52 protein-coding genes and 1 tRNA gene (1 of these 53 only partly in view) are annotated in these 56,210 nt (G+C 68.5%); 16 read left to right on the top strand and 37 right to left on the bottom strand.

What is annotated here, in order from left to right; translation table 11 throughout:
• Positions 1–272: 272 nt before the first annotated feature.
• The 5 genes from AC1DBE_RS06940 to AC1DBE_RS06920 form a co-directional block, all read right to left on the bottom strand.
• Complete coding sequence (locus AC1DBE_RS06940) at positions 273–2,330, bottom strand: MFS transporter (protein WP_476970103.1); 2,058 nt, start codon at positions 2,328–2,330, stop codon at positions 273–275.
• A gap of 79 nt (positions 2,331–2,409) precedes the next feature.
• Positions 2,410–2,895, bottom strand: a complete 486-nt coding sequence (locus tag AC1DBE_RS06935) for a MarR family winged helix-turn-helix transcriptional regulator (RefSeq protein WP_476878130.1) — start codon at positions 2,893–2,895, stop codon at positions 2,410–2,412.
• A gap of 154 nt (positions 2,896–3,049) precedes the next feature.
• A complete protein-coding gene (locus tag AC1DBE_RS06930; RefSeq protein ID WP_476970035.1) occupies positions 3,050–4,714 on the bottom strand; it encodes a thiamine pyrophosphate-binding protein in 1,665 nt (554 codons plus the stop codon).
• A complete protein-coding gene (gene speB / locus AC1DBE_RS06925; protein ID WP_476970034.1) occupies positions 4,711–5,799 on the bottom strand; it encodes an agmatinase in 1,089 nt (362 codons plus the stop codon). The genes AC1DBE_RS06930 and speB overlap by 4 nt, the downstream gene beginning before the upstream one ends.
• A 100-nt stretch (positions 5,800–5,899) precedes the next feature.
• The gene (locus tag AC1DBE_RS06920) at positions 5,900–6,475 is read right to left on the bottom strand and encodes a helix-turn-helix domain-containing protein (RefSeq protein ID WP_476903594.1); all 576 of its coding nucleotides are present in this window, start codon (positions 6,473–6,475) and stop codon (positions 5,900–5,902) included.
• A gap of 278 nt (positions 6,476–6,753) precedes the next feature.
• Here AC1DBE_RS06920 and AC1DBE_RS06915 point away from each other — a divergent pair, with 278 nt between their 5' ends.
• Positions 6,754–8,280, top strand: coding sequence for a sodium:solute symporter family protein (locus tag AC1DBE_RS06915; RefSeq protein ID WP_476903595.1), 1,527 nt, complete (start codon positions 6,754–6,756; stop codon positions 8,278–8,280).
• Positions 8,281–8,404: 124 nt separating this feature from the next.
• Here AC1DBE_RS06915 and AC1DBE_RS06910 read toward each other — a convergent pair whose 3' ends face one another.
• A complete protein-coding gene (locus AC1DBE_RS06910; protein WP_476878815.1) occupies positions 8,405–8,635 on the bottom strand; it encodes a hypothetical protein in 231 nt (76 codons plus the stop codon).
• A gap of 301 nt (positions 8,636–8,936) precedes the next feature.
• On the opposite strand from AC1DBE_RS06910, the gene AC1DBE_RS06905 reads away from it, so the two are divergent.
• Entirely contained in the window at positions 8,937–10,055 is a 1,119-nt protein-coding gene (locus tag AC1DBE_RS06905; RefSeq protein WP_476878816.1) for a VIT1/CCC1 transporter family protein, read from the top strand.
• On the top strand, positions 10,055–11,005 hold the full coding sequence (locus tag AC1DBE_RS06900; RefSeq protein ID WP_476878817.1) for a matrixin family metalloprotease: 951 nt from the start codon (positions 10,055–10,057) through the stop codon (positions 11,003–11,005). The genes AC1DBE_RS06905 and AC1DBE_RS06900 overlap by 1 nt, the downstream gene beginning before the upstream one ends.
• Here AC1DBE_RS06900 and AC1DBE_RS06895 read toward each other — a convergent pair.
• A complete protein-coding gene (locus AC1DBE_RS06895) occupies positions 11,002–12,135 on the bottom strand; it encodes an LOG family protein (protein ID WP_476878818.1) in 1,134 nt (377 codons plus the stop codon). The two genes, AC1DBE_RS06900 and AC1DBE_RS06895, sit on opposite strands and share 4 nt — an antisense overlap.
• Before the next feature lie 9 nt (positions 12,136–12,144).
• Positions 12,145–12,630 (bottom strand): SRPBCC family protein, encoded by a 486-nt coding sequence (locus AC1DBE_RS06890; protein WP_476970033.1) that lies wholly within the window; start codon positions 12,628–12,630, stop codon positions 12,145–12,147.
• Between the two features lie 51 nt (positions 12,631–12,681).
• Between AC1DBE_RS06890 and AC1DBE_RS06885 the strand changes: the two genes are divergently transcribed.
• On the top strand, positions 12,682–13,506 hold the full coding sequence (locus AC1DBE_RS06885) for a gamma-glutamyl-gamma-aminobutyrate hydrolase family protein (protein WP_476878820.1): 825 nt from the start codon (positions 12,682–12,684) through the stop codon (positions 13,504–13,506).
• On the opposite strand, the gene AC1DBE_RS06880 is transcribed toward AC1DBE_RS06885, so the two are convergent.
• Positions 13,503–14,735 carry an MFS transporter gene (locus tag AC1DBE_RS06880; protein ID WP_476970032.1) on the bottom strand — a complete coding sequence of 411 codons (1,233 nt, stop codon included), beginning with the start codon at positions 14,733–14,735 and terminating at the stop codon, positions 13,503–13,505. The two genes, AC1DBE_RS06885 and AC1DBE_RS06880, sit on opposite strands and share 4 nt — an antisense overlap.
• Positions 14,736–14,902: 167 nt before the next feature.
• Here AC1DBE_RS06880 and AC1DBE_RS06875 point away from each other — a divergent pair, with 167 nt between their 5' ends.
• The 3 genes from AC1DBE_RS06875 (at position 14,903) to AC1DBE_RS06865 (ending at position 16,330) form a co-directional block, all read left to right on the top strand.
• Positions 14,903–15,352, top strand: coding sequence for a MarR family winged helix-turn-helix transcriptional regulator (locus AC1DBE_RS06875; RefSeq protein ID WP_476903596.1), 450 nt, complete (start codon positions 14,903–14,905; stop codon positions 15,350–15,352).
• A gap of 139 nt (positions 15,353–15,491) precedes the next feature.
• A complete protein-coding gene (locus tag AC1DBE_RS06870; protein WP_476878823.1) occupies positions 15,492–15,851 on the top strand; it encodes an ArsR/SmtB family transcription factor in 360 nt (119 codons plus the stop codon).
• The gene (locus tag AC1DBE_RS06865; RefSeq protein WP_476878824.1) at positions 15,848–16,330 is read left to right on the top strand and encodes an SRPBCC family protein; all 483 of its coding nucleotides are present in this window, start codon (positions 15,848–15,850) and stop codon (positions 16,328–16,330) included. The genes AC1DBE_RS06870 and AC1DBE_RS06865 overlap by 4 nt, the downstream gene beginning before the upstream one ends.
• Here AC1DBE_RS06865 and AC1DBE_RS06860 read toward each other — a convergent pair.
• The 18 genes from AC1DBE_RS06860 to AC1DBE_RS06775 form a co-directional block, all read right to left on the bottom strand.
• Positions 16,288–17,091: a triose-phosphate isomerase family protein gene (locus tag AC1DBE_RS06860; RefSeq protein WP_476878825.1), complete on the bottom strand. Its 804-nt coding sequence runs from the start codon at positions 17,089–17,091 to the stop codon at positions 16,288–16,290. The genes AC1DBE_RS06865 and AC1DBE_RS06860 overlap by 43 nt on opposite strands.
• A gap of 32 nt (positions 17,092–17,123) precedes the next feature.
• Positions 17,124–18,470 (bottom strand): MFS transporter, encoded by a 1,347-nt coding sequence (locus AC1DBE_RS06855; protein WP_476878826.1) that lies wholly within the window; start codon positions 18,468–18,470, stop codon positions 17,124–17,126.
• A gap of 89 nt (positions 18,471–18,559) precedes the next feature.
• Positions 18,560–19,327 (bottom strand): SDR family NAD(P)-dependent oxidoreductase, encoded by a 768-nt coding sequence (locus AC1DBE_RS06850; protein WP_476903597.1) that lies wholly within the window; start codon positions 19,325–19,327, stop codon positions 18,560–18,562.
• 29 nt (positions 19,328–19,356) lie between these two features.
• Positions 19,357–20,310: a 3-hydroxyacyl-CoA dehydrogenase family protein gene (locus AC1DBE_RS06845; protein WP_476970031.1), complete on the bottom strand. Its 954-nt coding sequence runs from the start codon at positions 20,308–20,310 to the stop codon at positions 19,357–19,359.
• Positions 20,307–20,825 carry a ribose-5-phosphate isomerase gene (locus tag AC1DBE_RS06840; RefSeq protein ID WP_476970030.1) on the bottom strand — a complete coding sequence of 173 codons (519 nt, stop codon included), beginning with the start codon at positions 20,823–20,825 and terminating at the stop codon, positions 20,307–20,309. The genes AC1DBE_RS06845 and AC1DBE_RS06840 overlap by 4 nt, the downstream gene beginning before the upstream one ends.
• A gap of 12 nt (positions 20,826–20,837) precedes the next feature.
• On the bottom strand, positions 20,838–22,559 hold the full coding sequence (gene dhaL / locus AC1DBE_RS06835; protein WP_476970029.1) for a dihydroxyacetone kinase subunit DhaL: 1,722 nt from the start codon (positions 22,557–22,559) through the stop codon (positions 20,838–20,840).
• Between the two features lie 60 nt (positions 22,560–22,619).
• Positions 22,620–23,618 (bottom strand): sugar phosphate isomerase/epimerase family protein, encoded by a 999-nt coding sequence (locus tag AC1DBE_RS06830; protein WP_476970028.1) that lies wholly within the window; start codon positions 23,616–23,618, stop codon positions 22,620–22,622.
• 92 nt (positions 23,619–23,710) lie between these two features.
• The gene (locus tag AC1DBE_RS06825; protein WP_476970027.1) at positions 23,711–24,400 is read right to left on the bottom strand and encodes a GntR family transcriptional regulator; all 690 of its coding nucleotides are present in this window, start codon (positions 24,398–24,400) and stop codon (positions 23,711–23,713) included.
• A gap of 82 nt (positions 24,401–24,482) precedes the next feature.
• Positions 24,483–25,355, bottom strand: coding sequence for an NAD(P)-dependent oxidoreductase (locus AC1DBE_RS06820; protein ID WP_476970026.1), 873 nt, complete (start codon positions 25,353–25,355; stop codon positions 24,483–24,485).
• Entirely contained in the window at positions 25,352–26,827 is a 1,476-nt protein-coding gene (locus AC1DBE_RS06815; protein ID WP_476970025.1) for a four-carbon acid sugar kinase family protein, read from the bottom strand. The genes AC1DBE_RS06820 and AC1DBE_RS06815 overlap by 4 nt, the downstream gene beginning before the upstream one ends.
• Positions 26,828–26,889: 62 nt before the next feature.
• Complete coding sequence (locus AC1DBE_RS06810) at positions 26,890–27,666, bottom strand: SDR family NAD(P)-dependent oxidoreductase (RefSeq protein WP_476970024.1); 777 nt, start codon at positions 27,664–27,666, stop codon at positions 26,890–26,892.
• 9 nt (positions 27,667–27,675) lie between these two features.
• A complete protein-coding gene (locus AC1DBE_RS06805) occupies positions 27,676–29,025 on the bottom strand; it encodes an MFS transporter (RefSeq protein ID WP_476903603.1) in 1,350 nt (449 codons plus the stop codon).
• A 299-nt stretch (positions 29,026–29,324) separates the two neighbouring features.
• A complete protein-coding gene (locus AC1DBE_RS06800) occupies positions 29,325–30,053 on the bottom strand; it encodes a FadR/GntR family transcriptional regulator (RefSeq protein ID WP_476970023.1) in 729 nt (242 codons plus the stop codon).
• A gap of 197 nt (positions 30,054–30,250) precedes the next feature.
• Complete coding sequence (gene sucD, locus AC1DBE_RS06795; RefSeq protein ID WP_146335623.1) at positions 30,251–31,153, bottom strand: succinate--CoA ligase subunit alpha; 903 nt, start codon at positions 31,151–31,153, stop codon at positions 30,251–30,253.
• Positions 31,154–31,165: 12 nt separating this feature from the next.
• Complete coding sequence (sucC, locus tag AC1DBE_RS06790) at positions 31,166–32,335, bottom strand: ADP-forming succinate--CoA ligase subunit beta (protein WP_476879593.1); 1,170 nt, start codon at positions 32,333–32,335, stop codon at positions 31,166–31,168.
• 225 nt (positions 32,336–32,560) lie between these two features.
• Positions 32,561–33,268 (bottom strand): hypothetical protein, encoded by a 708-nt coding sequence (locus AC1DBE_RS06785; protein ID WP_476970022.1) that lies wholly within the window; start codon positions 33,266–33,268, stop codon positions 32,561–32,563.
• A gap of 77 nt (positions 33,269–33,345) precedes the next feature.
• Positions 33,346–35,880, bottom strand: coding sequence for a DNA helicase PcrA (gene pcrA / locus AC1DBE_RS06780; RefSeq protein WP_476970021.1), 2,535 nt, complete (start codon positions 35,878–35,880; stop codon positions 33,346–33,348).
• Positions 35,881–36,195: 315 nt separating this feature from the next.
• On the bottom strand, positions 36,196–37,068 hold the full coding sequence (locus tag AC1DBE_RS06775) for an inositol monophosphatase family protein (RefSeq protein ID WP_476970020.1): 873 nt from the start codon (positions 37,066–37,068) through the stop codon (positions 36,196–36,198).
• 108 nt (positions 37,069–37,176) lie between these two features.
• Between AC1DBE_RS06775 and AC1DBE_RS06770 the strand changes: the two genes are divergently transcribed.
• A complete protein-coding gene (locus AC1DBE_RS06770; protein WP_476970019.1) occupies positions 37,177–37,830 on the top strand; it encodes a hypothetical protein in 654 nt (217 codons plus the stop codon).
• A 422-nt stretch (positions 37,831–38,252) separates the two neighbouring features.
• On the opposite strand, the gene AC1DBE_RS06765 is transcribed toward AC1DBE_RS06770, so the two are convergent.
• The gene (locus AC1DBE_RS06765; protein ID WP_476970018.1) at positions 38,253–39,326 is read right to left on the bottom strand and encodes a hypothetical protein; all 1,074 of its coding nucleotides are present in this window, start codon (positions 39,324–39,326) and stop codon (positions 38,253–38,255) included.
• Positions 39,327–39,525: 199 nt separating this feature from the next.
• On the opposite strand from AC1DBE_RS06765, the gene AC1DBE_RS06760 reads away from it, so the two are divergent.
• Positions 39,526–39,675 (top strand): hypothetical protein, encoded by a 150-nt coding sequence (locus AC1DBE_RS06760; protein WP_476879587.1) that lies wholly within the window; start codon positions 39,526–39,528, stop codon positions 39,673–39,675.
• Between the two features lie 127 nt (positions 39,676–39,802).
• Here AC1DBE_RS06760 and AC1DBE_RS06755 read toward each other — a convergent pair whose 3' ends face one another.
• The 6 genes from AC1DBE_RS06755 to AC1DBE_RS06730 form a co-directional block, all read right to left on the bottom strand.
• On the bottom strand, positions 39,803–41,338 hold the full coding sequence (locus AC1DBE_RS06755) for a putative bifunctional diguanylate cyclase/phosphodiesterase (protein WP_476970017.1): 1,536 nt from the start codon (positions 41,336–41,338) through the stop codon (positions 39,803–39,805).
• Positions 41,328–41,771: a DUF7793 family protein gene (locus AC1DBE_RS06750; protein WP_476970016.1), complete on the bottom strand. Its 444-nt coding sequence runs from the start codon at positions 41,769–41,771 to the stop codon at positions 41,328–41,330. Before AC1DBE_RS06750 ends, AC1DBE_RS06755 begins: the two co-directional genes overlap by 11 nt.
• 252 nt (positions 41,772–42,023) lie before the next feature.
• Positions 42,024–42,437 (bottom strand): hypothetical protein, encoded by a 414-nt coding sequence (locus AC1DBE_RS06745; RefSeq protein ID WP_476970015.1) that lies wholly within the window; start codon positions 42,435–42,437, stop codon positions 42,024–42,026.
• A gap of 39 nt (positions 42,438–42,476) precedes the next feature.
• Positions 42,477–43,979: a PGAP1-like alpha/beta domain-containing protein gene (locus AC1DBE_RS06740; protein ID WP_476970014.1), complete on the bottom strand. Its 1,503-nt coding sequence runs from the start codon at positions 43,977–43,979 to the stop codon at positions 42,477–42,479.
• 2 nt (positions 43,980–43,981) lie between these two features.
• Positions 43,982–44,848: a hypothetical protein gene (locus tag AC1DBE_RS06735; protein ID WP_476970013.1), complete on the bottom strand. Its 867-nt coding sequence runs from the start codon at positions 44,846–44,848 to the stop codon at positions 43,982–43,984.
• Between the two features lie 30 nt (positions 44,849–44,878).
• Positions 44,879–45,700, bottom strand: coding sequence for a DUF998 domain-containing protein (locus AC1DBE_RS06730; RefSeq protein ID WP_476970012.1), 822 nt, complete (start codon positions 45,698–45,700; stop codon positions 44,879–44,881).
• An 86-nt stretch (positions 45,701–45,786) separates the two neighbouring features.
• On the opposite strand from AC1DBE_RS06730, the gene AC1DBE_RS06725 reads away from it, so the two are divergent.
• From AC1DBE_RS06725 to AC1DBE_RS06715, 3 genes are all read left to right on the top strand, one after another.
• Positions 45,787–45,859, top strand: a tRNA-Arg gene (locus AC1DBE_RS06725).
• Position 45,860: 1 nt separating this feature from the next.
• Positions 45,861–46,376, top strand: a complete 516-nt coding sequence (locus AC1DBE_RS06720) for a DUF6314 family protein (protein WP_476880192.1) — start codon at positions 45,861–45,863, stop codon at positions 46,374–46,376.
• Entirely contained in the window at positions 46,373–46,819 is a 447-nt protein-coding gene (locus AC1DBE_RS06715) for an NUDIX hydrolase (RefSeq protein WP_476970011.1), read from the top strand. The genes AC1DBE_RS06720 and AC1DBE_RS06715 overlap by 4 nt, the downstream gene beginning before the upstream one ends.
• On the opposite strand, the gene AC1DBE_RS06710 is transcribed toward AC1DBE_RS06715, so the two are convergent.
• Positions 46,816–48,729: an ABC transporter ATP-binding protein gene (locus tag AC1DBE_RS06710; protein ID WP_476970010.1), complete on the bottom strand. Its 1,914-nt coding sequence runs from the start codon at positions 48,727–48,729 to the stop codon at positions 46,816–46,818. The two genes, AC1DBE_RS06715 and AC1DBE_RS06710, sit on opposite strands and share 4 nt — an antisense overlap.
• Entirely contained in the window at positions 48,726–50,396 is a 1,671-nt protein-coding gene (locus AC1DBE_RS06705) for an ABC-F family ATP-binding cassette domain-containing protein (protein ID WP_476970009.1), read from the bottom strand. Before AC1DBE_RS06705 ends, AC1DBE_RS06710 begins: the two co-directional genes overlap by 4 nt.
• 261 nt (positions 50,397–50,657) lie before the next feature.
• On the opposite strand from AC1DBE_RS06705, the gene AC1DBE_RS06700 reads away from it, so the two are divergent.
• The 4 genes from AC1DBE_RS06700 to AC1DBE_RS06685 all read left to right on the top strand — a co-directional run bounded on the left by AC1DBE_RS06700 (position 50,658) and on the right by AC1DBE_RS06685 (position 53,821).
• Positions 50,658–51,428, top strand: coding sequence for a hypothetical protein (locus tag AC1DBE_RS06700; RefSeq protein WP_476970008.1), 771 nt, complete (start codon positions 50,658–50,660; stop codon positions 51,426–51,428).
• Positions 51,429–51,526: 98 nt separating this feature from the next.
• Positions 51,527–52,261, top strand: coding sequence for a hypothetical protein (locus AC1DBE_RS06695; RefSeq protein ID WP_476970007.1), 735 nt, complete (start codon positions 51,527–51,529; stop codon positions 52,259–52,261).
• Positions 52,258–53,028, top strand: coding sequence for a hypothetical protein (locus AC1DBE_RS06690; RefSeq protein WP_476970006.1), 771 nt, complete (start codon positions 52,258–52,260; stop codon positions 53,026–53,028). Before AC1DBE_RS06695 ends, AC1DBE_RS06690 begins: the two co-directional genes overlap by 4 nt.
• 67 nt (positions 53,029–53,095) lie before the next feature.
• Complete coding sequence (locus tag AC1DBE_RS06685; RefSeq protein WP_476970005.1) at positions 53,096–53,821, top strand: hypothetical protein; 726 nt, start codon at positions 53,096–53,098, stop codon at positions 53,819–53,821.
• Positions 53,822–54,046: 225 nt separating this feature from the next.
• Here the strand turns inward: AC1DBE_RS06685 and AC1DBE_RS06680 are convergent, their stop codons facing one another.
• Positions 54,047–56,210, bottom strand: the 3' portion of a protein-coding gene (locus AC1DBE_RS06680; RefSeq protein ID WP_476970004.1) for an alpha-mannosidase. The gene runs 863 nt beyond the window's last position; 2,164 of the gene's 3,027 nt are visible here — the last part of the coding sequence; its start codon lies beyond the right edge, outside the window — the gene reads right to left on this strand; it ends in the stop codon at positions 54,047–54,049.

Raw genomic sequence — 56,210 nt, 5'->3', positions numbered from 1 at the left:
TCCTTCGGAAGGGTTTGTGTAGCGCAGAAGAGAAAAATGGCAGGAGAGGAACAAGGAAAGTATTAGCAGGAGGGGCCGACAGCGTCGGCTGTCCTACTCTACGAAATCCGCCGCCGGGGCGGAACCTCCGGGAACGAATGTCATCCAATCGTTTTAGGAGGTGGCCGCTGCGGCTCTGGAAAGAGTGCCCGAAGCGGGCCCTGGCGGCAGACAGCGGCCCCGCGGCCCCCTTGGATCGGGAGCTGCGGGGCCGCTGGTGGTGGTGTGCCTGCCTACTCGCCGCGGTGGCGGGCGTGGGTGGCGATGTAGTCGGCCGCGGCACGCTGCAGTTTGCGCTCCTTGGCGAGCTGGCGGCGCAGCCTGGTGAGTTCATCGCTGACCCGGGCCTGCTCGGCGGCGATGGCCCGCTGCTCGGCAGCCTGCTCGTGGACGGCGCGGAGCGCCTCGGCGAGCTGGAGCTGCTGCTCGGCGAGCAGCCGCTGGGTCTGGACCAGCAGGGGCACGATGTCAGCGTCGTCGGCGCGGGCCTCGGCCACCAGGGTCCGGGCCCGGAGCCGGGCACCTTCGCGCTCGTTCCTGGCCTCCCCTTCAGCGGACGGACGGTGGTCCTGGCCGAGTCGGGCGGCGTCCGGGAAGCGTGATTCGGCGGTCCGCTGCCGGCTGAGGACCTCGATGAACTCACGGTCCAGGTCGACGATGCCGGTGGCCGGCTCGTCCGTGGCGGAGCCCGCGTCCCGGCCGGCGACGACGGCGTGGGCTGCTGCCCCGGCGTCGACGTCGGCGCCCGAACCGGTGACGGACGCGGAGGCCGCGGCGGCCGCCGACGACTCCGGCTGGAGATCCACCGTGCGGCGCAGCGGCTTCTCTTTGATGAACAGCACGGCGATCAGGGCGACCACACCGATGATGGCCGAGATCAGGAAGATCTCCGCGGTGGCGTCACCGTAGGCGGCGCGCATGATGTCGCGGATCCGCGGCGGCAGGTCCTTGAGGTCCATGCTGGCCCCGGCCGAGCCGCCCTTGACCGGAATCCCGGCGGCGGCCAGGCCCTCGGTGGCGAGGGTTTTGACGCGGTTGCCCAGGACGGCGCCGAGCACCGAGACACCCGCGGCGCCGCCGACCGAGCGGAAGAACGCAACCGAGGCGCTGGCGGTACCGATGTCGGTGGCCCGGACGGTGTTCTGCACGGCCAGCACGAGGTTCTGCATCAGCAGGCCCAGGCCAAGGCCCAGCACGGCGGTGTAGATGCCGGTCAGCCAGAGCTCGGTGGTGTGGTCGATGGTGCCGGCGAGGCCGAGGCCGCCGATCAGCAGGATGGAGCCGGCGATCAGGTAGCGCTTCCACTTGCCGGTGCGGCTGATCAGCTGGCCGGAGAGCACTGAGCCGATGAGGTTGCCGGCGATCATGGGAAGGGTCAGCAGGCCGGCCTCGGTGGGGCTGGCGCCGCGGGCCACCTGGAAGTACTGGCCGAGGAATGCGGAGGAGCCGAACATGGCGACGCCCACGGCCACGGAGGCCAGGATGGAGAGCGCGGTGGTGCGCTCGGAGATGATCTTGAGCGGGATGATGGGCTGCGCCACACGGGACTCGACCAGGACCAGCAGGCCAAGGAGGACGATGCCGCCGCCCACCATCGCGGCGGTCTGCCAGGACCACCAGTCGTAGTAGTCCGGGTTGCCGGCGAAGGATACCCAGATCAGCAGGAGGCTGACGCCGGAGGTCAGCAGGATGGAGCCGAGCCAGTCGATCTTGGCCGGGCGCTTGACGTGCGGCAGCTTCAGGGTGATCTGGAGCAGGATCAGGGCGATGACGGCCAGGGGCACGCAGACGAAGAACGTCCAGCGCCAGCCGAGCGGGCTGTCCACGATGAACCCGCCAAGGAGCGGGCCGCCGGCGGTGCCGACCGCCATGACGGCGCCCATGTAGCCGGAGTACTTGCCGCGGTCGCGGGGCGGAATCATCGATCCCATGATCGCCTGGGCCAGAGCCGTGAGGCCGCCCATCGCGACGCCCTGGATGACGCGGGCCGTCAGCAGCAGCGGAATGGTCTCCGAAAGACCGGCCATGACCGAGCCGGCCACGAAAATCACGATGCTCAGCTGGACCAGGAACTTCTTGTCGAAGAGGTCCGCCAGCTTGCCCCAGATGGGGGTGGTGGCGGCGTTGGCCAGGAGCGCGGCGGTGATGACCCAGGCGAAGTCGGTCTGGGTGCCCTTGAGCTCGGACATGATGGTGGGCAGCGCGTTGGCGACGATGGTGCTGCTGATGATGGCGGTGAAGAACGCCGCGAGCAGGCCGGTCAGGGCTTCCATGATCTGCCGGTGGCTCATGGCCACCTGGGGTGCCGGGTGCGGGTTCGGGGTGGGTGCCGGGGGAATTCCGGCGGCGGCAGCGTGGCTGGCCATTGATTTACTCCTCAACAAAGGTGGTCGTGTCGGTGGATCCGGCCGTCTTTGCCCGGGCTGAACTCCGTAGGGATTCAGCTAGTTTTTTCAGGGTGCGTGCGGTCTCTTCGACGTCGTCCTCGCTCCAGTCCTGCAGGAAGACCTGCAGGGCGGCTGCACGCTGCGCCTCGATGGAACGGAGTTTCTCGATCCCGGACGGCGAGAGCGCGATCAGCTGCGCCCGGCCGTCCTCGGGGTCGGGCCGTCGGACCACGTAGCCGTGGTCGACCAGTTCGGCGAGGTGCCGGCTGAGCACGGGAGCGCTGACGCCGAGCCGCTCCGCAAGCTGCGTGGCCCGGGTTTCGCCCTCCCCCACAAAGCGCAGGACGCCTTGGAGCGCGACGCCGGTTTCGTCGCCGCGGAGGTTCGCCGCAGCAACGCACCGGACGGCGCGTTGGAGGTCAAAGATGTGGTGGACCAGATTGGCCGCAGTAGTCGACGCGACTGACATATGTGGGTACGCCCCCTTATTTGCTTGCCCGAAGCAACAATACCTTAAATTGATTGCTTTGGGAAACTAAGAAGCGGGCAGGAGAGGGTCCGGAAACGCCTCAGGCCCCGAATCCGGGCGGATTCGGGGCCTGAGGCGGACGGGGTGCTGGTGCCTACACGTCCAGGTGGGTGGGCGCGAACATCTTCAGGAGGGTTTCGACGACGACGACGTTGGGGCCGTCAGCAGCGAACCCGGCCGCCAAGGCACCCCCGACATCCTCCGGGGCCACCCGCACGGCCGGGACCCCGAAGGCCTCGGCCAGTTTCACGAAGTCCGGGCGGGCGAGTTCGGTGGCGGTGGCCTTGCCGAAGGCGCCCACCATGTATTCGCGCAGGATGCCATACCCGCCGTCGTCGACGATCAGCCAGGTGACCGGGACGTTGTGCTGCTTGGCGGTGGCCAGCTCGGAGATGGAGTACATGGCCGAGCCGTCGCCGGAGACGGCGAGGACCCGGGCGGACCCGCCGGAGGTGGCCGTGGTCTCCAGGCCTACGGCCCCGCCGATGGCGGCCGGGAAGCCGAAGCCCAGGCCGCCGGCGCCCTGGGCGGAGTGGAACTGGCCCTCGCGGGCGTCCCAGCAGGACCAGCCCCAGTAGGCGGAAATGGTCATGTCCCAGAAGGTCTGCATGTGGGCAGGGACGGCCTCGCGGATGTCGGCCATGAACTTCAGCTCTTTGCCGAGGTCCTGGGATTCCAGGCGTGCCGTGACCTTGCCCAGGGTGTCCTTGACCAGGTCCTCGGGGGTGCTGCCGTGCCAGTCCGCGCGCTCGCCGTGCGGTTCCGTCAGGGCCGCGTCGAGGGCTGCCAGCGCCTGGCCCGCGTCGGCGCGGATACCCAGGCCCGGCCGGTTGGATTCGAGCACCCGGGGTTCGGCGTCGATCTGGATGATCCGGCCGCGCGGTTCGAAGGTGAAGTAGTTGGAGGTGACTTCGCCCAGCGAGGATCCGATGACGATCAGCACGTCCGCGTCCTCGAGCAGCTCGGTCATGTACTGGTCCTCGATCCAGGACTGGAGCGAGAGGTCATGGTTCCAGGGGAAGGCGCCGTTGCCGCCGGGCGTGCAGATCACCGGGGCGCGGAGCTTTTCGGCGATGGACAGCAGGGACTTCTCGGCCCGGCCGCGGCGGGTGCCGCCGCCGGCGATGATGGCCGGGCGCTTGGCCTCCGAGAGCCAGGTGACGGCTTCGCGGACGAGCTCCACGCGGGGCGGGTTGTCTGCGGCTTCGGCGAGCGCGTCCTCCACCGGCGGGACCATGATCGGATCCAGCAGGACGTTCTGCGGGATCTCGAGCCAGACGGGGCCCTGCGGCGAGGAGATGGCCTCGGTCCAGGCGTCCTGGATGGCCGAGGGGATCCCGGAGGCGTGCTGGATCAGCCGCTGGCTCTTGGTGACGTTGGCGGCCGAGGCCTTCTGGTCATCGAGCTGGTGCAGCATGCCCTTGCGCCGCGCGCCCAGGCCTTCGAGCGGAATCTGGCTGGCCACCACCACCATGGGCACCCCGGTGGCGTAGGCCTCCTGCAGTCCGGCCAGGGAGGTCAGGGCGCCGGGGCCGGTGGAGAGGAAGAGGACCCCCACCTCGCCTGTGGCGCGGGAGTAGCCGTCTGCTGCGAAAGCTGAGTTGTTTTCCACCCGCGAGGAGACGAAGTGCAGGTTCCCGCGGCCCATCGCATCGAACAGGCCCAGCGCGTGCTGGCCCGGGATGCCGAAGACGGTTTTGGCGCCGAGCGCCTCGAGGGTCTCGACGACGAGGTCGCCGCCGTTGCGCACGCCGCTCACTGGGCGACTCCGGCTTCGACGGGACGGGCAGCGGGCGCGCTGAAACCTGCCGGACGGCGGGTCTCGCGGCCGAGGGCCTGGGCGGCATAGCCGTTCGGCGCACCGGTCCGGTCGCCGTCGACGGCGTTGTCAGCCATCAGGGTGACCAGTTCGTAGGCGACATGGCTGGCGGCCACCCCAGTGATTTCCGCGTGGTCGTACGCCGGAGCGACCTCGACGACGTCGGCCCCCACCAGGTTCATCCCGCGGAAGCCGCGGATGATCTCCAGCAGCTCGCGGCTGGTGAGGCCGCCGGCTTCCGGGGTTCCGGTGCCCGGGGCGTGGGCGGGGTCGAGGACGTCGATGTCCACGGAGATGTACAGCGGGCGGTTGCCGATCCGGTCGCGGACCTTGGCCACGGTTTCCAGGACGCCCTGGTAGTAGACGTCGGCGGAGGTGACGATCCCGAAGCCGAAACGGTGGTCGTCGTCGAGGTCCTTCTTGCCGTACAGCGGGCCGCGGGTGCCGATGTGGCTGATCGCCTCGGTGTCCAGGATGCCTTCCTCGACGGCACGCCGGAACGGGGTGCCGTGGGTGTATTCGGCGCCGAAGTACGTGTCCCAGGTGTCCAGGTGGGCGTCGAAGTGGAGCATGGCCACGGGGGCGCCGGCACGTTCGGCGGCGGCGCGCAGCAGCGGCAGGGCGATGGTGTGGTCCCCGCCCAGGGTCAGCAGCTTGCTGCCGGCGGCGGTGAGGTCCAGGGCGTTCTGCTGGATGGTCTCGATGGCCTCGTTGATGTTGAACGGGTTGACGGCCATGTCCCCGGCGTCGGCAACCTGGATGTTCTCGAACGGGCTGACGTCCCAGGCCGGGTTGTAGGGCCGGAGCAGACGGCTGGCCTCACGGACGTGGTTGGCGCCGAAACGCGCGCCGGGACGGTAGGAGACCCCCGAGTCGAACGGGACGCCGACCACCGTGACGTCGGCCTTTGCCACCTGGTCCAGGCGCGGCAGGCGGGCGTAGGTGGCGGCGCCGGCGTAGCGCGGGATGCGGGAGGAATCGATGGGGCCAAGGTTGCCGTTGGCTTCGATGCGCAGCTCTTCCAAGAGGGCGTCTCCTTCGAGGGTTGTCCGACTGGTGTGACTGTCATCATACACTCGAAGTTGCCCGTCGCGCATCAAATGTTTACCTTCTGGCGGCCGGCCCCTACTGGCTGGCGGCGGGGACCAGCACCCAAAGCACCTCGACCGGCTCGTTAGTGGGATTGATCCACGTGTGCGGCTCCCGGCCCGGGAAAGTGACCGTATCGCCGGTTTCCAGCTCGAACTCCTCATTGGTCAGGATCAGCCGGATACTGCCCTTGACCACATGAAGGACGTCGACATCGCAGTCGACGGCGTAGAGCTCGGACTCGCCGCGGCCCTGCGGCTCGATGACGGCCTGGATAATCTGGACCCGGCGCTCGGAGCGCGCAGTGAGGAGCCGTTCGACGATCCCCTCGCCGCCAAGCGAGATCCGGGGACCGTCGCCCTTTTTGGTCAGGTGGGTTTCCGGGGCGGCAAAGAGGTCCCCGATCGAGATGGAGAGCACCTGGCAGAGGGTGACCAGCGAACTCACCGACGGGGAGGTGAGGTCCCGTTCGACCCTGCTGAGGAATCCCTTGGTCAGCCCGGTGGCGTCCGCGACCTGTTCGATGGTGAGCCGCTGCGACTGCCGGGCGGCGCGGATCCTGGAACCGATGGCAACGGGCGCATTGCTCGGTTCTACGGGTAGAGCCTTCATGAGGGAAACCTTTCACGGCCGGCCGCGCGGCCCCAGCGTTGGAGCCAATCCTAACTGGAGACACGCGCTGGAGCGGCAGGCCGGACACGCCGTCGTAACACCTTGACTGTTACCGACGTCACACCCTACTGTTTGGCAACAAGTGTTGCCTATTAGGCAATGAACCGGGTGTTCCCCTCCGGAGCCCTCCGGCACTCTACCGTCAAGCAGCCACGGCGGCCCGCAACGTTGCGGCCCGGCCGGCAGCGCTGCTTCCGAACCGCTCCAAGGAGCCCTCAATGGACGCAAGTTTCGTCAACATCGCCATCGTGGTGGTGTATCTCGTTGCCATGCTGGCCTTCGGCTGGTGGGGCAAGTCCCGCACCAAGAACAACAGCGACTTCCTGGTGGCCGGCCGCCGGCTCGGCCCCTTCCTCTACACGGGCACCATGGCCGCCGTGGTCCTCGGCGGCGCGTCCACGGTTGGCGGTGTGGGGCTGGGCTACAAGTTCGGCATCTCCGGGATGTGGCTGGTGGTCGCGATCGGCGCCGGCGTGCTGCTGCTGAGCCTGCTCTTCGCGGGCACCATCCAGAAGCTGAAGATCTACACCGTGTCCCAGATGCTGAGCCTGCGCTACGGCAGCCGGGCCACACAGACCTCGGGCATCGTGATGCTCGCCTACACGCTGATGCTCTGCGCCACCTCCACCGGCGCCTACGCCACGATCTTCGTGGTCCTCTTCGGCTGGGACCGTTCCCTCGCCATCGCCATCGGCGGCGCGATCGTCCTTGTGTACTCCACCATCGGCGGCATGTGGTCCATCACCCTGGCCGACCAGGTCCAGTTCGTGATCAAGACCGTCGGCATCTTCCTGCTGATGCTCCCCTTCACACTCAACGCCGCCGGCGGCCTCGACGGCATCCGCAGCCGCGTTGACGCCAGCTTCTTCCAGATGGACGGCATCGGCGTCCAGACGATCATCACCTACTTCGTTGTGTACACGCTGGGCCTGCTGATCGGCCAGGACATCTGGCAGCGCGTGTTCACCGCCAAGACGCCGTCGGTCGCCCGCTGGGGCGGCGCCACCGCCGGCGTCTACTGCATCCTCTACGGTGCGGCCGGCGCGCTGATCGGCCTGGGCGCCCGCGTGGCCCTGCCGGCCATCGACGTCAAGGCCCTCGGCAAGGACGTCGTCTACGCCGAGGTCGCGACCAACCTGCTGCCGGTCGGCATCGGCGGCCTGGTGCTGGCCGCGGCCGTGGCCGCCATGATGTCCACCGCTTCCGGCGCCCTGATCGCCGCCGCCACCGTGGCCCGCGCCGACGTCCTGCCATTCGTGGCCGGCTGGTTCGGCAAGAACGTCAACACCGACGACTCGGACAACCCGGAGCACGACGTCAAGGCCAACCGGATCTGGGTCCTGGGACTGGGCGTGGTGGCTATTGTCATCGCCATCATCACCAAGGACGTGGTGGCGGCGCTCACCATCGCCTACGACATCCTGGTCGGCGGCCTGCTGGTCGCCATCCTGGGCGGCCTGCTCTGGAAGCGCGGCACCGGCGCCGGCGCGGCTGCCTCGATGGCCGTCGGCTCGGTGATCACCCTCGGCACCATGATCGTGCTGGAGATCAACGCGGAGGTCCCGCTGGACGGTATTTACGCCAACGAACCGATCTACTACGGCCTGCTGGCCTCCGCGGTGGTCTACGTCGCCGTGTCGCTGCTGACCAGGCCGACCGACGCCGCCGTGATGGCGCACTGGCGGGACCGGGTCGCCGGCGGCGCAACGCCGGAAGAGGACAAGGTTCCGGCCCTGAACCACTAGCAGGGTCCGGCAGCGGCCGGTTTCAGGTTTCGAAGGACGCACGACGGCGGCGCCTCCCCACCGGGGATGCGCCGCCGTCGTGTTCCCTGCCGTCGTGCCACTCGGGGCGGGACCCCGGACAGGGCTACTCCTCCCCCGCGTCCCTGAACTCGTCAGCGTCGACCGGCGGGGTCGGCTGGTCGTCGCCGAGGAAATCGTCCGCGTCCAAGGGGACGAGCCGGTCGGCTTCCTCCAGTAGTTCCTCGTCGTCGGGCTCCGCGGCGCCGACGGGGGCGTCTTCGGCGTAGTCGTAGGCGGGGTCGGATTCGATGGAGTCCCTGGCCGGCTGTGCGGCGTGTGGTCCGGTGCTGTCCATGGTGCAACCTCCGTGGGTCGGGCGGCGGCAGTGCGAGTCGGGCCGCCCGGAGCCTTGCACCGGTCCCGGACAACCACCCGGGCGGGCCCGCCGGAGAACCCGCCCTGGCCTCCATTCGAGCACCGGGGACGGTGGGGGTCAAGGGCCGCCGGGCCCCCGGTAGGCGGTGCTGTGCGGGAGCTGTTTTTACGGGCCGCCGAAACTTTCCGCTGAGGATTGCCAGCCGAAAACCCCCGGAATTACGGGGTACGCTGGAGTCGCAATGGGGCCGCATCATGCCCCATCGAGCCCAGGAGTTTACGTGTCCCAACACGCCCCTTTTGACCAAAACCACGCTACCGCCGCCACCCCGGCGGACATCAAGCGCTGGCGGCAGTACCTTGCCGACGAACGCGCCGAGGCCGCGGTGTACCGCGATCTCGCGCAGAACCGCAGCGGCGAGGAACGCGCCATCCTGCTGGCGCTGGCCGAAGCCGAAGGCCGGCACGAGGCGCACTGGCTGAATCTGCTCGGCGAGCACGCCGGCCGCACCCGTCCCGCCTCGCTCCGCAGCCAGTTCCTTGGTTTCCTGGCCCGGCACTTCGGGTCCGTTTTTGTCCTGGCCCTGGCCCAGCGCGCCGAAAGCCGCTCGCCTTACGCCAACGATCCCTCGGCCACCCCGGCCATGGTCGCGGATGAGCAGATCCATGAGGAAGTGGTCCGCGGCCTGGCCACGCGCGGCCGCAACCGCCTCGCCGGCAGTTTCCGCGCCGCGGTCTTCGGCGCCAACGACGGGCTGGTCAGCAACCTCTCCCTCGTGATGGGTATGGCCGCCTCCGGCGTGGGCAGCTCCGTGGTCCTGCTCAGCGGCGTGGCGGGCCTGCTGGCCGGCGCGCTGTCGATGGGTGCCGGCGAGTTCATCTCCGTGCGCTCCCAGCGTGAGCTGCTGGCCGCGACCCGGCCCACCCAGGTCACCCTGGCCGCCGCGCCGCTGCTGGACCTCGAGCACAACGAACTTGTGCTGGTCTACCTGGCCCGCGGCATGTCCCGGGAGGCAGCGGAGCACCGCGTGGCCGAGCGGATGGGCCTGCTCGACTGCGACTGCGATCCCAGCCTGTCCCTGCGGCCCGAACTCCCGGAGACCGAGGACCAGCACGAGGCCGTCGGCACGGCGTGGAACGCTGCGGCGTCGAGCTTCTGCTTCTTCGCCTCCGGCGCCATCATTCCGATCATTCCGTTCCTGCTGGGCATGACCGGCATCGCCGCCCTGGTGGTCTCCGCCGCCCTGGTGGGCGTCGCGCTGCTGCTCACCGGCGGCGTCGTCGGCCTCCTGTCCGGCACCTCCCCCACCAGCCGGGCGTTCCGCCAGCTCGCCATCGGCCTCGGCGCGGCCGCGGTGACCTACCTGCTTGGCCTGGTGTTCGGCGCGGTGGTCGGCTAGTGGACGACCCCGGGTTGCCGGACTCCGGGTTGCGGGACCGGGGGCCGCGGCACGGCCGCGCCCGCGGTGCCGCCCGCGTGGTCCGGAACCTGGCCGCCGTGGTCCTGATCGCCGGAGCCGCCTTCCTGACGGCAGGGCTGGCGTACGGGGATCCGCGGTTCGTGGGACTGTTCGAGTTCAACGGCGGAGCCGACCACCAGCAGGCCCGTCCCCTGGCGGGCCACCCGACCGCCAGTCAGGCCGGCCGCCACGCCGGCGTCCCTGCCGGCGGGGAACAAATGGCGGTGCCGCCGCCGGGCTTCGAGGAACAAAACCAGCCCCTGGGCCAGCCGCAAACGCCGCCGGTGGACAGCAAGTCCTACAAATTCCTGGCCACCAACGCCGACGGGAGCCCCGTGGGCTACTCCCCCTGCCGGCCCCTGCATTATGTGGTGAACGCCGCCCTGGCCCCCAAGGGCGCCGGCAAACTGGTGGAGAACGCGATCCGGACGGTATCCGAGGCGACCGGGATCAGGTTCATCGACGACGGCGCCACCACCGAGCTGCCGTCGCAGACGCGGGCGCCGTACCAGAAGGAACGGTACGGCGAGCGCTGGGCTCCGCTGCTGATCGCGTGGACCACCCCCGAGCAGGCGCCGCAGCTTAAGGGCACCGTGATCGGAACGGGCGGCAGCACCCATTTCAGCTACGGCGACGGACCCAAGAGCTACGTGACCGGCAGCCTGGAGCTGGACGCGCCGCAGATCGGCGAGGACCTGGGCCGGGCGGACGGCGCGGCCTATGCCACGGCGGTGATCCTGCACGAACTGGGCCATGTCATGGGCCTGGAGCACGTCAGCGACCCCAAGCAGCTCATGTACCCGGAGATCGGTACTCCCGACGGCCTGGCCGCCGGTGACCTGAACGGCCTCTACGCGCTGGGCCACGCCCAGTGCCGCAAGGACCTCTAGGGTTCCAGGACGGCCACTGCCTCCTGGACCGAGTCCACCAGGAAGATCCTGTCCTCCATTCCCCGGCCCGCGGCGAGGCTCTGCAGCAGCGGCCACGCCGGGAATCGCCGCAGCCAGTGCTCCCGCCCCACCAGCACCATGGGCGTGATGGTTTCGGGGGCGGCGTAGTAGTTCTCGCAGGCGTCCTGGAAGATCTCCTGGATGGTCCCGCCGGAGCCGGGCAGGAAGATGATCCCGCCGTTGCAGAGTTCCAGCAGGATCGCCTCCCGGATGGCGTTCGCGAAGTATTTGGCGATGTGCGTGGCGAAGAAGTTGGGTGGTTCGTGCCCGTAGAACCAGGTGGGGATGCCCAGGGACGGAGTGCCGTCCGGATGGCGTTCGACGACGGCGGCCGCCGCCCGCGCCCAGGCGGACACCGAAGGCCGGAAGCCGGGCACGGCGGCGAGGTCCGCCAGGGCCCGCTCGAAGACGGTGTCATCCGCCGCGCTGAGGTACGCGCCGAGGTTTGCGGCTTCCATGGTGCCCGGGCCCCCGCCGGTGGCGACCACCCGGCCGTTCCTGGCCAGGAGCCGGCCGAGCTGCGCCGCCTCGGCGAAGCTGGCCGAGCCGCGGGCCTCGGCGTGGCCGCCCATCACGCCCACCAGGGACCGGCCCCGGCACAGCTCGGAGCGGGTCAGTTCGTCCAGGGCGTCGCCGATCGAATGGTCGTGCAGCGCCGCGGCCAGGGTCGCGTCCAGCCGGTGCCGCTGGCCGGGCCGGATGCTCCACTGGTAGACGCGGGCGTCGAGGGTGTCCTCATACCGGGAGTCGGCGATGCCCGCATAGAGCTCCTGCGGGGTGTACAGCTGGCCGCGGTAGGGGTTGAACGGCACCTCGTCCAGCTTGGGGAAGATCAGCGCGCCGCGGGCGCGCAGGGACTGCTCCACGCCGTCGTCAAAGGTGCAGCCCAGGAAGATCGCTCCCTGCGCTGCCAGGGATTCGAGGGTTGACCGCCGCCCGCGGAGGTCCAGCGATTGCAGATGCCAGCCGTGCATGGTGCGCGCGCCGTCCCGGACCATCCGGTCGAAGGTGTCGAGGCTTTCCACCTCGAGGGTGCGCGGGCTCGGGTGCAGGCTGCGGGCAGCGCTCATCCGGCGCCTCTAGCCCCGGCGGCCGGCGGTGCCGGCGGCGCCGGCGGCGCCAAGGTGGGCGTCGAGCTTGGCCAGGGTCTGTTCCAAGTTGGCGGGGTGGCGGCGGAGGTAGCCGGCCAGGCGGAGGAAGAACTTGCCGCGCACCCCGCGGGCGTCCCACTGCTCGGTGACGGTGGTGCCGGGGATGCCGGCGGCGTCGGTGCCGGGTTCCAGCAGGTACCGCCAGATGTGCCCGTAGAAGTGGCGCCAGGCGATGCGGCGGCCTTCCTCGAATTCGCAGACGGTGTTGAGGATCTTGTAGTCCACGCCGATCTTCATGTCCATCCCGAACTTCGCACCGGGACCCAGCCGCTGCGGGCCCCTGGGCTGGGCGCCCTTGACGGTGTCGGAGCCGTCGATCACGCTGTGCAGGGCGGGGGTGGCGAGCACCTCGAAGATGGCTTCCGGGCTGGCGGCGATGAAGCGGCTGCGGGACACGAGATACCTGTTGTTCATCCGGCAATCCTAGCCCTGCGGAAAATCCGCAGTTGTGATGCAAAATGAGTCATGCAGAATCCAGCACGGCCCGCTGCCGGCCGCCCCCGTATCGGTATCCCGGTGCGCCTGACGAGTTCCTCGAACCCGGATCCGCGGGTGGCCGAGGCCAACGCTCTGTTCGATTACATCGTTGACCTGGTCCGCGACGGCGGCGGCGAGCCCGTGCTGCTCACCGCGGCGGAGGGAACGGAAGGGCTCGACGGCGTGGTGCTCCCCGGCGGCGGCGACCTCGCCCCGGAGCTGTACGGCGAGGAGGCCGGCGGCGCCTGTTACGACGTCAACCCCGGGCAGGATGCCCTGGACATCGCCGTGGCCCGGCAGTCGATCGACGCCGGGCTGCCGGTGCTGGGCATCTGCCGCGGCCACCAGCTGCTGAACGTGCTGTATGGCGGCAGCCTGATCCAGGACATGGACCCGGGGTCCGTGGCGCACCGCGAACCTGCCCCGGCCCACGATGCCGGACCCTGGGCGTGGCACGAGGTCGGGATCGCCGCCGGATCGAAGGTAGCCGGGCTGTACGCGGCCGAACAGGACACCGGAGAACAGCGCCCCGGAGTTCAGGGCACCGGAGTTCAGGGCAGCGGAGCGCCGGCGCTGACCGTCAAGATCGCCTCCGGACACCACCAGGCAGTGGCCCGGGTGGCCAACGGCCTCGTGGTGACGGCCGTGGCGGACGACGGCACCGTGGAGGCGCTCGAGGACCCGGCGCGCTGGGTGGCCTCGGTCCAGTGGCACCCGGAGGCGCGGGAGCTTCCGGCCGGGGAACGGCTGGCGCCGTTCCGGGCCTTTGTGGAGGTCTGCCGGAGCAGCCCCGCGCGTCCGCAGCCGAACTAGAGCCGCTGCAGTTCGGCGTCGTCGTCCCGGACCGCCGTCTCCGGCGCATTGGGGACGGCCGTCTCCGGGGTGCGCGGTGCCTTGCGCGCGGCGGCGGCTGCGAAGGCCATCACGGCCAGGCCCAGCAGGGTGATGCCCGCGCCGGCCCAGATCGGCGAGGTGTAGCCGAGGCCGGCGGTGATGGTCACGCCGCCCATCCAGGCGCCCAGCGCGTTGCCCACGTTGAAGGCGCCGATGTTGGCGCCGGACGCGAGCGTGGGGGCGGTCTCGGCGTACTTCATCACCCGCATCTGCAGGCCGGGCACGGTGGCGAAGCCGAAGCCGCCCAGCAGCACCATGGACGCAATGGTGATCGGCTGGCTGGTCGAGGTCAGCGCGAACACAACCAGCACCACCACCATGGCCGCCAGCACCACCAGCAGGGTGCGGTCCACGTTCCGGTCCGCGGCCCGGCCGCCGACGGTGTTGCCGATGAACAGCCCCACCCCGAAGAGGATCAGCAGCCACGGCACGGTGGAGGCGGCGAAGCCGGTGACCTCGGTGAGGGTGAACGCGATGTAGGTAAACGCCCCGAACATGCCGCCGTAGCCGAGGATGGTCACGGCAATGGAAAGCCAGACCTGGCCGGACCGGAAGGCGCGGAGTTCGCCCCGCAGACCGCCGGCGGCACCGGGCGCCCCCGCCCCGGTCTTGGGCACCAGGGCCAGGATCCCCGCCAAAGCGAGCACCCCAATGCCGGTGATGGCCCAGAACGTGGAGCGCCAGCCGGCGGCCTGGCCGAGCATGGTGCCGAACGGCACGCCCAGCACGTTGGCGGCCGTCAGTCCGGTGAACATAATCGCGATGGCGCCGGCTTTTTTGGAGGGGGCGACCATGCCGGCGGCCACCACCGCGCCGATTCCGAAGAAGGCGCCGTGGGCCAGGGCCGCGATAATCCGGCCCACCATCATCAGCGCATAGTCCGGGGCGAGCGCGGAGACGAGGTTGCCGGCAATGAAGAGGATCATCAGGACCGCGAGCACGGGCTTGCGTTCGAACCGGGTCACGGCGGCGGTCAGGAGCAGCGCCCCGACGACGACGGCGAGCGCGTAGCCGGAGATCAGCCAGCCGGCGACGGCCTCGCTGACGTGGAAGTCCGCCGCCACTTGCGGCAGCAGGCCCATAATGACGAACTCGGTGAGTCCGATTCCGAACCCGCCGAGGGCGAGGGCTATCAGGCCGATGGGCATGGCGATGCTCCTTCAAAACTGTACGGGGGTGTGTGCGAGGCGTAAGCTAGTAGTTGCAGACGCGTTATTTATTGTTGCACACGCAACTATAGCGCGCAAGCAACTATATTTGGCACCCCGCGTCCGCGCCGGACAGCAGGAGCCCGACCTGGAAGGGAGCACAACTGATGGGCATCAAGGACGACGCCGTCGAGGTCCGGGCGCAAGGCTGGCGGACCCTCGCGGCACTGCACGGACTGATCGAGGCGGAGCTGGAGCGCTCCCTGCAGGCCGAGGCGCAGCTCTCCGTGGTTGAATACACGGTCCTGGACGCGCTCAGCCGGCAGGACGGCTGGCATATGCGGATGCAGCAGCTGGCCCGGGCGTCCGCCCTGAGCGCCAGTGCCACCACGCGGCTGGTCAACCGGCTGGAGGAGCGCGGGCTGCTGACCCGGATCCTGTGCGCGGACGACCGCCGCGGGATCTACACCGAGCTCACCCCGAGCGGCATCGCCCTGCTGGACCAGGCCCGGCCGGCCCACGACGCCACGCTGGAGCGCGCACTCGCCCAGGCCCAGGAGGTCCCGGAGCTCGCCGCGCTGGTGGACGCACTCCCCCGGCTGCACGCGCGGGTCTAGCCGGGTCTAACCGGGGGGCAGCAGCCGCCAACCCCTTGGCAAGCGGCACCGGCGGGGGTACGGTTAAACAACCAGAAGGTTGATCAACACATCAGTTGATTACGGAGCTGGTGACCGTGTAGCACGAGAGCGTGACGCCATGGCTGACGACGACGGACTCCTCGACACCGCTTTCCTGGCGCTCGCCGACCCCATCCGCCGCAGCATCATCGCCCGGCTTAGCCGCGGCCCGGCCACGGTCAACGAATTGGCGGAACCCTTCGCGATCACCAAGCAGGCGGTCTCGAAGCACATCCAGGTGCTTGAGCAGGCGGACCTCGTCACGCGCACGCGCGACGCCCAGCGCCGGCCCGTCCACCTGAACCCCGCACGGCTGGAGGCACTCACCGCGTGGATCGACCGGTACCGGCTGGTCCGCGAGGGGCAGTTCCGCAGCCTCGATGCCGTGCTCCAATCCCAGGCTGCCGAACGCGGCACCCAGGCAAAGGACTCATCATGAGCAACGTACTGAAACTCACGGTTCCGGAAGACCTGCCCTTCATCGACTTCGAGCGGGAGTTCGACTTTGCAGTGGCCGACGTCTTCCGCGCCCACAAGGAACCCGAACTCGTCGCCCAGTGGCTCGGCCCACGGCGGCTCACCATGGACGTAGACCACTACGACTTCCGCACCGGCGGGACCTACCGCTACACCCATACCGGGCCCGACGGCGTCGCCCGCCAGTTCAACGGGGTCTTCCACACCGTGCGGGAGAACGACTTCGCCGTCCAGACCTTCGAGTACGGCGGCTACCCGGACGTGGTCAGCATCGAGTTCATGACCTTCGAGGACCTCGGCGGCGGCCGCACGAGGCTGAGGGCCCACGCCGTCTACCCGAGCATGGAGGCCCGGAACGGTATGGCGGAATCCGGGATGGGCGACGGGCTCTCCGAGGCCTACGAACGGCTCGAGGAACTGCTGGCCGGCGCCAAGGTCTGACGCGCCAGGGCCTCGTCCAGCACCAGGCCGAGGTTGGACGCGTCGTGGGCAAACCGGCCCAGGAAGAGTCCGTCCGCCGCCAGTTGCGGCAGCAGCCCGGGTCCGGCGCTGCCGCCGTAGATGATGGGGCACCGGCCGTCCAGCCCGTCGCGGATCAGTCCCACCACGGCGTTGACGTACGACGGCGGGGCCGGCCGGTCCGCGCCGATCGCCCAGACCGGCTCGTAGGCGAGGACTAGTCCCGCGCCCAGTTCCGCGTCCCCGGCGGCAGCGGACCGGACCTGGCCCAGGCAGAACTCCGCGGCTTCCTCCGGCGCCGTCTCCGCCGGCTCGCCGACGCACAGCAGCGACGTCAGCCCGGCGTCGGCGGCGGCCCGCACCTTGCGGGCCACCACGCCGTCGTCCTCGCCGAACTGGGCCCGGCGTTCGGCGTGGCCGATCTCCACCAGCGTGACGCCGAGTTCGGCCAGCAGGCCCGGGCTGACTTCGCCGGTGAGCGGCCCGTCCCCCCAGGCGCAGTTCTGCGCGCCGAGAAGTATCGGTGAGCCGGCCAGGAGCGTCCTGGCCTCGGCCAGGACCGGGAACGAGGGGATCACAAAGACCACCACGTCCCGGCCAGCGGCCAGGGCGGGGCGTTGGTCCACCACGGCCCGCACCTCCGACAGCCAGCGCAGACTTTCCTGGTAGCCCAGGTACATCTTGGTGCTGACACCGACGTACAGCGGGCGTTCGGTGTCACTGGTGCCGGAGGTGCGGGTCATGGGTTTCCTTAGGTGGTGCGGTGGGCCGGACGTCAGTCCAGGAGCTCGTCCGCCTTGTTGCTGAACCGTTTGGTGGCAAACATCATGGCCGCCGCCACGAACGGCAGGACCCCGAGGGCGTAGACCCCCATCGACCCCGTGGGCGAGTGCGTGGCCTCGTTGACCGCCGTCCGCAGGATCGGAGCGACGAACCCGCCGAGGTTGCCCAGGGAGTTGATCAGGCCGATCCCGGCTGCCGCGGCGGACCCGGCGAGGAACGCCGTCGGGTAGGACCACACCACCGGGCCGACGGCCAGGAAGCTGCACACCGCCAGGGTGATAAAGACCATGCCGAGCACGGGCTGGTGGTTGGTGCCGGCCCACGCCGACCCGAAGATGCACAGGCCCGTGGAGAGGAACAGGATGGTGCCGAACTTCCGCCGCTTGGCCACCGTGTTGGCCGCCCGGCCGATGAAGTAGCAGGCGAAGATGCCGAAGAACCAAGGGACGGCGATCAGGAGGCCGACGGCGAGGCCCACCTTCTGCCCGGTCAGCGAGGACACCTGCTGCGGCAGGAAGAACGTCACGCCGTAGACCGCGATCTGAAGGCAGAAATAGATCGCCGTGAAGTACCAGACCCGGCCGTTGCGCATCGCGGCGAGGATGCCGCGGGGGCCGTGCTCGTCCTTGATGTTGTCCTCAAGGGCCATCACTTCCTTCAGCGCATACTTTTCGTCGCTGCTGAGGAACTTCGCCTTGTCCGGGCCGTTGATGAGGAAGAAGAAGGCGGCGATGCCGGCCACGACGGCGAGCAGGCCTTCGACGAAGAACATCACCTGCCAGCCGCGCACGCCCGGCACCTGGTCGCCGATGTTGATCAGCCAGCCGGACAGCGGATTGCCGATCATCTGGGAGAACGGCTGCGCCAGGTAGAAGATCGCGAACATCTGCACGCGCACCTTGTTCGGGAACCACTCGGCGAGGTACATGATGACGCCCGGGAACAGGCCGGCCTCGGTCACACCGAGGAGGAACCGCAGGATCACGAACGAGGTTTCGCCCTGCACAAACGCGAAGCAGGCGGACACAATGCCCCAGGTGATCGCGATGCGGGCCAGCCAGACTTTGGCGCCGACCTTTTTCAGCAGCAGGTTGCTGGGGATCTCAAAGATCGCGTAGCCGATGAAGAAGATGCCGGCGCCGAGGGCGAAGGCCCCCGCCGACACCCCCTTGTCCGCACCCAGGGCCGCTTCGGCGAAGCCGACATTGGTCCGGTCCAAAAATGAAACGACGTACAGAATGACCAGCATCGGCATCAGCCGGCGGGCCGCCTTGGAAATCGCGGACTTCAGGACCGGTCGGGCCAAAAGCTCCTTGGATGTAGCGGTGGATACGGACACAGCACTCTCCTTCGAGTGATGAGGTGGGGTGGTTCGCCCGCGGGCCGGCGGCCCGCGGTTCCCTGCTGGTTTCCGGGTTCCGGAAACCGTCAGTGCATATACAGGCCGCCGTCGACGTTGAGCGTCTGGCCGGAAATGTAGCCTGCGTCCTCGCCGATCAGGAAGTGGATCGCGGCCGCGACATCGCGGGTGTTGCCGACGCGGTTCACCACCAGGTCCTTGACGAGTTCATCCTTGCGTTCCTCGCTGAGGGTGCCGCCCATAATGTCCGTGTCGATCGGACCCGGGGAGATGGCATTGACAGTGATGTCGTACTCGCCCAGCTCCCGGGCCGTGGCCCGGGTCAGGCCGATGACGCCGGCCTTCGCCACCGAGTAGGGGGTCTTGCTGAAGGTGCCGCCGCCGCGTTGGGCGGAGACCGAGGAGATGTTCACGATCCGGCCGAGCCGGTTCCGGGCCATCGATTCGGCGGCCCGCCGGGTGGCGTAGTGGACACCGTTCATGTTGATGTTCAGCACGCGGTCCCACTCTGCGGCGTCGAGTTCGAGGTAGGGCACCGGGGAGCTGACGCCGGCGATGTTGGCCAGGGCCACGAGCTGCGGCAGTTCAGCCTCGATCTCGTCGACGGCAGCGCGGACCGAGGCCTCGTCGCCGATGTTGGCACCGGCGCCGTGGGCTTTGACGCCGTGCTTGGCGGCGAGCTCCTTGGCCAGAGCCTTGCTGGCGGCGTCGTCGAGGTCGATGACGCCGATGTTCCAGCCGCGCTCGGCGAGGTAGTCTGCGGTGGCCCGGCCGATGCCGCGCTCGGAGACGGCGCCGGTCACGATCGCGGTGCGCTCTGCGGGGAAGGTGGTCATGGGTTCTCCTAGGGCTGGGGTGGGTGGGGCTAGCCCAGGGGTGCGGGGCCGAGGTCCTCGATGAGTTTCTGCATGGCGACGTAGGCCTTGTTCCGGTAAGCGACCAGGGCGGCGGTCCGTTCGGCCGGGACGTTGAGGAAGCCGGAGCCGGTCTTGGTGCCCAGCTTGCCGGCGTCGACCTTTTCCTGCAGGATCTGCGGGGTGGCGAACCGTTCCGGGAAGCCGGTCTGCAGGGATTTGTAGCAGAAGGCGTAGACGTCGAGACCGGCCATGTCCGCGATGGCGAACGGCCCGAAGAACGGCAGCCGGAAGCCGAAGGTGGTGCGGACCATAGTGTCCACATCTTCGGCCGTCGCGATGCCCTCCTCGACCACCTGCGCGGCCTCGTGGAACAGGGCGTACTGCAGGCGGTTGAGGACGAAGCCGGTGACGTCCTTGACGGTGGCCGTTTCCTTGCCGGTTTCGCCCACAATCGTGCGGGCCGTCTCGATGGTAGCCGCCGAGGTGCCGGCGTGCGGGATGACCTCGACGCCGGGAATGAAGGGCGCGGGGTTGGAGAAGTGGACCCCGAGGAAACGCTCCGGGTTCGCCACTACCTCGGCGAGTTTGGCGATGGAGATGGTGGAGGTGTTGGACCCGATGATGGCGTCCGGGCGTGCGGCGGCGCTGATGCGGCTGAGGGTGCCGTGCTTGATTTCGAGAACTTCGGGCACGGCCTCTTCAATGTATTCGGCGTCCGCGACGGCCTCTTCGATGTCCTTGGCCGCCCAGAGGTTTTCCTTGAGCCGCTCGGTGGAGCCGGCCGGGAACAGCCCGGCGGCAACGAATTCGTCGGATTCCTTGAGGAGCCGCTCGTAGTTGCTCTGGGCGACTTCGGCGGAGACGTCGGCGAGGGCGACGCGGGCTCCGGCGAGGGCCAGGACCTGGGCGATCCCGCCGCCCATGTAGCCCGAACCGACGACGGCTATGTTACGTGCGCTCATGCGTTTTCAATTCCTTCCGAAGCTCCCTCGTAGGAGTGGATAGCGTCCACCTTGGCCGCGGACGCGGAGGTGTCATCAAAGCGGTGGCCCAGCCATTCGCCGACCAGTTTCTTGGCCAGTTCCAGTCCGATCACGCGCTGGCCGAGGGTCAGCACCTGGGCGTTGTTGGACAGGACGGAGCGCTCCACGGAGTAGCTGTCGTGGGCGGTGACGGCGCGGATGCCGGGGACCTTGTTGGCCGAGATGGCCACCCCCAGGCCCGTGCCGCAGATCAGCAGGGCCCGGTCGGCCTCGCCGGCGGCCACCTTGCGGGCGGCGGCGACGGCCAGGTGCGGGTAGGCGGTGCTGTCGTTGGCGCCGACCCCGACGTCCTCGACGGACGCGACCCGGGGGTCGGCCTCGAGGAGTTCGCGCAGGGCGTTTTTGTATTCGACGCCGGCTTCGTCGTTGCCGACGACGATCCGCCAGCCGGCGGGGGCCGTCTCGGTGGCGGTGGGATCTGTGGTGTTGGTCAAGGGAATACTCCTTCAGCTGCGTTCAATGGAGGCGGCGTAGTCGGCGACCCGGCCGGCGATCAGGCCGAACGACACAGCGCCGGGGTCGGGGTGGCCCAGGCTCTTCTCCGCCAGCGGACGGGCCCGGCCTTTCTTGGGGCTGAGGGACGCGGTGGCCTCGGCGGCCTCGGCGGCCGCGTCGGCCGCGGTCCGCAGGCTGCTGGCCAGCCCGGCGCCGTCGTCGATGGCCTGGTGGAAGACGTCGGCGAACGGCAGCAGCGCGTCCACCATGGTTTTGTCCCCGGCTTCGGCCTTGCCGAGGGTGAGGATGGCGTCGCGGAGGGCGGCGACGGCGGCTGCCGCGTCCGCCGGCGTGTAGGCGTCCTTGCTGCCCAGGGCCCGGCCGGCGGCGGCTACGGCGGCGCCCCACAGGGCTCCGGAGGTGCCTCCGGCGCGCTCGGCCCACTGCTCCCCGGCGGCGGTGAGGACTTCCTCCAGCCCGGCGCCGGCGGCGTGCGATTGTTCGGCGGCGGCGACGGCCGCGTCCACGCCCCGGCGCATGCCGATGCCGTGGTCCCCGTCGCCGGCGATGGCGTCGAGTTTCCCGAGGGCTTCCTCGTGTTCGATGACCACCGACTGGGCGACTTTCAGCACTCCCACGGCCGTGGCGGCGAGGGTGGCCGACGCCGGGGTGGCGGCCAGCGCCGGGACGGCGTCGGCGTCGGCCGCGGCGGCCACAGTCCGGTGGGCCCGCGGGGCCAGGTTGCCTTTGCGGAACGCGGGGGTGTCGGCCGGGGCGGACCAGAAGGCCTCCAGCTCGGGATCCAGCCAGAACAGGGTCAGGGACAGGCCCGACATGTCCAGGCTGGTGACCAGTTCACCGCACTCCGGTTCCACGGTCTCCAGGCCGGCGGCGCTCAGGAGGGCCTCGATCTTGCCGAAGAGCACAAACAGTTCGTCGTATTTGACGGTGCCGAGGCCGTTGAGGATCGGCACCACGCGCCGGCCGGCCGTGTCGGGTTTGTCTTTCAGCAGCCCGTCCACCAGCAGGGCGGCCAGTTCGCTGGCCGTGGGCAGCGGCTGTTCGGAGATTCCGGGTTCGCCGTGGATGCCCAGGCCCACGGACATCATGCCCTCGGGCACCGTGAACAGGGGCTCCGCGGCGCCGGGCAGGGTGCAGCCGGCAAAAGCGACGCCGAGTGACCGGGTGTGGTGGTTGGCTTTGACCGCCAGCCGCTCCACCTCGTCCAGGTCCAGCCCGGCTTCGGCGGCGGCACCCGCGACTTTGAAGACGGTGAGGTCCCCGGCGATGCCGCGGCGCTTCTCGATCTCGGCGAGCGGGGCGCTGGCAATGTCGTCGGTGACCAGCACGGTGCGGGTCGGGATGCCTTCGGCGTTCAGCTTTTCCTGGGCCTGGCCGAAGTGCAGCACGTCCCCGGCGTAGTTGCCGTAGCTGAGCAGGACGCCGCCGCCGGTTTGGGCGGCTTTGGCCACGCGGTAGACCTGGCCCGCGGAGGGCGAGGCGAACATGTTGCCGCAGGCGCTGCCGGCGGCCAGGCCGGCGCCGACCAGTCCGGCGAAGGCCGGGTAGTGCCCCGAACCGCCGCCGATCACCAGGGCGACCCGGTTGGCGGGGGTTTCGGTGGAGCGCACCACACCCCCGTCCACCCGGGCCACGTACTGGCGGTGCACGGCGGCGAAGCCGTCGAGGGCGTCTTCTGCGAAGCGTGCGGGATCGTCAAATATCTTGGTCATGATTCCTCGTCGAACCGGTGGGACAGGTGGAACGGGCGGTGGCCCGGAGGCGCCGTCGGCCTAGTGCGCGGCTACGGCGGCGGGCTGCTGCCGGCCCTGGGCGACCAGGCTGGTGCCGAGGCTGTACCCGTCGCGCTTGGGCAGGACCTGGCGGCGCAGGTAGTCCTGGTTGGCGGCGGTGACGCTCAGTCCGTCGCCGCCGTAGTGCTCGGTGCAGATGATGCCCTGGAAGCCGACGGAGATGGCGAACTGGAAGGCCTCGCGGTAGCTGATGAGGCCGGATTCCATCGGGGCGGGCATGGCCACGTACTGGTCCTTGGCCCGGTTTTCGTCCCGGATGTAGTTCTTGACGTGCCAATAGTTCGAGTACGGCAGCGTCTTCTGGACCATCTCCCGCCAGTCCTCAATGGGCCGGTGCAGCCGGATCAGGTTGCCGATGTCCGGGTTGAGTCCGACGTTGGGCAGGTCGATGTCCTGGACCAGCTGCACGGAGGAATCAGCGGTGCCGAGGTAGGTGTCTTCGTACATTTCGAGGGAGACGAGGAGGCCGAGTTCGGCAGCGTGCCGTCCGACGTCGCGGATCCGGGTGACCGCCTTGTTCCAGGTCTCCTTGTCCCCCGCCGGATCCTTGTGGCCCTCGACGGTCCAGAACCAGAGCTGTTCGCGCTGGGCCGGGGTGAGCGCCTGGTGCAGGCCGATGGAGACGACTTCGCAGCCTAGCTGCGCGGCGGCGTCGAGGGTGCGGTGGGTATACGCAAGGTTGTCTTCCCAGTTCGCCTCGTCGATGACGCTGCGGCGGATGGCCGAGATGGCGGGCAGGCCGATTCCGGCTTGCCGTGCTGCGGCCGCGAGTTCGTCGAGGCGGGCCGGCGAGAGGTCTCCCGGGCGGACCCAGCTGTCGGTGAGGTCGGCGTTGGCGAAGCCTGCGTCGGCCACCTCTTCGAAGACGCGCTGCCAGTCGCTGGCGGGAGCGTCCTGGACCGGGGTCCCGTCGGCGCGGATGCCCGGGAACTGCAGCAGGGCCGCGGTGATAGGCCAGTTTTCGGCGGTGTACGACATTGTCACTCCAACTCTTGAATCACATTTCCTATAGGATTTATCAACGAGGAAAGCTTTGTCAAGGGTTAGTTGTGGGGTGGAACGCCGTTCGGCTAGCTGCGGACTTCGCTGTCGTGCTGTGAGCGCTGCTTGACGCCCTCGATGTGCTCGATCATTTTGAGGCGCGCGAGCTCGGCGTCCCCGGCCTCGAAGGCGCGCAGGACTTCGGTGTGTTCGGCGATCGCGAAGTCGGCATCGGTGACACCGAGGCCGCCGAAGAAGCGGAACCGCTGGACCTGCCCGCCCAGGGCATTGTAGGCCGAAAGCAGGAACTGGTTCTCGGCGTGCTCGGCGATGAGGCGGTGGAAGCGCTCGTCGGCTTCCCAATAGGAGCGGAACTCGGAGAAGGACGGTCCCCGCGGCGCGGCTTTGAGGTCTTCGATGGCCTGCGCCAGTTGCGCGGTCAGCCCGGCGTCGGCCTGGCTGCAGGCCATAAAGGCGTTGGCGGGTTCGATCACGAGGCGGGCGTCCATGAGGTCCGCCAGCTCGTCCGCCGTGAACAGCGGCGCCACCCGGTACCCGCGTAGGGCGGTCCGGCGCACCATGCCGGTGGATTCGAGCCGGGCGAGGGCTTCCCGGACGGGGGTGGGAGAGACGTCCAGCTCCCGTGCCATCCCGTCGATGCTGACCGGAGTGCCGGCTTCGAGCCTGCCGTCCATCAGCGCGGCAAGAAGCGCCTCGTAGACGTGGTCGGCGAGGACCTGCCTGCTGATGCCGCGGGAGGCCGGTTCCTTGAGTGCCATAGTGAAATCCTATAGCCGCCGCGCCGTGCCCTGCGCCCCGCTCCCCCGCCGTTACGGGCGGGGGCGGGGCGAGGGATGGGCGTCAGTGGCCCCGCAGGACCTCGATCACCGTGGAGTCGTCGCGTCGGCCAAGACCCGCACGGCGGCCGCTGAGGTACAGCTGCTCGGCGGCAGAGGCCAGGGGCGCCGGGTAGGTGCTTTCGCGCGCCGCGTCGACCACCAGCCCCATGTCCTTGACGAAGATGTCCAGGGCGCTGCGGACTTCAGTGTTGTCCGGGTCCACCATCCTGGAGCCGCGGTCATCGAACATAAAGGATGCCGCCGCGCCGGAGCGCAGCACCTCCCAGGTCTGCTTGGGGTCCAGGCCGAGGGCTTCGGCGAAGGCCAGGGCCTCCCCCGCGGCAGCGATGTGCACGCCGCAGAGCAGCTGGTTGACGAGCTTGACCTTCTGCCCGTCCCCCACCGCCGCGCCGACCACGGGGGCCGAGCTTGCCATGGCATCCAGCAGCGGCCGGACAGCGGCGAGCGCACGGTCGGATCCGCTGACCATCATCAGCAGCTCGCCGGTGGCGGCGCGTTTGGTGCCGCCGGAGACGGGCGCATCAACCAGGTCAACATCGAACGGCGCCAGCCGCTCGGCCAGGGACACGACGGCGGCCGGGCCGACGGTGGCCATCAGCAGGACCACTGTGCCGGGGCGCAGCGCCTCGGCCAGGCGGTCGGGGCCGAACAGCACGGCGTCGGCCTGGGCGGGGGTGGCCACCATCAGGGCGACGACGTCGGCCTGCGCCACGGCGTCCCTGGCGGTCGCGGCCGGGGTGAGGCCGGGAACGGCGAGGCTCTGCGCGCGCCCGTCGGCGACGTCGAAGGCCGCGACTTCGTGCCCGGCGTTGGCGAGGACCACGGCCATCGGGCCGCCCATGGCGCCCAGTCCGATCCATCCGACCTTGCTCATGGGGTTACGTCCTTTCCTGGGGCCGCGGACGGGGTGCCGCGGAAGAGTTCAATAGTGTTGGCGAGTGCGTTTTCGTCGCCGACGTTGCCTGCAAAGACGACGTACGGCATGCCCTGCACGCCCGGGGCGGCGTCGTCGGGCCGGAGCACGGAGACCATCCCGGGGAACAGCTGGCCCAGCACGGTGGCGCGCCGGATGCCGAGGCCGCGGACAGCCACGTCGTGCGAGGTGATGCCGCCCTTGGCAATAACCCAGGCGGGGCGTGCGGTGAGTGCGGCCTGAACCACGTCAATCACTGCGGCCGACACGCTGCGGGCGATTTCCAGGCTCGCGACGGCGTCCGCGCCCTTCAGCAGCGAACGCGAGGTGTAGAGCAGGACGTCAGAGTCGGCGAGTGCACTGACCACCTTGGCGGCGGTGGCCGCGATGTGGTCCCCGCGTGCGGCCGGGTCGACGAGGTCCGCGACGGACAGTTCGATCTCGGTCACCCCGCCGCGGGCCTGCGCCACGGCGACCTGCCGGGCGGTCTGTCCCACGTGGGAGCCGACGACGGCGAGGCCGTGGCCGGCGGGACGGCCGGCCGGCCAGATGTCCTCAGCCTGCAGGGTGGGTTTGGGGTCCAGCCCGGCCAGCGCGCGGACGAAGGATGGCCCGGTGCGGTGCAGGAACGTTTTGCCTTCGCGCTGGACCTGCTGCAGGCCCAGGACCACGATTTCCAGGTCCGCGAAGTCGGTGGCGTTGACGACAATAACCTGCAGGTCGGCGGCAGTGCGCAGGATCTCCGCGACCCGGTCCTCGCCGCCGTTGCGGATGTCCTCAAGGCTGATGCTGAGCACCTGCCCGGCCGCTACGGAGCCGCTGCTCTTCTCCGCGACGAAGTCCTTCAGGTCGGAGGAGCGGTAGCCGAAGGTGGCATCCTTGGCGAACTCGGTTTCCCCGGCGGGCACGGGCTCGCCGCCCACCACGGCCCAGTGCACGTCGCCGGCTGTGAACCGTCCGGCTTCGAAGTAGGACGGGGCCAGCAGGACGCCGTCGAAGCCGTGTCCGGTGACCTCGCGCCGGACAGCGTCGAGGGTGCGGATTTCTGCCATCACGTGGCCGCGGAGTGTCGAGTCGCTGCGGCTGACCACGTCCAGCGGGGCACCGAGCCGCTGCTCGAGTTCGAACAGGGCACGGCCGGCGTCCTGGTTGAGCGCGACGGCGTCCGCCTCGTCGAGGCTGCGGGTGTTCGTGAGGATAAAGCAGGTGGATTCCGGCGCGGCGAGGGCCGCCGCGTACTCCGATGCTTCGAGCACGGTGACCACGGAGACGCCGTGGACGGACTGCGAGCCGGTCGGGTCGTCGTCGAGCACGGCGGTCCGGCGGCCGGTGGCGGCGCGGTCCGCGCGGATCCGTTGCCGGGCGTCCGCGAGGCGGACGGGGGCGGGAGCGTCCGGCGGGCCGGGATGGCCGGGGTGGGTTTCGTTTGTCATGCTGTGGTCCTTTCGGGTGCCGTGCGGCCTGGGCCGCACGGCACGTCGAGAGGCGCCTGGGGTCAGGAGACCTGCAGGCCGCCGTTGATGTCGTAGGTGGCGGCCGTGATGTAGCCGGCGTCTTCGCTGAGCAGGAAGGACATGAGCGCTGCGACCTCGTCGCGGGTGCCGACGCGGCCCATCATGATGCCCTCGGACATGGCGGCCTTGCGTTCATCGGTCAGGGTGCCGCCCATGATGTCGGTGTCGATCGGGCCGGGAGCCACCGCGTTCACGGTGATCCCGAATTCGCCGACTTCGCGGGCCAGTGCACGGGTGAAGCCAAGGATTCCGGCCTTGGACGCGCTGTAGGCGACCTTGGAGAAGGTGCCGCCGCCGCGCTGCGCGGAGATCGAGGAGACGCTGACGATCCGGCCGACCCGGCGTTCAATCATGCCCTTCAGGACCCGCTGCGAGACGATGAACGTGCCGCGCATGTTGATGGCGAACACCTTGTCCCATTCGGCCACGGACGTCTCCATAAACGGCGTCGGCGAGCTGATGCCGGCCAGGTTGGCCAGTCCGACGATCGGCGGAAGCGCCTCCTCGATCTCGGTGATGGCACGGTCCACGGAGGCCTCGTCCGAGACGTCGGCGCCGACGCCGATCGCCTTGACGGCACGGTTGGACCCGATCTCCGCCGCGGCCGCCTTGGCGTCCTCGGCGTTGATGTCCAGGATTGCGATCGACCAGCCGTCACGGGCCAGCCGGTCCGCCGTGGCGCGGCCGATGCCGCGGGCCGATGCGGCGCCGGTCAGGACGACGGTTCGTTCGGCGGGGAATGTGCTGTTTGCTGTCATCGGTGGTTCCTAGTGGCTGTCGGTGGCGGAGACGGTGGCCGCGGGAGCGGAGACACCTTCGGGCCGGTTACGGGCGTAGAGGTAGGTGGCGACGGCGGTGATGGCGAGGCAGGCGGCCAGGAAGGTCAGGCCGCTCTGGCTGTTGCCGGTGGAGTCCTTGAGGATGCCGACGATGTACGGGGCGACGAAGCCGCCGAGGTTGCCGAGTGAGTTCACCATGGCGAGGCCGGCTGCGGCCGCGGCGCCGGTGAGGGCGGCCGACGGCATGGCCAGGAACGGGGCGATTGCCGAGTAGATGCCCATTGCCGCGAGGGTCAGGAAGACCATGGCGAGGACGGCGTTGACCGGGAGCAGGTAGCCGGCGCCGAGGAGGCCGACGGCGGCGAGGACCATGCTGACACTGGCGTGCCAGACCCGGTTTCCGGTCCGGTCGGAGCGCTTGCTCCAGAAGTAGACGAACACGGCCGCGATGGCGTAGGGGATGAAGACGATGAAGCCGACCTGGACGGTATCGAACTTGCCGAGCGCCTTGACGATGGTCGGCAGCCAGAGGCCCAGGCCGTAGATGCCGCAGACCAGGCCGAAGTACAGGGCCGAGTAGGCCAGCGTGCGGGGGTCCTTCAGGCCGGCCAGGAAGTTGTGCTTGCCGGCCTTCTGCTTGTCGGCCAGTTCTTTGTTCATGGTGGTGGTGAGCCAGTCACGCTCTTCGGGCTTGAGCCACTTGGCGTGCTCCGGGCGGTCCGTCATCACGAACGGCGTGATGATGCCGAGCGCGATCGCCGGGATGCCTTCGATGATGTACAGCCACTGCCACCCGTGCAGGCCGCCGACACCTTCGAGGCCCAGGAGCATTCCGGACACCGGCGCGCCGAGGGCGTTGGAGATCGGCTGGGCCAGGATGAAGATACCCAGGACGGTCACGCGCTGCGCGGCTGGGAACCAGAGGGTGAGGTAGAAGAGGATGGCCGGGAAGAAGCCGGCCTCCGCAGCGCCGAGGAGGAAGCGGATGATGTAAAAGGTGGTCTCGCCGTTGACCAGGAACATGGCTGTGGCGAAGATGCCCCAGCTGATGAGGATGCGGGCGATCCACTTGCGGGCGCCGTAGCGGTACATACCGCCGTTGCTGGGGATTTCCAGGAGGGCGTAGCCGATGAAGAAGATGCCGGCACCCAGGCCGTAGGCGGCCTCGGTCAGCCCGATGTCGCCCTGCATGCCGAGCTTGGCGAAGCCGACGTTGTTGCGGTCCAGGTAGGCGACGAAGTACAGCAGGACGATCAGCGGCATCAGCCGCCGGCGGACCTTGCGGAGGGTGGTCTGGCCCAGTTCACTGAGGGCCGGGGTTGCGGTCAGGGAGGTCATCGCGGGCCTCCACCGGTGATCAGGGTGCCCAGGGCAGGGACGTGCGCGCGCATAAAGACTCCTTTGGCTTGCGGCATTCCGAAGTGATTGGGATGTCAGATGTCTGATATCTGTTTGAGATTCTAGTCACACGGCCGCACGGCGTCAACAGGCGCGAGGTAATTCGGCTTGGCGGGTGCAGCTTCGACGGGACGGCGGCACGCGGGGCCCGCCGGGGCCGCGGGCGCGGGTCAGCTGGCGGCGGCGCCGCGGCGCAGGCGCGGCGCCAGGTTCGGGCAAGCGGCTGGCCCGTGCGCGGGTCAGCTGGCGGCGGCGCCGCGGCTGGAGACCGCGAGGTACTGCTTGAAGTCCTCGAAGGTCTGGGTGATGTGGGCGTCCATCGCGGAGCGTGCCGCGGACGGCTCGCCGGAGGCGATGGCCGCCAGGACCACCTTGTGGTGGTGGATGGCGTGCCGCTGGACGTCGGGGAAGGCCGAGGTTTCCCGCCGCATGGCGTACAGCAGGGTGGACAGCTGGGCCAGCAGCGCCGGGACGAAGGGGTTGCCGGACGCCCGCAGGACGGTGTCGTGGAAGGCGATGTCCGCCAAGGTCAGGGCGTCGACGTCGCCGGAGTGGTGGGCGGCTTCCATCCGCTCAACGCTCTCCGTCATGGCGGCGAGGTCGGCCTGGCTGTGCCGCGCGGCCGCGAGTTCCGCGGCGCCGGTCTCCACCATGCGCCGGACCTCCAGGAGCCGCAGCGCCACCTGGTCGGAGGCCACTCCCCGGGAGGCCGCCCGCATAATTGCGTCCAGCCCGGTCCAGCGTTCGGGCGGGTTGACGAACGTGCCGAGGCCGCGTTTGACGTACACCACGTCCTGGGCTTTGAGGACTTTCATGGCTTCACGGGCCGTCAGGCGGCTGACGCCGGATTCCTTGGCGATGTCCGCTTCCGGCGGCAGGGCGTCGTCGGGCTTGATCTGGCCGCTGAGGATGTACTCGAGGACCCTGTCCACCACGACATCCACCAGCGTCCGCCGTGTTTCCGCCATCGTGATCCCCTGCCTGCGCACCCGGGGCGCGCCTTTTGCCTTTCCTAAACCCTACTCGACCGGCGGCGGCGCTCAGTGCCGCCGCCGGTTAGCGACGCAGCCGGTTAACGACGCAGCGCGGGGTCACGGCTCGCCCGTCCCGGGAGGGAACGGGCGGCCAGTGACCCCGCGCTGGTGCGGAGTGGTGGTGCTGGTGCCTAGAGGGCTGCGAAAACTTCGCGCAGCAGCTTGGCGGTCTCGGACGGCGTCTTGCCGACCTTGACGCCGGCAGCCTCGAGGGCTTCCTTCTTGGCCTGGGCGGTGCCTGCGGAGCCGGAGACGATGGCGCCGGCGTGGCCCATGGTCTTGCCTTCCGGGGCGGTGAAGCCAGCCACGTAGCCGACGACCGGCTTGGTGACGTGGGCCTTGATGTAATCAGCGGCACGTTCCTCGGCGTCGCCGCCGATTTCGCCGATCATCACGATCGCCTTGGTCTCGGGGTCCGCTTCGAAGGCCTCAAGGGCATCGATGTGGGTGGTGCCGATGACCGGGTCGCCGCCGATGCCGATGGCGGTGGAGAAGCCGAGGTCGCGGAGCTCGTACATCATCTGGTAGGTCAGGGTGCCCGACTTGGAGACCAGGCCGATGGGGCCCTTGCCCGTGATGTTGGCCGGGGTGATGCCGACGAGGGCCTCACCCGGGGTGATGATGCCGGGGCAGTTCGGTCCGATGATGCGGGTGACCTGCTTGCCGTTGGCGTCCACCTTGGACTGGGCCAGGGCCCAGAACTCGGCGGAATCCTGCACCGGCACACCCTCGGTGATGACGACGACCAGTCCGATGCCGGCCTCGATGGCCTCGACGACGGCGTCCTTGGTGAAGGCCGGCGGCACGAAGACGATGGAGACGTCGGCGCCGGTCTCTGCCATGGCTTCCTTGACGGTGCCGAAGACGGTGATTTCGTTATCGCCGTGCAGGACCGTGGTGCCGGCCTTGCGGGCGTTGACGCCGCCGACGATGTTGGTACCGGCCTTAAGCATCAGGGCGGTGTGCTTGGTGCCTTCGCCGCCGGTGATGCCCTGGACGATGACCTTGGAGTCCTTGTTCAGATAAATAGACATTGTCGCGTCCCTTTACTTAGCTGCGTTGGCGAGCTCGGCGGCCTTGTCGGCGCCCTCGTCCATGGTGGCGGCCAGGGTAACCAGCGGGTGGTTGGCCTCGGCCAGGATGCGGCGGCCTTCCTCGACGTTGTTGCCGTCGAGGCGAACCACCAGCGGCTTGTTCGCGGAGTGGCCCAGCTCGGCCAGCGCGCCGACGATGCCCTTGGCGACAGCGTCACAGGCGGTGATGCCGCCGAAGACGTTGACGAAGACGGACTTGACCTGCGGGTCGCCCAGGATGACGTCGAGGCCTGCCGCCATAACCTCGGCGGACGCTCCACCGCCGATGTCCAGGAAGTTGGCGGGCTTGACGTTGCCGTGGTTCTCGCCGGCGTAGGCGACGACGTCCAGGGTGGACATAACCAGGCCTGCACCGTTACCGATGATGCCAACTTCGCCGTCGAGCTTGACGTAGTTGAGGTCCTGCGCCTTGGCCTTGGCCTCGAGCGGGTCAGCGGCGTCCTTGTCCTCAAGGGCGGCGTGCTTGGCGTGGCGGAAGTCAGCGTTCTCGTCGAGGGAGACCTTGCCGTCGAGGGCAACGATGTCACCGGCGCCGGTCTTGACCAGCGGGTTGACCTCCACGAGGGTGGCGTCTTCCTTCTTGAAGACGTCCCACAGCTTGAGGATGACGGCGGCGACCTTGCCGCGCAGTTCCTCGGCGAACCCGGCGGCGGCGACGATTTCGTCGGCCTTGGCCTGGTCGATGCCGACGGCGGGGTCAATGGAGACCTTGGCCAGGGCTTCGGGACGCTCGACGGCGAGCTGCTCGATTTCCATGCCGCCCTCGACCGAGCACATGGCCAGGTAGTTGCGGTTGGCCCGGTCCAGAAGGACGGAGAAGTAGTATTCCTCGGCGATGTCGGCACCCTGGGCGATCATCACCTTGTTGACGGTGTGGCCCTTGATGTCCATGCCGAGGATGTTGGTGGCGTATTCATGCGCCTCGTCGGCGGTCTTGGCGACCTTAACGCCGCCAGCCTTGCCTCGGCCACCGACCTTAACCTGTGCCTTGACGACAGTTACGCCGCCGATCTTCTCGGCAGCTGCCTTTGCTTCTTCAGGGGTGTGCGCCACGATGCCGGCAAGCACGGGTACACCGTGCGCCTCGAACATATCGCGCGCCTGATATTCAAACAGGTCCACGGTTTAGTGTCCTTCTACGTCGAAGTAGTTTCTGTACAGCCGGACCCCGCGTACTCGCGGTTACCGGGCTGCGGAATAAACGCACCCTGCGACAAGCTTGGAAACGAGCCACACGGCGCAATGCTCCTCTGTCGAACTCTAGTCCTTTGAACGGACCAGCCCGACCCAGAGTACCCGTTATGTGAGTAACGACACTATTCTATTGAGCGTAGAAAAACCGCTAGATTACGGGGTTTTTGGGGCGTCCGACGGGGCCGGGGAGGCCGTTTTCGGGGTGCTCGAGATGAGCTCGTAACGGTCGCGTGAAACGAAGAATGCGACCCCGGCGGAGACGTTTCCGCAGGCGACGCCGCCGTTGTACGCGGAGCAGCGCAGGCCGTTGCGTTCGACGTTCTTCCCGTCCGCGAGCACCGGCAGCTGGGAGATCGGCCCGTTGGGCGTGCCCTTGGGACCGTACTCGGACTCCTGTTGGGTGACGCCGGACCGGCATTCGCCGTAGACGGCTTTGTCCGGTGTCAGCAGGGCGGTGCCGCCCAGGTAGCCGAGGTTGGTCCCGCCGCAGTTGTCGCGGATGTCCTTGGGCTTCGGCTTCGGGTAGACCGCCAGTTCACAGTGCGCGGCCGGCACGGTGGCGAACTTGGCGGTCCCGTTTCCGCTGAACCCGTTTTGTTCGTACGGCAGGTTGATGTGCTCGCCCCGGGCTGAAGTGAGTGAGCAGACCACGTTGTGGTCGGCGGTGACGAAGCTCAGCGAGTCCTGGCCGGCACCCAAAGTTGCGGGGTCCGTCAGCGGGGCCTGCTTGAGCTGCTCCAGCGCGGGCAGCGGCGCGGGCGGCACGTAGTTGGGGTCCCGTTGTGTGACGGTGCACGCGGTGGCCGCCAGCAGCAGCAAGGCGGCCAGAAGCCCCAGGAATGTCCGTCGCATGGGCTCCATTATGCCCGGCACCGGTCGCCGGGCGGTGCAGGGACGACGGCGGGTGGCGGGCCGGCGTCGTCGGTGCCCGCCGCCGGTCAGGCGTCGAGCTTGGTGAGCGGCGCGTAGCGCAGCAGGAGCCGCTTCTCGCCGACGTCGAACTTCACCTTCGCGACGGTCTTATCCCCTGCGCCTTCAACGGCCAGTACCGTGCCGTTGCCGAAGCTGGTGTGATTGACCTTGTCGCCCACACTGACGGCGACGATCTCCTTCTGCGGCTGTACCCGGTTCTTCGCGATCGCGGCGGGGACGTCGGCGTTGAACCCTGCGGAGGCGTCCGCCCCGGTGCCGCGCGCGGTGCCGGCGCCCCAGAAGGACCCGCCGTAGCGGCTGGAGCCGATCGAGCCTCCCCCGCTCCCCCAGCTGCTGGCCTGGCGGGTGGATCCCTCGCGTTTCCACTCCACCAGTTCGGCCGGGATTTCCTCGATGAACTGGCTGGCGGGGTTGTACTGGCTTTGCCCCCACATGCTGCGGACCTCGGACCGGGTCAGGTACAGGCGTCTGCGCGCACGGGTCAGGCCGACGTACGCCAGGCGGCGCTCCTCCGCCAGTTCCTTGGGGTCCGTGGCCGAGCGCTGGTGCGGGAACAGCCCATGCTCCATGCCGGTCAGGAACACCACCGGGAATTCGAGCCCCTTGGCGGTGTGCAGGGTCATCAGCGTAACGACGCCCAGGCGCTTGGCTTCGGCCACCGCGGCGTCGATGTCGGCGCCGGGGGCGTCCGGGATCTGGTCCGCGTCGGCCACCAGGGAGACCTGCTCCAGGAAGGCCCCAAGGGAGCCTTCGGGGTTGTCACGCTCGTATTCGCGGACGACGGCGACCAGTTCGGCCAGGTTTTCCACCCGGGATTCGTCCTGCGGGTCGGTGCTCGAACGCAGCGTGGCGAGGTAGCCGGTTTGTTCCAGGACAGCCTCCAAAGCGGCGGCGGCACCGGAGCCGGCGGCCACTTCGGCGAGGTCGTCGAGGAGCTTGACGAAGCCCAGGACGGCGTTTACGGAGCGGGTGGCCATACCGGGCGCCTCGTCGGCGCGGCGGGCGGCGGCCATAAAGGAGGTCCGGTCGCGCTGCGCGAGCGAGGCGATGGCTCCCTCGGCGCGGTCGCCGATGCCGCGCTTGGGTTCGTTGAGGATACGGCGCAGATTTACGTCGTCGTCCGGGTTGACCAGCACGCGCAGGTACGCCAGGGCGTCCTTGATTTCCTTGCGCTCGTAGAAGCGGGTGCCGCCGACCACCTTGTAGGGCAGGCCGACGCGCACCAGGACGTCCTCGATGGACCGGGACTGGGCGTTGGTGCGGTAGAAGATCGCGACGTCGCCCGGGCGGAGGTTGCCTTCGTCCTGGAGCCGGTCGATTTCCTTCGCGATGAACTGCGCCTCGTCGTGCTCGTTCTCCCCGACGTAGCCGACGATCTTCTCGCCGTCGCCCTCCGCCGTCCAAAGCCGCTTTTCCGGCCGGTTGGGGTTCCGGGAAATCACCGAGTTGGCGGCGCTGAGGATGGTCTGGGTGGAACGGTAGTTCTGTTCGAGCTTGATGGTCCGGGCGTCCGGGTAGTCCTTTTCGAACTCGACGATGTTGCGGATGTCCGCGCCGCGGAAGGCGTAGATGGACTGGTCCGAATCGCCCACGACGGTGAGTTCCGCGGCACCGGGGCCCTCGCCGACGATCTCGCGGACCAGGGCGTACTGGGCGTGGTTGGTGTCCTGGTATTCGTCCACCAGCACATGCCGGAAGCGCCGCCGGTAGGAATCGGCCAGCGCGGGGAAGGCCCGGAACATGTAGACGGTCTCGGCGATCAGGTCATCGAAGTCCATGGCGTTGGCCTGGCGCAGGCGCTGGGTGTAACCCTTGAAGACCTCGGCGACGGCCTGTTCGAACGGGTCGTTGTAGTTGGCGCTGGAGGCGTAGCTGTCCGCGTCGATGAGCTCATTTTTGAGGGCCGAGATCTTGTGCTGAATTGCCTTGGGCGCGAAGCGCTTCGGGTCCAGGTCCAGGTTCTTGGCCACCAGCGTGATCAGGCGGAGCGAATCGGCGGAGTCGTAGATGGAGAAGTTGGAGTTGAGGCCGACGTTGGCCGCCTCGCGCCGCAGGATCCGGACGCAGGAGGAGTGGAACGTGGAGATCCACATGGTCTTGGCCCGGGCCCCGACCAGCAGCTCGATCCGCTCGCGCATCTCGGCAGCGGCCTTGTTGGTGAACGTGATGGCCAGGATCTCGCCGTGGTGCGCGCGCCGGGTGGCGATCAGGTAGGCGATGCGGTTGCTGAGCACCCGGGTCTTGCCGGAGCCAGCACCCGCAACGATCAGCAGGGCGCCGCCCGCGTGCTTGACGGCTTCTTCCTGCTGCGGGTTGAGTCCCTGCAGCAGCTCGTCAGCGTTGGGGAGCTTAGGGCGGTCCCAGTCCTCGCCGTGGGCGGGGTTGTGGCCGGGGCTGGCCTGGGTGCCGTAGCCGGGTGCCGGCCGCAGGTCCGGCAGGCCCGTGCCTGCACCAGGATTCGCGGACGCCTTGGCAGGTGCCGCCGCGTTCGAGGCAGCTCGGAGGGGTCCGTCGGCGTAGGGGTCAAACAACATATCCATGGTGTTAACAAGTCTAGGCGGTGGCACTGACGCCGCGATCCGCCCGCACCCCGCCCCGCCGGACATGCCCATCCCTGGTGCGGACCGTTGGACATATTGTGAATTTGTCCACGCTTAGGGCTGAACAATGGGCATGTCCATCCGCCAGAGACTGCTGGGACGGGCATGTCCATCCGCCGGTGATGAGGACGAGCATGCCCATCCCTCAGCGGCAGGGACGAGCATGTCCATCGGTCCCGGGCTGCAGGAAGAGTATGCCCATCCGTACTGGCCAAGAATGGGCATGCCCCGCCGGCGGCCACACCGTCGGGGACGTTAGGTGACTGAGCCCGACTCCAGGGCCGCCCGGAGCTGCCGGACCGCCGTCGTGCCGCCGGCCACAAACCATTCGAGGCCGTTGACGCGGACGACGTCGGTGGTCCCGCCCGCGGCGACCACAATGGCCTTGCCCGGCAGCCAGTCCCACTCCGGGGAGCTGTGCTGGAACCAGCAGTCCAGCTCCCCGTCGGCTACCCGGCCGAGGTCGCACGAGCCCGAACCGAACATACGCAGTGACGCCGCCGAGGTCGCCGCCGCGTGCCAGGGCATGGCGCACATCGGGTCGGCCAGCCAGGTCGGATGGATATACGTGGCGGCGCCCAGCTCGGCCAGCGGGGACTCGGCACGTCCCCGTCCACCGGCCTCGCGGGACCGGAAACTCGTCAGCGGTTCGCCGTTGAGGGTGGCGGCGTGGGTGGTGCCGCCGAGCCACAGTTTGTCCGCTTCCGGCTGGAAAATGGCCCCGAGCAGGGGGCCGGACGGGTCCTTGAGGGCGATGGCGGAGCACCAGTAGCTGGAGCCGTGCAGGAAATTGTAGGTGCCGTCCACGGGGTCGATCACCCAGGTCCGGCCGCTGCTGCCCTGTACCGAGGCGCCTTCCTCACCGAGGATGCCGTCGTCGGGCCGGCATCGCTGCAGCTGGTCGAGGACATAGGCCTCGGCGGCGTGGTCAGCGGCCGTTACGACGTCGGAAACGGACGTCTTCCGCTGGCCCTCCAGCCCCGCCTGCCGCATCAGGAGCGCCAGGTTGCCGGCCTCCCGTACCAGGGCTTCGGCGAGCTGGTAGTCGTCCAGCTCGGGGTTGAGTTCCGCCGTGCTGTGCCGGCCGAGCCGGTGCCTGACATGGTCGCTGCTGCCTGATTCGCTCACGCGTTCAGCCTATCGGGCGCCCGGAGATCCTGAACAGGCGGACCCGCCGGGCCCGGGGATGCCGGGCCGACGGGCCGCCCGGTTCCGGGGATGGTCGATAATGGAGCCATGGCCAAGACACCCGCGCAGCGGATCAAGAAGCACGGCGCCAACGCGGCCGTTCCCCAGCACCACCTCCCGGCGGTGATCAATCCCAGCACCACCCGGAGCCCGCAAAAGGCCCAGAGCAACGGCAACCTGATCCTGATCGCCGGCGTCGTCGCGAGCCTGTTCCTGTTCTGGTACCTCCACCTGCTGACCCTGAACCAGCTCACCCAGCTCAGCGGCGGGCTGCCGATGCCCGATTCCCAGTTCGGCGGCTTCGACCAGCGCTTCGCGGAGCAGCTGCGGTCCGCGATGGACGGTGACGCGCGCGGGCAGCTCAACTACGTGCACAAGACCGCCGGAACACTGTTCCCGCTGATCTTCGGGTTCACGTGGCTGCTGCTCATCGGCACCAACGTGGCCCGCAAACCGCTGCGCTGGGCGCTGTGGGCGCTTCCGCTGCTGTTCGCCGTGGTCCGGCTGCTGGGCAATACCGCCATCGACGCCATAATGTCCGCCGGTCCGGTCGACGGCGGCCAGGTGGCCCTCGCGTCGGGCCTCACGGTGGCCGGCTGGATCCTGCTTGTCCTGAGCCTGGCCGCGGGCGGCGTGGCCGTGTACCTGGGACGCCGGAAGCGCCCGGCACGTACCGGGGGTCCGGGGTCGGCGCCGGTCTAACGGGACGCGGAGTCGACCGGGTCGGGTCCGCAGCGTCTGGGTCCCGTCCCGATGGACATGCCCATCCTTAACTAGGACCGATGGACATGGCCACCCCTAGCTAGGACCGGAGTGCATATCCCATGTATGTCCATTGCTCAGCACCCGCATTGGACATACCCAGACGTGGGCGAGGTCGGTTCCGCGGCGTCTCGGCCGTCCCGATGGACATGCCCATCCTTGGCTAAGACCAGAGGACATATCCGGAGGGACCCCGGTCGGCCCGGCAGAGTCTCGCCCATCCCGATGGACATGCCCATCCTTAGCTAAGACCAGAGGGCATATTCCATATATGTCCATTACTCAGCACCAGCAATGGACATGTCCAGAAGGCGGTGGCCGCAATGGATCTGCCCATCCGTGGTGGAATCTAGCGAGTGGGGTCAGCCGCGCCCGAAACCCGTGACCCGCAGCAGCCATCTCCAGAACGAGTCGCGGCCCAATTCGTCCCTCAGGAAGTCCCGGGCCTGCTTGGCGCGGTGTGGGGCTCCGGCGCTTTCAAAATGCGCGGCAGCCTCGACCAAAGAGTCCCGGGCGGCCATTTCGTCACCTAATGCGAGATACGAGCGTCCTAGGAGAAAGCACGCGTCAGCGAAAAGTTGGGGCGTAAGGCTCCTTGAAGTAGCACGGATTTCTTCCAGGAGCGCCACAGCAGACTCTGCATCCCCGGCAAGAAAACTCCAGTGGGCGCGATTGCGCTTGAGCAGCAGCAGATCATTTTCACTTCCACCAATAATATCGGTGGCCAACTCTGCGCGCTCAATACAGCGCAACGTGTCAGAGTCGGCAACGTTCGCCGCAAGGCGCATGGCGGCAGAGGCCTTGTTGAATTTGGCCCAAACGTCGAGGTTTTTTGTAGGCGAGAAAGTCGTTGCCGCTAGCTCGTGATAGTGCAAACCCTCCTGGATCCTGTCGCACAGGAAGGCAACGTTCCCGATAACCCAGAAGGCTTTACCAGCAAGCTGATCATCAACATCTTCGGAAATCACATTCGCGAGAACCTTGCTCTCGCTCCAAGCCTCTGACAACTTCCCGCCGTCTGCCAGTGCAGCGATGAGTGCCTGCCTCGCCTTGATGTTGATTTCGACATCCGACTCCCCCGTCGTGAGGTCGGCGGCAGCACGTGCGGAGTCCGCGGCCTGCTCAAGCGAGCCCGCGCCCTGACGGGCCTTGGCCAGCAAAATGTGGGCACGAGCTTGATCGTGGGGGTTCGGTGGGTCTCCTGCATCCTCAATGAGGGACGTTGCCAGGGTCGCGCACTCATCAAAGCTTTGTGCGTCCAAGAGGTTTTCGGCGCGGAGAAAGGTCATGTTCCACCACGACCCAAAGTTTCCGTCCCGCAGTGCTATTTCGGCAGCCCGCTCAGCGCTGCCGGCCGCTTCGGCGAAGGCATGGTGGCTACGGAACTCGTGTGCTTGAAGCTCCGCAGCTGCGTAAAGCGGTGAAACTGAGTGCATGAACCAATTATCGGGGCCTTTGCCGCCGATTAGGTACTCGCCGCGCAAGGTTCTACGACCGGAATGTCGTTGCGAAGCCGGAAAATAACACCGACCCCGGCAGATGTGATGAATCGTTATCTGACGGTGTGTCGATTGACCCTATACTAATCCTGCATCACACGAGTCACATCAGCCTCTCACGCAACAGGAGCATTACATGAAGAAGACCCTCGCAACACTCCTCGTCGCCGGCGCCCTCGCAGCAGCAGGCCTCTCGGCCTCGGCTGCTGTCTCGGCTACGGGCGGCAATTCCGGTCAGACTGTCGTGGCAGTGGACTACTGGCCGAACTCCACCCCCAAGAACTAACGGAGTCACCAACCGCAAAGGGCGGGAATCGGAATTACTTCCGGCTCCCGCCCTTTGTCGTGGCGACGGCGGTGTCGGCTATGTCGGCGGGCAAGCCGCCGTCGTTAGCCACGCCGCAGATGAGCGGCTACTGCGAAACTGTCCGGCCTTCGATGACGAGCGCTTCGATGGCCTCGGCGGGCGCCGGGCGGCCGAAGTAGTAGCCCTGGCCGCTGCCGCAACCCAGCCGCACCAGTTCCTCGGCCTGTTCGGCGGTCTCGATCCCCTCCGCCACTGCCTTGAGGCCACAGGCGTGGATCAAATGCAGGACAGCCTCAACGAAGCCGCCCTGCTCCTCGTCAGATCCCAGCCCGTCAATCAGGCTCTTGTCGATCTTGACCACATTCACGGGCAGCCGGCGCAGGTAGCTGATGGAGGAGTATCCGGTGCCAAAGTCGTCGATTTCGAGCTGGACACCCAGCTGGCGGAGCCCGCTCAGGGAGTACTTGTCGACGTCGCCGCCGGTCACCGCCATGGATTCGGTCAGCTCGATGATGAGGTTTGCGGCGTCGACGCCGGTTTCGCTGAGGATGTCCCGGACGTGCTCGATGAGTTCCAGGTTCTGCAGTTCCGTGGTGGAGATGTTGACCCGCACGGAGAATTCGCTGTCCAGCGGCAGCCGGTCCTGCCAGTCGCGGAGCTGCCGTACCGCGTTGCGCAGCACCCAGTGGCCCAGCTCCACGATCATCCCGGTCTCCTCGGCAAGGGGGATGAACTGGTCCGGCATCAGCAGCCCGCGCTCGGGGTGGTTCCAGCGGACCAGGGCCTCAACGCCCTCAATCCGGCCCGTGGGGAGCTCGACGACCGGCTGGAAGTGCAGGGTGAGCTGGTCATGCAGGATCGCCTCCCGCATTTCCGTCACCATAAGGCTCTGCAGCCGGCGGGCGTACAGGAGGGCCGGTTCGAAGACCTTGATAGCGCTGTGCGGCTGGGCCTTGGCCGCGTACATGGCCGTGTCGGCTTCCATCACGAGCTCGTCGGCCGACTGCCCCGGTTCGGCCACGCGCACACCAATACTGGTGCCACAAGTGATACGGAGGTCGCCGATGTCCAGGCTTTCGCTGAGCGCCTTCAGGATCCGGTTCGCGACCCGCCGGGCACGGACAAGGTTCGACTTGGGCAGCATCACGGCAAATTCGTCGCCGCCTAGCCGGGCCACGGTATCCGTGACCCTGACGGCCTCCTGCAGCCGGCGGGCGATGACGCGCAGAACGTCGTCCCCCGCACTGTGGCCGAGGGTGTMGTTAATTCCCTTGAACGAGTCGAGGTCGAGGATCAGCAGCGCCGGCGGCATCTCGCCGCGCAGCGTTTCGGCGAGCGCGTGGCTGAGCACGGAATTCAGTGCGGTCCGGTTCGCCAGCTGGGTGAGCGGATCGGTGAGCGCCATCCGTTCGAGCTCCACCTGGGCCTCGCGCAGCATGGCGGTGCGGCTTTCGACCCGTTCCTCCAGCTCCTGGTAAATGGTCTGCAGGTCATCGGCCATCAGGTTGATGCCCGCAATGACGGCGGCGACGTCGTCGCGCGCGCCCGAATGCGGGATCCTGGTGCTTAGGTCGCCGCTCGCGATCCGGACAATGCCTTCCACCAACGTGTGGAGCCGGGGGTCTGGTACATCACTTTTCACTCGTATACGGCCTTAACCACTCGAGGGCTTCTGACCGCGAAAGGAAGAACTCGGCCGGGATTGTTTCGGTTCGTGACCGCAGCAGGTAGTGGGCGATCACGCGGTCCACGGGGCTCTCCCCCACGAGAGCGAAGGCGGACGGGGCGATGGACCCCGCGTACACTTCGCGGGCTTCCGCGCTGACGCTACCGACGCCGGAGATCACCAGCAGGACGGGAACGCGCTGGCCGGCGGCGAGCGCACGCACGGTGGCACCGGCCACTTCAGCTTCGGGGCCCTCGATCCGCCGGTTCGGCGGCAGCGCGATTTCAATGACGCCGCCGGGGAGTTCACGCACGGAGATGATCGGTCCGGCGGGAGAGGAGTCCACGGACGTCGCAGGCATATCCACGTGGACTTGGCGGTCCGGTGCCGCCGGGGCTTCGACCGTCATGAGAGGTGGTTCCGTCGGCTTGAGGCGCGGAAGGGGGTGCGCTGGGGGTCGCCGAAGGCAGTCGCTGCCAGAGACGGCGCAACTAGCTGACTAGACATCTGCCCCCATAGATCACAAAGCCGGCAATCCAGCGTGCAGGCAACGCGTACCCTGCGCGAAGCGCCGGAGCGTTCCGGCGAATGCCCCCATGATAATGCAAGCCGCAGACAATATGAGACATAAGACACCCGGGCGACACGGAGCCGCGGCCGCTTACCGGGCGAAGTATTCGCGAACGCTCGATAACGAGCTAGAGCCGCTGTACCCCAGGTCGCCGGGGCCGGCGTGGACGGCGTCGTCGGGCGAGAAGATACTTGCTCCGAACGTGCCGCCCTCCACATCTTTGATGCTGTCCAGCAGGGCCGGCATTGCCTGGTCCAGCGTCCGGGTGAGCGTCGCCTTATCAGCGCTGGCGCCCACGAGCTTCACGGTGATGAACTTGCCCGACGTGTTGACGTTGGCGTCCGCCTGGACGGCGGTCACACCCGGGACGGACATCCCGGCTTTCTGGAGGGCGGACTCCAGCTGGTCGGCTTTCGAGGGCCCACCGAGTCCGCATGCTGACAGAAATGCTGCGAGTAGGCCCACGGTTAGCGCTCCTGCGAGAATCCGGATTTGGTTTTTCATGGTCGACTTCCACTATGGGCCGGCACCGGCCGGTCCGCGTTACTGCTTGCGCGAAATACTCGAGACGGTAGAACTGGCCTGACCGGGGTCCGAGGTCAGGAACTTCTGGGTTGACTCCTTTTGAGCGTAGTCGGCAATCGGGCCGTGGTCCTCGAGGTTGCCCGTGGACTTCACGTACTCGCCGCCGTCGTGATAACCGATCCCGGCAGCCCCGGGATCAACAGCAGGGTTGGGCAGCGTCACCTTGACCACGCTGTTGTCCTGGCTTGCGGAGACCGACCCGTCCGGTCCCAGCGTGAAGTCTCCAAGGTCGAGCTTGGGGACCGGGTCTCCTTGGTGCTGCAGCGCAAGGACATCAATCCGGGACGGGATCGGGGTCGAATCGATGGGCGACCCGAACGTGACAAGGTTGGTCACGTTGAACCGGTTGGTAAAGGAAGGGTCCGAGGCCAGGGTCGCGGCAATCATGCCGCCCTGCGAGTGCCCGGACAGCATAACGGGCGAGCCGGCCGGGATACCCGCCTTCTCCATGGCTAGGCGGACCGCCTCGGCCGCCGTGGACATGTTGCCGCCGGCGAGCTGCAGGTTTCCGGTGAGGTCCGTGGCGTTCGCGGCACCGTCCGGATACCAGCGTGTGGTTCCCGGGATGCTGATGACGTACGCATCCGGCTCTCCGGGTTTGTGGACCGACGTGATGCGCACCGCGGCGTCCGGGGTCCCCGGCTTGCCCTCGTCGGCATAGGCGGCGTTGGTGGTGGCCAGGATGGCGCTTATGGTTGCGGGCACCGGGGTATTGGGCCTCCCGTCCTTGTCCACTTCGGCGGGGTCACCCACCGGTACCGGGACAGGGTCACCGGCAACCGGGCGTCCGTCATCAAGCAGGTGCGGGTTGTACGTGCCCAGGCTCAGGGCGGTTGCAGCCAGCGACAGGGCACCGGCCCGGAGCAGCACCCCGTTGGACACCACCTCGGTGAGCGACGGCGGTTCCCCGGTGGTGAGCCACCGCCAACCCATATCGCCGGTGTGGCCGACCTGCTCCACCAGGTTGGCCTGTGCATCCATGAAGTTCCGGACCGGGATGGGCGCCCCGTCCTGGAGCCAGTTCCAGGTGAATTCCGTCGCGGTACCCACCGTGCTGATGAATTTGCCGGTCTGGCTCCAGAGGTCCCCCGCTTCCCCGGGAAGGTCACTGCCCAACCGGTCCAGCCCCAGCCGCTGCCACAGGGACTCTCCCCCGGGCCTGCGCGCAATCCCGGCTTCCACCCCCGCGGCCCCGCCGCCGTGTTCGCTGGCGTAGACCTGCTCTTCGACGTCGCGCTTGACCGTGTTCGACGCGGCCTTCAGGGCGTTGCCGGCACCGATCAGCCGTTGCCTGTGCCCTTTCCAGTCTTCCCGGAACCGGGCACCGTCGCGGCCCTCCCACACCGCGCCAGTGATGGCCGGGGTCAGCTCGGCGCTCATCGCCAGCAGGCGCTCGCCGGCCCGTGACAGTTCTTCGCTGAGCCGGCGCCCGGACTCAACATCCATCCCATACATGCTCATGGTCAGGCCACCTTGCCCGCAGCACCGGCAAGGAACTCCCGGGCCCCAAGCAGCCGCCAGGACAGTTCCCGGGCGATATCCCCGGGGGCCGCGTCCACCAGCACCAGGGACCCGCCGCCGTCGCCGCTGGTACGGACTGAGTAGAGGTTGTCCGCCAGGGACCAGACATCCGAGGCAAGGTAGGCGGCCGCCTGCCCGGGCGGCGCTGCCACCACGTCCAGGTACACGGTGCAGCGCGGTGCCAGGACGGCGGCGGTGATGTCCGGGTCCACCCCGGCGTTGCCGGGGTCCTGCAGCTCGCGGGCGCCGACGACGTCGCGGCCGCCCTCCCGACTTGGGGTGCTGCCCGCGCTTGGGGTGCCGGCCAGGAGTTCGGCATGGTCGGGAAGGATCCGTCGCACGGCGGCCCAGGCGTGCTGTTCCTCGAATAGGGCAACCTCCACGACGTCGTGTACCCCGGGGACATCCGTCCCGGCGGCTGTGGTGCGGACCCGCCGCCGGTAGGAGACGGCTATGCCGCGGCCGCCCGCCAGTGCAAGGTCTGTGTGCGCCGACTCGTCGGCGGTCCGGGCCACGGCGCTGACGCGGATGGGGGCGGTGGCGGAGATCGCGACGGCCAGCAGCCACTGAGCGCGGATGGCGCCGTCCGGGCCGACGAAGCCCGCCCCGCGGAGTTCAGCGTCGAGGCGGCTCGTGTCCGCAGGATCCAGGAGGCGCATTGCGACGGCGCCCGGCGACTGCTGGTAGGCGTCGAAATCCACCTCCGGTTCTGCAGCCAGCACCTGCATGGCCCGGTCGACGGCGGCCGCCCACGCCAGGCCGCTGATCTCGAAGATGTTCAGCGCCGGGTCTCCGGTACGTTGCACCACAATTCCCCCCAATAGCTCAGATTCCTTGGTTCAGCCTACGGGCGGGGCGGGATCCGCGGTATGGGGAGCTCTCCCCTGTGCCCGCTGCCGCCTCCTTGTCACGACGTCCTGCCGGACACGCTGCGCAACAACCAGCCCCAGTGCCGCCATGCCGATCGTGATGGGGTAACCCATCAGCCGTTCCAGGGTCCCGGGCTCCGGCACGTGCATGCCCGTCACCCCGCCGGCCACCAGCGCGGCCAGCGAAACGGCTCCGCAGGCAAGGATGAACCAGCCCAGCGGCGTCTGCCTCCGCCACATCCAGCCGACCAGGAGCAGCGCCAGGCCGCCGGCGGCGAAATACATCAGCGCACCCGCCTGGTGCCAGCCGGAACCGGCGTCTTCCGGCACCAGCCCCACGATGACCGTGCCGGCCCCCGCGGTGAGGCTCAGCGCCCGGGCAGCAAAGGCCGCATACGACGTCGGCCGCCCACCGGCCACCGCCTGCCGGCCCTGCACCCGGGCGACACCCCGGAGCACCGCGGCGCTCCCAATCACGGCGGAGCTGAGCAGCAGCGCCCCGACCATCATGCCGATCCCCTGCACCACGAACGAGGCATTCATCAGCAGGTGCGCCGGCGAACAAACGTCGCGGCCGTCGAATCCGCCACAGCCCAGCGCGCCGAGGTCGCTGATGTAACCCGTGCGGCGGCTGTACGGCGACCGCCCGGCCCACGCCCCGATCACCGCCGCCTCGGCGACGAAGTACTGCAGCACGCTGAGCTTGGCGAGCGCACCAACATAGAACCGCGTGACGGCCGCGTCCGGTAGGTAAAGAAGCTCGGGAGACCCGTTGCGGGCGGAGACTGACATGCCAAGAGCGTAGTACGGGCCCTCACCTTGTATGCTGGTAACCGTGTCCGGACGGGCCGGCGAACAGCCACCCACCCCGCACGCCCGCCCTCGTAGCTCAGTGGATAGAGCACGGCTCTCCTAAAGCCGGTGTCGTTGGTTCGATTCCAATCGAGGGCACTTGAACTCCCAGTTGCCGTTCGACCTGCGCGCCTACCTGCTCGGCGGCTGGACTGCGGAACGCACCATGGTGGACCGGGCCACAGACAGCCACGGAACCTTTACCGGCGTCGTCCGCTTCACAGCAACCGACGACGGCGGCCTGCGCTTCCGCGAAGAAGGCACCGTGCAGTGGAACCCGGCAGGCGCCCACCCCTTTACCGGACCCGCCAGCCGAGAGTACCTGCTCCGGCCCTCGGCCACCCCGGAGACGATGGACATGTTCTTCCCCGACGGCCGGCCCTTCCACCGCATGGGTTTCGGCGGAGCGGATAACCAGGACCGGCATTGGTGCGATCCGGACACCTACCGGGTCCGGTACACCAGGACCGGGACCGACGGGTTCAGCTACCGGTGGGAAGTCACTGGGCCGGCCAAAGACCTTGTGCTGGAGACCGTGCTGCGCCGGGTGCCGGCCGCCGGCAAGCCCGCGGCCGGCGCACCCTCGGCAACAACCAGGCTTGGGAGCCAACAATGAACCCCCGCATTGTCGTATCGGCCGTCTGCGTCTTTGACGACGCCGGGCGCCTCCTCACCGTCCGCAAACGCGGCACCGACAAGTTCATGCACCCGGGCGGCAAACCCGAAGCCGGCGAATCCGCGGCACAGGCGGCCGCCCGGGAACTCGAGGAGGAAGTGGGCATCGTCGTTGCCGCGGAGGACCTCGAACCCTTCGGGAGCTGGCTGGCCGAGGCCGCCAACGAGGCCGCCACGCAGATCGAGGCCACGGTGTTCACCGCGCCGACGTTGATGAACCCCGCAGGCGGCTGGACGGCCCGGCCCTCAGCCGAGATTGCGGAGATCCGCTGGCTGGAGCTCGACGGCGTCCTGCCCGATGACCTCGCACCGCTGCTGACCGACCACGTGCTGCCGGCCCTCGCGGCGGAGCCGGCCCGCCGGCCTGCAAGCAACCGCGGCTAGAGCTCCGGCAGCGCTTCCGCGGCCACCGCGGTGGCCTCGGCGAACTGGGTCCGGTACAGCTCCGCGTAGCGGCCCTCGGCGGCGAGCAGCTCGGTGTGTGTTCCGCGCTCGACAATGACGCCGTCCTCGACCACCAGGATCGCGTCGGCGGCGCGGACGGTCGAGAGCCGGTGCGCGATCACGACGGCGGTGCGGCCTTCCAGCGCCGCGCCGAGCGCGGCCTGCACCGCGGCCTCGTTGGTGGAGTCCAGCGCGGCCGTGGCCTCGTCCAGGATGACGACCCGGGGCTGCGCAATGAGCAGGCGCGCGATGGTCAGCCGCTGGCGCTCACCGCCGGAGAGGCGGTAGCCGCGCTCCCCCACGATAGTGTCCAGGCCGTCCGGCAGCGACCGGATCATGTCCTCGAGCCGCGCCTGGCGCAGTACATCCCACATCAGCTCCTCGCTCGCCTCCGGCCGGGCCAGCCGCAGGTTCGAGGCGATGCTTTCGTGGAAGAGGTGGCCGTCCTGGGTCACCATGCCCAGGGTCTGCCGCATCGAATCGAAGGTCAGGTCCCGGACGTCCACCCCGGCTCCGTCGCCCATTCCGCCGAAGCGGACCGCGCCGGAATCGACGTCGTACAGCCGCGAGAGCAGCTGGGCGATGGTGGACTTCCCGGCCCCGGAGGACCCTACGAGCGCCACCGTCTGGCCGGGCTCCACCCGGAAACTGATGCCGTGCAGCACCTCTTCGCCGCCACGGGTGTCCAGCGTGGAGACATCCTCGAGGGAGGCCAGCGAGACCTTGTCGGCCGAGGGGTAGGCGAACCGGACGTTGTCGAACTCCACGGACAGCGGTCCGCGCGGGGACTCCACGGCGTCCGGCTTCTGCTGGATCAGCGGCTTGAGGTCGAGGATTTCAAAGACGCGTTCAAAGCTGACCAGGGCACTCATAATCTCCACGCGGGCGCTGGAGAGCGCCGTCAGCGGGGCGTAGAGGCGGGTCAGTAGCAGCGCCAGCACGACGACGTCGCCCGCGGCCAGCTGCCCGCCCAGGGCCAGCCAGCCGCCCAGGCCGTACACCAACGCCAAGGCAAGGGCCGAGACCAGGGTTAGGGCTGTGACGAAGGTGAACTGCAGCATGGCGGTCCGGACGCCGATGTCCCGCACCCGTCCGGCCCGAAGGGCGAACTCGCGGGACTCCTCGTCCGGCCGGCCGAACAGCTTGACCAGGGTGGCGCCCGGGGCGGAGAACCGCTCCGTCATCTGGGTGCCCATGGTGGCGTTGTGCTCGGCGGCCTCGCGGCGCAGTTCAGCCAGCCGGGAGCCCATCCGGCGGGCCGGAATAAGGAAGATCGGCAGCAGAATCATGGCCAGCACGGTCACCAGCCAAGACTTGTTCAGCATGACCACCAGGGTCAGGGCCAAGGCCACCACGTTACTGACCACGCCGGAAAGCGTCCCGGCGAACGCGGACTGCGCCCCGATCACGTCGTTGTTCAACCGGCTGACCAGGGCCCCGGTACGGGTGCGGGTGAAGAAGGCGATGGGCATCTTCTGCACGTGGTCGAAGACTTTGGTGCGCAGGTCCAGAATGACGCCCTCGCCGATCGTGGAGGACAGCCAGCGCGTCACGAGCCCCAGCCCGGCCTCGGCCACGGCCACGATCGCAATCAGGATGGCGAGCCAGATCACCGTGCCCGCCGCAGCCTTCGCGATGATCGCGTCCACCACCTGGCCGGCGAGCACCGGCGTCGCGACGGCCAGGACGGCCATCACGATCGAGAGGAGCACAAAGGCGATCAGCCGGCTGCGGTGCGGCTTTGCGAAGCCGAAGACGCGCTTGACGAGGGCCTTGGAAAACGGCTTGGAGCCGTCAGAGGCGCGGGTGATGTTGTAGAGGGAGCTCCAGGCCACCCGGTCCATACTCATGTGTTGGTGCCTTTCGGGGCGCTCGCGCCCTGCAGTTCGGTAACGACGCCGTCCACCACGTTCCAGCGGACGTCCAGGCGCACGTTTTCCAGCAGCCGGCGGTCGTGGGTGACCAGGAGCAGGGCCCCGTCGTAGCTGTCCAGGGCCTCCTCAAGCTGTTCGATCGCCGGGAGGTCCAGGTGGTTGGTCGGCTCGTCGAGGACCAGCAGGTTCACTCCGCGGGCCTGCAGCAGCGCCAGGGCGGCCCGCGTGCGCTCGCCGGGTGAGAGCGAGTCGACGGTCCGCGAGGTGTGGTCCGCCTTGAGTCCGAATTTGGCCAGCAGGGTCCGCACCTCCGCCGGGGACAGCTCGGTCAGTACGGCCTCGACGGCGTCGGCGAGTTTCAGGTGGCCCGCCAGCAGGCCGCGGGCCTGGTCGATCTCCCCGACCGCCACGGACGCTCCCATCGAAGCGTTCCCGGCGTCGGGCTGCTGCACACCGAGCAGGAGCCGCAGCAGGGTGGACTTGCCCGCGCCGTTCGGTCCGGTGATCCCGATCCGTTCGCCGGCGTTGAGCTGGAGGTTCACCGGTCCGAGGGTGAAGTCGCCTTGGTGCAAGATGGCGTCGCGCAGGGTGGCCACAACGGCGCTGGAGCGCGGTGCAGCGCCGATGCTGAACTGCAGCTGCCATTCCTTGCGCGGTTCCTCGACTTCCTCGAGCCGCGCAATGCGGGATTCCATCTGCCGGACCTTCTGGCCCTGCTTCTCCGAGGACTCGGTATTCGCGGCGCGGCGGATCTTGTCGTTGTCCGGGCTCTTCTTCATGGCGTTGCGGACGCCCTGGGAGCTCCATTCGCGCTGGGTCCGGGCGCGGGAGACGAGGTCGGCCTTGGTGGCGGCGAACTCGTCGTAGCGTTCGCGGGCGTGCCGGCGGGCGACGGCACGCTCCTCCAGGTACGCCTCGTAGCCGCCGTCGTATACGGCGACGGCGTTCTGGGCGAGGTCCAGTTCCACGATGGAGGTCACGCAGCGGGCCAGGAACTCCCGGTCGTGCGAGACCAGCACCACACCCCCGCGCAGTCCCTGGACGAAGGCTTCCAGCTTGGCCAGCCCGTTGAGGTCAAGGTCGTTGGTGGGTTCGTCGAGCAGCACAATGTCGAAGCGGCTCAGCAACAGGGCTGCGAGCGCCACCCGGGCGGCCTGGCCGCCGGAGAGGCCGGTCATCGCGGCGTCGGGTCCCACCTCGAGGCCCAGGTCCGCCAGCACCGGGGGAATCCGCTCTTCAAGGTCCGCGGCACCGGACGCCATCCAGCGGTCGAACGCCACCGAGTAGGCGTCCTCGGAACCGGGCGCACCGGTGCCCAGGGCCTCGGCCGTGGATTCCATCTCCGCGGTGGCCTGGCCGCACCCGGTCCGCCGGGCGATGTAGCCGCCAACGGTTTCGCCGTCGATCCGTTCGTGTTCCTGCGGGAGCCAGCCAACAAAGGCGTCCGCCGGGGCGAGGCTCACCGCACCGTCCTGGGGCTGATCGACGCCGGCCAGCAGGCGCAGCAGGGTGGACTTGCCGGCGCCGTTGGCACCCACGACGCCGACGACGTCGCCGGGCGCAACTGTAAGGGAGAGTTTCGAGAAGAGGGTGCGGTGGTCGTGACCACCGGAAAGGTCCTTGGCAACAAGGGTTGCAGTCATTGATCCATTCTCTCACCGGGGGCCGCCGCGGGCGGCCAGAAGGCACCTGCCCAGAGCGAAATCCGGGGGGTAAAACCAGCACCCGTGCCACCGGGCATAGAAGAACCCGCTGGTCCGGACTTGGGGGGTGTACGGACCAGCGGGTTCGAGCATCTAGCATAGTTGAATCGGCGGCGCCGGTAAAATCGAGCTGGGCCACAGACTCCCCGCTGGTCAAAAAACCGGCGGGCTTGGCCCATGATCAGCCAAGGAAGCCCACGAATGATTGCTGCTATCCAGTGGACCACCTTGCTGGCGTGCGTCCTCGCGGCACTGCTCCGGGCCCCGGCAGCCCTTCGCGGTGAGAACCGCTCACTGTTCGGCATCTTCGTGCTTTGCGGCTTCGCCATGCTGCTGAGCATCGGCGCCACCTACACGGTCATTGATGAGTGGCTCGGTTCGACCAACTACGCCAACCTGCTGCTGCGCTTCGTGATCTACGGGACGGTCCTGCTGGCCGGTTACAAGATCGCGCGGGGCTTCGGCCATCAGGGCAGTGTCCGGCTGCTCCTCGGCCCGGTGGGCCTAACGGTGTTGGCGGCCGTTGCCCTCGCCACCGTGGTTCCGTTCTTACTTGCCAACACGGCCGGGACATCGCCGGGGCTGGCCACCCTTGCCGACCAAAGCCCGCGCAACCAGGAGCTGATCGGGCTCTACACCGCGGCCGGGCGGCTCTACCCTGCTTTTGTGGCCGGGTGCATTGTGCCGGCCACGGTGGTGATCCTGCGATCCCGGCTCCCCCGGCTGGTCCGCGGCGGCGCGGCCGTGCTGACGGCCGGAGCCGCGGCCATGATCCTGCTGGTCCCCGGTGACCTGCTGCCCCGGCCCCTGGCCTTCATCCAGTACTACCTCAGTTCCGCTGCGGTCCTGGGGCTGGTTCTCGGCCTCGCCCTGATCTGGCTGGGCAAGGTGAGGGCGCGGCGTGCTGCCCGGAACACGGCGGCCGGCCCCGGGGTGCGCCATCAGGAAAACATCGGGGCAGAAGAATTATGATGTTGGGAAGGTGGGAGCACCGCCCTCCCCCGGCGGCAGCCTGTCCGGCATTACGTCCTCCAACGCCCACATCTCAGCGACCCCGCAGGAAGGCATAGATGCCAGTCCCCGCCAAGGCGTTCCAACTCTGGCTCCATCGCGCTGCCCCGACCACCAGCACCGCCGAGATCTCCAGAATCTCCGGGGTCAAGCGCACCACCCTGGCGCAGCAATTGGTGCGCGGGAAAGTGGCCGAAACCACCGTGGTCAGCATCAGCCGCGCCCTGGGGATGAATCCCGCGGAGGCGCTAGCGACCTTCGAGAACTATGCGGAGCTGAAACAGCTGGGCCAGCGGCCCACCGGGCCGGAACTGGTCAGCCAGGTCGCCACGATGGATCTGCTGCGGGCTGTTATCGCCCGCACCGCCTCGGAGTCGGGACAGCAGGCCGGGGACCGGCACCCCCTGAGCCCCGCACCGCACGCCACCTCGGTACGGAACTGGGTGGACGCGATCGACGACGGCGAACTCCGCCACCGGGTCTCCGCCGCTACCGGCATCGCACCCCAAAACTATTCGGCCCAGCTCACGGCCAACCGGCTGTCCCCGGAGCTGGCGGTCGCCACCTCGCGCGCCGCAGGCGTGGGATTCACCGGCGGCCTGGTCGCGACCGGGCTGATCACCGAGGCCGAGGCCGGCTGGCCGGCCGACGCCCGGCAATCCGCCCTGGATGCCCTCACCGACGGCGAACTGGTCGCTCTCGCCGGGGAACGGCTCCAGACGCTCGGCAAAGCACTGCGCCGCCAGGAACTGGAGCAGGCCCAGACCGAAAAGATCTGGGAGAACCTCGGATGATCCAGGTAATGCAGTGGTCGGCGCTGGCCCTTTGTGGAGCCGTGGCAGTGGCGCGCATCCCCGATGCCCTCCGAGGGCACAACCGTTCCATCTTCGGGGTCTTTTTCCTTTCAGCGTTGGCCATCCTCCTCAGCATCGATGCGCCATACCTTGCCATCGATTCCTGGCTGGGCAGCGCAAACTACGCCAACCTCCTCCTGCGCTTCCTGGTCTACGGCGCGGTGGCGCTGGCGGGCTACCGCACCGCCAAAGCCTTCGGCGATGCGGATGCTGCCCGCCGGGTCGCGGGACCTGCGGGACTGGCAATCCTTGCCGCCATCGCCGTGGCCACCGCCGTGTCGTTCCTGCTGGCGGACACCCAGGGATCGGCCACGGGCCTGACGGGCCTGCCCCTGCGGAGCGCCGCCAACGCCATCCTGATCAATCTGTATGCCACGGCCGGAAGGGTCTACCCGGCGTTCGTGGCAGCCTGCCTGCTGCCGGCGACAATTCGAGCGGCCCGCGGACGGTTCCCCGCGGCCGTCCGGGCCGGGGCTGTGTTGCTCTCGTTGGGATTTGCGGGCCTGATCGTTGCCGCGGTGTACGCGTTCGTTCCGTCCGACCCGGCCAGGCTCCAGGCGGTCTTCAACTTTACGGCGGTGCTGTGCCTCAGCCTTGGGCTGGCAGTCATTTGGATCGCCGGCCTGGTGGCCCGACGACGGCGGCGCGGGAGCGCGGCGGGCCCGGTCCCCAGCCCGCAGAAGTGGTCCGCGACGGCACGGCGGTAAGTTCGATATGGAGGGGTGAAGGAGTTCGGCGGCCCGCGGCGGCAGCCGAGGCTGGAAGGAGGTGGACATGCTTGAGTGGGGCACGCTGATGATATGCGGCGTCGTGACGTTGTTGCGGTTGCCCGATGCCCTGCACAAGCGGAACCGGACCGTGTTCGGCATCATGTTCCTCGCCACCCTGTGCAGCTTCCTGAGCGTCCCCGGCCCCTACACCGCCATCGACGGGGCGCTGGGCGGCCGGAACCTGACCAACCTGATCCTGCGGTTCATCGTCTTCGGCATGGTGTTCCTGGTGGGGCTGAGGCTCGCCAAGGGACTGGGCGCCGCCCGTGCGCGGCGGCTTATTACCGGGCCTGTGGGCCGCTGGACGCTGGCGGTGGCCTGCCTGGCGGTGGCGGTGACGTTCCTGCTGATGGACACGCGCGGCTCCTCGGTGGGACTGCAGAACCTGACGGACAACGGCCGGAACGCCGTCCTGGCCCCGATCTATGCCGCAGCCGGCCGCAGCTACCCGGCGCTCGTTTCCCTGGTCCTCCTGCCCCCGCTGCTCGCAACCGTGAGGTCGGCCCTGCCCCGGCTGGTGCGGGCAGGGGCTGCCCTCACCTTCGTTGGAGCCGCCGCCGCCATTGCCAGCATCCCGGCGTCCTTTGCCCCGGGCTCCTGGGATGCGGTCCGGCTCACGGTCAACTATGCGGCAGTGTTGGGGTACGTTTTGGGCCTGCTGGTCTTCTGGTTTTCCGGGCAAGTGTCGCGTCCGCCACATAACGCTCCCGCAACGTTCCGTAAAAAGTAGCCCGAGGCGTTCACAAAATCATTAGAGCGTGAGAGAATCATAAATGTGTGAAAGCGCCAGCCGGCTCCGTGAATGGGGATTCAGTCTTACTGAGCCTGGCAAAACGTCCAAGCGCCATTGGGGGGATGAGTGGTAGCGGTCCGGAAGGACCGCTCCCACTCAGCCTGGTTAACGGGCCTTTCGTCCCCTTTTTAGTCCGGCCGCGGCAGCCTCAGCCCGCCGTCCCTAGCGCCGGAACCTCAAGGTCACCAGCTGGAAGGGCCGCAGCACCAGCTCCGCGGCGCCGTCCCGGACGGTCACTCCCGGCGCGTTGTCCGGCCGTTCCAGCAGATCCACCGCGTGCACCCCCAGAGCCTCGAAGTTGGCTCTCACCGTACCGGCGGACCGTTCCCCGAGCGACTCGTAGAGCCGGACCACCACGTCACCGGAGGCGTCCTCTGCCAGCTTGACCGCCTCGATTACCAGAGCCGGGTTGGACACACTGACCAGCGGTTCCACGGCCCGGGCTCCCCTGACCACGCGCGGGGCCAGGTTGGTGCGGTATCCCTCCTCGACGGCGTCGGCAATTCCGGCGCCGGGACGAACGGTAACGGTCAGTTCGTGCGGTCCGCGGTCGGCATTAGGATCCGGGAACTTCGGCGCCCGCAGCAGGGAGACCCGCACCGTGGTGGTGGTGCCGCCGTCGTCCGGCCGGACGGCACGGGTGACGTCGTGCCCGTAGCTGGCCGCGTTGGAAACTGCCACCCCGTAGCCGGGTTCGCCCACATGGATCCACCGGTGGGCGCAGATTTCGAACTTGGCCGCTTCCCACGACGTATTGACGTGGGTGGGCCGGTAGACATGGCCGAACTGTGTTTCCGACGCCGAACGGTCGGCCCGGACGTCGAACCCAAAGCCGAGTTTGAGCAGCTTCTCCCGCTCCTGCCAGTCCACGGCAGTGGAGATCTCGAGCGAGGCCGCGCCGGGCGCCAGCCGCAGCCGCTGGGTTATCGGCGACGTGCCGGCCAGCCGCTCCACAACGACGACGGCGGCCCCGCCGTCGTGCTCGCACCGCACGGCGAGCGCCGCGGTCAGGGGCGTGACGTTGCGCCGGTAGAACGCATCAATGTCCCATGCGTCCCATTCGTTGGGGGTGTCCCGGTGCAGTTCGAGGAGATTGCCGAACTGGCCGGGGGCGATCGCTTCCCGCCCGCTGGCGTGGTCCCGGAGTGAGACCAGGAGGCCGTCGGCAGTCACCTCGGCGCGGATGATCCCGTTGTCCAGCACGTGGCCGCCACCGGCAGCGGGCGTCGACTGCACGGCGGCCTCCGTGAGGACGGGTGCTGCGGCGGCGAGCGCCGGCACCCCGTCGCGGGCGTGCGGGGCGGCGTTCAGCAGGAACTCCTGCTCGCCCTCCCCCACCAGCGCACCGGCGGCGTCGGCGATGATCTCCTCCAGCTGGCGGGCGACGGCTGCGTAGTTCCGCTCGGCGTCCTGGTGCACCCAGGCAATCGAACTGCCCGGCAGGATGTCGTGGAACTGCTGCAGCAGCACCAGCCGCCAGAGCCGCTTGAGTTCGGCCGCCGGATACGGTGCGCCGCACCTGACCGCGGCGGTGGCGCTCCACAGTTCGGCCTCGCGGAGCAGATGCTCACTGCGCCGGTTCCCGCGCTTGGTGTTCGCCTGGCTGGTGTACGTGCCGCGGTGCAGTTCGAGGTACATCTCGCCCACCCAGACGGGCAGCGCCTCGTATTCCGCCTCGGCGCCGGCGAAGAACTCCGCGGCCGAGCCGAGCCGGACCCGGGGGGAGCCCTCCAGGTCCGAGGCACGCCGGGCCGCGGCCAGCATCTCCCGTGTGGGGCCGCCACCGCCGTCGCCGTAGCCGAACGGAAGCAGGGACATGGTGCCGCGGCCGTGGTCCCGGAAGTTCCGTTCGGCGTGGGCGAGGTCGCGGGCGCTGACGTCGGAGTTGTAGGAGTCCACCGGCGGGAAGTGGGTGAAGAGCCTGGTGCCGTCGATGCCCTCCCAGTGGAACGTGTGGTGCGGCATGCGGTTGACCTGGTTCCAGGAGATCTTCTGGGTCAGGAACCAGCGGCTGCCGGCGGCCTTGACGATTTGCGGCAGTGCGCCGGAGTAGCCAAAGCTGTCCGGGAGCCACGCCTCCTGGCAGTCGACCCCGAACTCCGCCTGGAAGAAGCTCTTGCCTTCCAGGAACTGCCGCGCCATGGCTTCACCGCCGGGCATGTTCGTGTCCGATTCGACCCACATACCGCCGACGGGCACGAACTGCCCCGCTTTCACCTTCTCCCGGATCCGCCCGAAGAGCTCGGGGTAGTACTCCTTGATCCAGGACAGCTGCTGGGCCGAGGAGCAGGAGAACACGAAGGACGGATCCTCATCCATCAGCGCC

The sequence above is a fragment of the Arthrobacter sp. 10T416 genome (assembly GCF_056394165.1).
The sequence above is the reverse complement of the archived record's forward strand: the minus strand, read 5'-3'. Positions and strand labels throughout refer to the sequence as shown.

Excerpts from the sequence above, each read along its gene's own strand:
- AC1DBE_RS06875 (WP_476903596.1), top strand. The coding sequence starts at position 14,903 with ATGGGCATCAAGGACGACGCCGTCGAGGTCCGGGCGCAAGGCTGGCGG.
- AC1DBE_RS06915 (WP_476903595.1), top strand. The coding sequence starts at position 6,754 with ATGGACGCAAGTTTCGTCAACATCGCCATCGTGGTGGTGTATCTCGTT.
- AC1DBE_RS06820 (WP_476970026.1), bottom strand. The coding sequence starts at position 25,355 with ATGAGCAAGGTCGGATGGATCGGACTGGGCGCCATGGGCGGCCCGATG.
- AC1DBE_RS06845 (WP_476970031.1), bottom strand. The coding sequence starts at position 20,310 with ATGAGCGCACGTAACATAGCCGTCGTCGGTTCGGGCTACATGGGCGGC.
- pcrA (WP_476970021.1), bottom strand. The coding sequence starts at position 35,880 with ATGGATATGTTGTTTGACCCCTACGCCGACGGACCCCTCCGAGCTGCC.
- AC1DBE_RS06785 (WP_476970022.1), bottom strand. The coding sequence starts at position 33,268 with ATGGAGCCCATGCGACGGACATTCCTGGGGCTTCTGGCCGCCTTGCTG.
- AC1DBE_RS06715 (WP_476970011.1), top strand. The coding sequence starts at position 46,373 with ATGAACCCCCGCATTGTCGTATCGGCCGTCTGCGTCTTTGACGACGCC.
- AC1DBE_RS06815 (WP_476970025.1), bottom strand. The coding sequence starts at position 26,827 with ATGACAAACGAAACCCACCCCGGCCATCCCGGCCCGCCGGACGCTCCC.
- AC1DBE_RS06825 (WP_476970027.1), bottom strand. The coding sequence starts at position 24,400 with ATGGCACTCAAGGAACCGGCCTCCCGCGGCATCAGCAGGCAGGTCCTC.
- AC1DBE_RS06700 (WP_476970008.1), top strand. The coding sequence starts at position 50,658 with ATGATTGCTGCTATCCAGTGGACCACCTTGCTGGCGTGCGTCCTCGCG.
- AC1DBE_RS06895 (WP_476878818.1), bottom strand. The coding sequence starts at position 12,135 with ATGAGCGCTGCCCGCAGCCTGCACCCGAGCCCGCGCACCCTCGAGGTG.
- AC1DBE_RS06860 (WP_476878825.1), bottom strand. The coding sequence starts at position 17,091 with ATGACCCGCACCTCCGGCACCAGTGACACCGAACGCCCGCTGTACGTC.
- AC1DBE_RS06880 (WP_476970032.1), bottom strand. The coding sequence starts at position 14,735 with ATGCCCATCGGCCTGATAGCCCTCGCCCTCGGCGGGTTCGGAATCGGA.
- AC1DBE_RS06730 (WP_476970012.1), bottom strand. The coding sequence starts at position 45,700 with ATGTCAGTCTCCGCCCGCAACGGGTCTCCCGAGCTTCTTTACCTACCG.
- AC1DBE_RS06920 (WP_476903594.1), bottom strand. The coding sequence starts at position 6,475 with ATGAAGGCTCTACCCGTAGAACCGAGCAATGCGCCCGTTGCCATCGGT.
- AC1DBE_RS06800 (WP_476970023.1), bottom strand. The coding sequence starts at position 30,053 with ATGGCGGAAACACGGCGGACGCTGGTGGATGTCGTGGTGGACAGGGTC.
- AC1DBE_RS06690 (WP_476970006.1), top strand. The coding sequence starts at position 52,258 with ATGATCCAGGTAATGCAGTGGTCGGCGCTGGCCCTTTGTGGAGCCGTG.
- AC1DBE_RS06805 (WP_476903603.1), bottom strand. The coding sequence starts at position 29,025 with ATGACCTCCCTGACCGCAACCCCGGCCCTCAGTGAACTGGGCCAGACC.
- AC1DBE_RS06745 (WP_476970015.1), bottom strand. The coding sequence starts at position 42,437 with ATGAAAAACCAAATCCGGATTCTCGCAGGAGCGCTAACCGTGGGCCTA.
- AC1DBE_RS06910 (WP_476878815.1), bottom strand. The coding sequence starts at position 8,635 with ATGGACAGCACCGGACCACACGCCGCACAGCCGGCCAGGGACTCCATC.
- AC1DBE_RS06940 (WP_476970103.1), bottom strand. The coding sequence starts at position 2,330 with ATGAGCCACCGGCAGATCATGGAAGCCCTGACCGGCCTGCTCGCGGCG.
- AC1DBE_RS06685 (WP_476970005.1), top strand. The coding sequence starts at position 53,096 with ATGCTTGAGTGGGGCACGCTGATGATATGCGGCGTCGTGACGTTGTTG.
- AC1DBE_RS06885 (WP_476878820.1), top strand. The coding sequence starts at position 12,682 with ATGCAGAATCCAGCACGGCCCGCTGCCGGCCGCCCCCGTATCGGTATC.
- AC1DBE_RS06770 (WP_476970019.1), top strand. The coding sequence starts at position 37,177 with ATGGCCAAGACACCCGCGCAGCGGATCAAGAAGCACGGCGCCAACGCG.
- AC1DBE_RS06750 (WP_476970016.1), bottom strand. The coding sequence starts at position 41,771 with ATGACGGTCGAAGCCCCGGCGGCACCGGACCGCCAAGTCCACGTGGAT.
- AC1DBE_RS06740 (WP_476970014.1), bottom strand. The coding sequence starts at position 43,979 with ATGAGCATGTATGGGATGGATGTTGAGTCCGGGCGCCGGCTCAGCGAA.
- AC1DBE_RS06830 (WP_476970028.1), bottom strand. The coding sequence starts at position 23,618 with ATGTCGTACACCGCCGAAAACTGGCCTATCACCGCGGCCCTGCTGCAG.
- AC1DBE_RS06810 (WP_476970024.1), bottom strand. The coding sequence starts at position 27,666 with ATGACAGCAAACAGCACATTCCCCGCCGAACGAACCGTCGTCCTGACC.
- AC1DBE_RS06850 (WP_476903597.1), bottom strand. The coding sequence starts at position 19,327 with ATGACCACCTTCCCCGCAGAGCGCACCGCGATCGTGACCGGCGCCGTC.
- AC1DBE_RS06695 (WP_476970007.1), top strand. The coding sequence starts at position 51,527 with ATGCCAGTCCCCGCCAAGGCGTTCCAACTCTGGCTCCATCGCGCTGCC.
- AC1DBE_RS06710 (WP_476970010.1), bottom strand. The coding sequence starts at position 48,729 with ATGAGTATGGACCGGGTGGCCTGGAGCTCCCTCTACAACATCACCCGC.
- AC1DBE_RS06870 (WP_476878823.1), top strand. The coding sequence starts at position 15,492 with ATGGCTGACGACGACGGACTCCTCGACACCGCTTTCCTGGCGCTCGCC.
- AC1DBE_RS06935 (WP_476878130.1), bottom strand. The coding sequence starts at position 2,895 with ATGTCAGTCGCGTCGACTACTGCGGCCAATCTGGTCCACCACATCTTT.
- dhaL (WP_476970029.1), bottom strand. The coding sequence starts at position 22,559 with ATGACCAAGATATTTGACGATCCCGCACGCTTCGCAGAAGACGCCCTC.
- AC1DBE_RS06865 (WP_476878824.1), top strand. The coding sequence starts at position 15,848 with ATGAGCAACGTACTGAAACTCACGGTTCCGGAAGACCTGCCCTTCATC.
- AC1DBE_RS06765 (WP_476970018.1), bottom strand. The coding sequence starts at position 39,326 with ATGCACTCAGTTTCACCGCTTTACGCAGCTGCGGAGCTTCAAGCACAC.
- sucD (WP_146335623.1), bottom strand. The coding sequence starts at position 31,153 with ATGTCTATTTATCTGAACAAGGACTCCAAGGTCATCGTCCAGGGCATC.
- AC1DBE_RS06705 (WP_476970009.1), bottom strand. The coding sequence starts at position 50,396 with ATGACTGCAACCCTTGTTGCCAAGGACCTTTCCGGTGGTCACGACCAC.
- AC1DBE_RS06760 (WP_476879587.1), top strand. The coding sequence starts at position 39,526 with ATGAAGAAGACCCTCGCAACACTCCTCGTCGCCGGCGCCCTCGCAGCA.
- AC1DBE_RS06890 (WP_476970033.1), bottom strand. The coding sequence starts at position 12,630 with ATGAACAACAGGTATCTCGTGTCCCGCAGCCGCTTCATCGCCGCCAGC.